Source organism: Arenivirga flava, assembly GCF_030161575.1.
Taxonomy (GTDB): Bacteria; Actinomycetota; Actinomycetes; order Actinomycetales; family Microbacteriaceae; genus Arenivirga; species Arenivirga flava.
Genome location: NZ_BSUL01000001.1, coordinates 280895 through 337464 on the forward strand (window position 1 = coordinate 280895; position 56570 = coordinate 337464).

Genomic DNA, 56570 nt, shown 5'->3' on the forward strand with positions numbered 1-56570 from the left:
GAGATCTACGGCGGTTCGCGCTCCGCGTGGGACTACGGTCCCCTCGGCGTCGCGCTCAAGGAGAACATCAAGCGCCAGTGGTGGCAGTCGATGGTGCAGGGCCGTGACGACGTCGTCGGCCTCGACTCCTCCGTCATCCTGCCCCGCAAGGTGTGGGAGGCTTCCGGCCACGTCGAGGTCTTCAGCGACCCGCTGATCGAGTGCCAGAGCTGCCACAAGCGCTACCGGGCCGACCACCTCGAGGAGGACTTCGAGGCCAAGAAGGGCCGCGCCCCCGAGCCGGGTCTCACCGACGTCGTCTGCGTCAACTGCGGCACCAAGGGCCAGTGGACCGAGCCGCAGAACTTCTCCGGCCTGCTCAAGACCTTCCTCGGCCCGGTCGACAACGAGGAGGGGATGCACTACCTCCGCCCCGAGACCGCGCAGGGCATCTTCGTGAACTTCAACAACGTCGTGACGGCGTCGCGGATGAAGCCCCCGTTCGGCATCGGGCAGATCGGCAAGAGCTTCCGCAACGAGATCACGCCCGGCAACTTCATCTTCCGCACCCGCGAGTTCGAGCAGATGGAGATGGAGTTCTTCGTCGCTCCGGGCACCGACGCCGAGTGGCACCAGTACTGGATCGACACCCGCCTGCAGTGGTACGTCGACCTCGGCATCGACGCCGACAACCTGCGCCTGTACGAGCACGCGCAGGAGAAGCTGTCGCACTACTCGACCCGCACGGTCGACGTGGAGTACCGCTTCGGCTTCACCGGCGGCGAGTGGGGCGAGCTCGAGGGCATCGCCAACCGCACGGACTACGACCTGAAGACGCACTCCGCCGCGTCGGGCACCGACCTCAGCTTCTTCAACCAGGCCGAGAACGAGCGCTACACGCCCTACGTCATCGAGCCCGCGGCGGGCCTCACCCGATCGCTCATGGCGTTCCTGGTCGATGCCTACCACGAGGACGAGGCGCCGAACACGAAGGGCGGCGTCGACAAGCGCGTCGTGCTGAAGCTCGACCGCCGACTCGCCCCGGTCAAGGCCGCGATCCTGCCGCTGTCGCGCAACGAGCAGCTCTCGCCGCTGGCGAAGCAGCTCGCAGCGACCCTGCGCAAGTACTGGAACGTGGACTTCGACGACGCCGGCGCGATCGGCCGCCGCTACCGCCGTCAGGACGAGATCGGCACGCCGTTCTGCGTCACGGTCGACTTCGACTCGCTCGACGACAACGCCGTGACCGTGCGCGAGCGCGACACGATGTCGCAGGAGCGCGTCCCGCTCGACCGCATCGAGGCCTACCTCGCGGAGCGCCTGCTCGGCGCCTGACGCACCCTCGCCGCAGCGCCCGCCCGACCGGCTCGGCCGGGCGCTGCGCCCCCCGCCCCCCGCGCCCCGCTCCCTCACCGCGAGAAATGCAGGCGTCTCGTGCGGCCTCCGCGGAACGAGCGGATGCGCCCCGCCCGGGCCCGGCCGGGACGCCTGCATTCCTCGACGAGGCTGCTGCCGCACCGCCCCTCCACACCGGCGAACCATCCACGGATGACCCGCCGCGAGCCGGCGGATGGACGCCCTGCGCCACCGTGGCCGCATGGACCTCGTCGGCATCGTCAACGCCTCGGGTGGATTCGCCCGCACCCGCGAACTCCTCGCAGCCGGCGCGACCCCGCGTCTCCTGACCGCGGCAGTCCGCGACGGGCGCCTCCGCAGAGCCCGCAACGGCTGGTACTCGACCCTGCCCGAGCACGACGCCCGCTTCCGTGCGGTCCGGGTCGGCGGCAAACTCACCGGGCTGTCGGCGCTCCGTGAGCTGGGTGCCTGGACCCGGGGAGGCGGCCGCGTCCTCCGCATCAGCGTCCCGGCGCACGGGTCCAGGCTCCGCTCGCCTCGCAGCGGCAGGCGCGGCCCGCGACGTCGCGACGACCCGATGCGCGTCAGCTGGGACCCGCCCGAGGTGGTCCGTTCCGGGGACGCCGCGAGCGTGCATCCGCTCCATGCCCTCGTCAGGGTCGTGCTCGACGAACCCTTCGAGGAGGCCGTCATAGCGCTCGACTGGGCCTGGCGGGCGGGGCTGCTCGACGAGGTGAGCTTCGCCTGGCTCATCGCCCAGCTGCCGAGGCCGCTGCGGCGCATCCGCGACTGGGTCGACCGGCGCAGTGAGAGCCGCAACGAGACCATCGCCCGCATCCGAGCGCGAGGCGAGGGGTGGCGCGTCGCGACCCAGGTGCGGCTCGGCGACGTCCAGCGCATCGACCTGACGGTGGAGGATGCGATCGGATGGGAGGTGGACGGCCGCCAGCACGCCGATAACTTCCACGCGGACCGCCTCAAGGACTTGCGGATCGCTGCGGAGGGACGCCAACCGCTGCGCACGGACGCCGAGCTGGTGAACGCCGATTGGGTGCTCGTGCGGTCCGCGATCCGACGCTCTCTGGCAGCCCGGCTGGGATGGCCGGAGCTCCAGCGGCGCGAGCGCGCCGGACGGGCGTCGTCGATGCGACCGCGAGGTCGGGGAGGCGCTGGCACCGCAGCCCGATCCGCATCCGCTCGCATCCGCCGACCGAGGGAATACCGGCGATGCTGCCGCGTTGGCCCTGAGGTGAGCAACTCCATCAAGGTCGACATCTGGTCCGACGTGCAGTGCCCGTGGTGCTACATCGGCAAGCGGAAGTTCGAGGCGGGCGTCGCCGCCTCCGGCATCGAGGTCGAGGTGGAGTACCACTCCTTCGAGCTCGCCCCGGACACCCCGGTCGACTACGAGGGCACCCCGATCGACTACCTGAGCGAGCGCAAGGGCATCCCCGCCGAGCAGGCGGAGCAGATGATCGGTCGCGTCACCGAGATCGCCGCGAGCGTCGGCCTCGACTACGACTACGACCACATCCACCAGACCAACACCGTCATCTCGCACGAGCTGCTGCACTTCGCAAAGTCGAAGGGCCTGCAGCTCGAGATGAAGGAGCGGCTGCTCAAGGCCTACTTCGTGGAGGGCCACCACGTCGGGCGCATCCCCGACCTGGTCGACCTGGCCGTCGAGGTGGGACTCGACCGCGACGAGGCCACCGAGGCGCTCGAATCGCATCGCTTCCTCGCCGACGTCAAGGCCGACGTCGCCCAGGCGCAGGCGTACGGCATCAACGGGGTGCCGTTCTTCGTCGTCGACGGCAAGTACGGCATCTCGGGCGCGCAGGACGCGGAGACCTTCGCGGGCGCCCTCGCCCAGGTCGCGGGCGAGCGAGCGTCGGCGTGAGCGGCGAGACGCCGGACGGCTTCACGATGCTCGGCACCCCGGACGCGGCGGCGTGCGAGGGCGACGCCTGCCTCGTCCCGAGCTCAACCGCGGTCCCTGCGCCCGAAGCCTGACCCGCCAGCCCGCTCGCTGCGAGAAATGCAGGCGCCTCGCGACGGCACCCCTCCACGACCTGCGAGGAATGCAGGCGCCTCGCATCCGCTGGCTTCCCTACCGGTCGCCGCGGCGGCCGACGCCTGCCGCTGCGCCTGTATTTCTCGCAGACGCGGCGCAAGCGGGCTCCGGCTCATCCCTCCGGTTCGGTGCAGATGTCGGCGACGGTCGCCTCCAGTGAGCGGATGAGGTCGGCCGATTCCACGAGCAGGCTGGCTCCGTGCCACCCGGCCCCCATCGCGATACGCCCTCGGATGGATGCGTCCGCGAAGACGGGCCACGCGGTCGTGCTGCCGAGGGGCACGATCGTCCCCCGCTCGTAGCCCGTCGCCTCGAACGCCTGCTCGGCGGGCGGCAGCTGCAGCTTGTTCACGCCGATCGCGGCCCGCAGCTTCGGCCACGAGATCTGCCGATCACCCGGCACCAGCGCGAACCAGAAGCCGTCCCGGCCCTTCACCACGAGCGTCTTCACGATCTCCGGCGGCGCCACTCCGAGCCGCGCGGCCGCCTCTTCGAGCGACCCCGCCGGACCGCGCTCGACGATCTCGATCTCGAGCCCGCGCTCCGCGGCATCCGCCTCCGCCCGTCCCATGCTCATGCCCGCCCCAACCACGGCCTGCCCCGCGCGATTCCCTCCCAGCCCCACGATCAGCCGCCAGCACCCGGCCCTGCGAGAAATGCAGGCGTCGCGTGCTCTACCAGCCGGGCCCGAGCGGATGCGCGGCGCAGGCTCTCACGAAGCACCTGCATTTCTCGCAGAGCGTTCGTGCAGGGCGACCGACCGGTCTGGTCCCCGCAAGCGCCCCGCCCCGCCTCGACCCCGTGGGACAATACGGGGATGCCCTCCACCCTCGCCGCGCCGGCCCCCGCCCTGCGCATCGGACCGATCGAGCTCCACGCGCCCGTCGTGCTCGCGCCGATGGCGGGCATCACGAACACCGCGTTCCGGCGGCTCTGCCGCGAGTACGGCGCCGGCCTCTACGTCAGCGAGATGATCACGAGCCGCGCGCTCATCGAGCGCACGCCCGAGTCGATGCGCCTCATCACGCACCACGAATCGGAGACGCCCCGCAGCATCCAGCTCTACGGGGTCGACCCCGCCACGGTCGAGTCCGCGGTGAAGATGCTGGTCGATGAGGACCGCGCCGACCACATCGATCTCAACTTCGGCTGCCCCGTGCCCAAGGTCACCCGACGCGGCGGCGGCTCCGCCCTGCCCTGGAAGACCGACCTCTTCGAGGAGATCGTCACGCGCGCCGTGAAGGCGGCCGGCGACATCCCGCTCACGGTGAAGATGCGCAAGGGCATCGACGCCGACCACCTCACCTACCTCGAGGCGGGTCGCATCGCCGAGGGTGCGGGCGTCGCCAGCATCGCGCTGCACGCCCGCACCGCCAGCGAGTTCTACTCGGGCCACGCCGACTGGAGCGCCATCGCCTCGCTCAAGGAGACCATCACGAGCGTGCCGGTGCTCGGCAACGGCGACATCTGGAGCGCCCAGGACGCCCTGCGGATGATGGACGAGACCGGCTGCGACGGCGTCGTCGTCGGTCGCGGCTGCCTCGGCCGTCCGTGGCTCTTCGGCGATCTCGCGGACGCCTTCGCCGCCCGCGCCGAGGGTCGCGAGGCCGTGACGATCCACCCGACCCTCGGCGACGTGGCCCGCGCCTTCCGCCGCCACGCCGAGCTGCTCACCGAGTTCTTCAGCATCCCCGGCAGGGACGGACGAGCGGATGGGGAGGAACGCGCCTGCCGCGACATCCGCAAACACGTGGCCTGGTACTTCAAGGGATACGCCGTCGGCGGCGACCTGCGCAGCCGCATGGCCATGGTCGAGTCGCTGGCCCAACTCGACGACCTCCTCGCCGAGCTCGAGCACGACCAGCCCTACCCCGGCGAGGCCGCGGAGGGGCAGCGGGGCCGGGCCGGCAGCCCGAAGATCCCCACCCTCCCCGACGGCTGGCTCGACAGCCGCACTCTCGCCTCCGCGGACCGCGCCGAGGTCGCCGCCGCCGAGGCCCACCACTCCGGCGGCTGATCCGCCGCGCGCCCCGCGACAGCCACCCGCCCCCTGCTGCGAGGAACGCAGGCGCCTCGCATTCCACCGCCCGCCGCCTCGGAACCGTGCACGCCGCATCCGCTCGCTCCTCCTGCGTTTTCTCGCCGCGGCACCGAGCGCGCCTCGTCGACACGCCGTCGTCGAGGCCGCAGTCCACCGTCCTCGACCGCGCGACCGCTTCCGCGCGACCGCTTCCGCGCGACCGCTTCCGCGAGGAATGCAGGAGACGAGCGGATGCGCGAGCGCGCCACTGCGCCTCCGCTCGTCGCACCCGTGCGAGGCTCCTGCATTCCTCGCAGGAGCTCCCCCAGCCCGCAGCGCCCCCCAGACCGCAGCGCCCCCAGCCCGCAGCGCCTCCAAACCGCAGCGCCCTCGTCCGATACCCTGGACTGCCCGCGCCAGCCGTCGCGGCGAGAGGGAGACCAATGACGCAGCCGGTGCCGGGCTACGGCTCGCACGACACCGACCGTTGGCTGCCCGAGGAGCACTCGAACCACCGGCGCAGCGACTTCGCCCGCGATCGAGCGCGGCTGCTGCACTCGAGCGCTCTGCGCCGCCTGGCTGCGAAGACGCAGGTGCTCAGCCCGACGGCCGGCATCGACTTCGCGCGCAACCGGCTCACCCATTCGCTCGAGGTCGCGCAGGTCGGCCGCGAGCTCGCCAGCCAGCTCGGCCTCGACCCCGACGTCGTCGACACCGCGTGCCTCGCGCACGACCTCGGCCATCCGCCCTTCGGGCACAACGGCGAGACGGCGCTCAACGCGTGGAGCGAGGGCATCGGCGGCTTCGAGGGCAACGCGCAGACCCTGCGCCTGCTCAGCCGGCTCGAGCCCAAGACCTTCGGCGCCGACGGGCGCCCGTACGGGCTCAACCTCACCCGGGCGAGCCTCGACGCGAGTTGCAAGTACCCCTGGACCCGGGCCGAGGGCGTGCACGACGGCGAGCGGATGAAGTTCGGCGTCTACGACGACGACCGCGAGGTCTTCGCGTGGTTGCGCGACGGCGCGCCCGCCGGTGTCAAGTGCATCGAGGCGCAGGCGATGGACCTCGCCGACGACATCGCCTACTCGGTGCACGACTTCGAGGACGCGATCGTGGGGGAGTCCATCGACCCCGCCTTCCTCACCTCCCGCGTGGGCCATGACGCCCTCATCCGCTCGGTCCAGTCGTGGTCGCCGGCATTCAGCGTCGAGGAGCTCGCGGAGGCCTTCGACCGCCTCAGCTCCTGGGAGTTCTGGCTGTCGAGCTACTCGGGCGAGCGCCGCGATCAGGCGAGGCTCAAGAACCTCACGAGCCAGCTCATCGGCCGGTTCGCCGCCGCGGCCATCAACGCGACCCGTGAGGCGAAGCCGAGCGGAGCGCTCACGCGCTTCTCGGCGAACATCGTGGTGCCCCGGCCGATCCGGGCCGAGATCGCCGTGCTCAAGGGCATCGTCGCCGCCTTCGTGATGGCCAGCGAGGCCCGGCAGCCGCTGTACGCCGAGCAGCGGACGCTGCTCTCCGGGCTCGCCGATGCGCTCCTCGAGGCGGGTCCGGCGGAGCTCGAGCCCGGCTTCGCCGCCGACTGGGCGGATGCGGGGGACGACGCCGGCGCGCGTCGCGTCGTCATCGACCAGGTCGCCAGCCTCACCGACCAGTCCGCGATCGCCTGGCACCGCCGCCTCGTCGGCTGAGGCCTGCCGCCTACGGCCCAGGCGCCGCGCATCCGCTCGTCACGCAGCCCTCGCGGGCGAACGACGCGACCCCTCACGAGCCGCCGGTGAGCGCCGCCGAGCACCGCGAGAGCCGCGGGCAGCCCTGCAACGGGAACCGCAGGCACGCGACCCCTGCGAGAAATGCAGGACGACCGTCACCGTCCTGTCCGCCGGCGCGGTCGACATCCGAGCAGCGGATGCGGTCGTCCTGCATTCCTCGCAGCGAGCGGATGCGGTGGGCGCTCGGTCGGTGCCGCACGGCGCGATCGAGCCGCAGCCCGACCCTCCTCGAGGTTCGCAGCCCCCCTACGATGGGACGATGCCAGGCCTGATCCGTCGCTCCGACATCGACACGGTGCGCGACCGGGTCGACATCGTCGACGTGATCGGCGAGCAGGTCGCGCTGAAGCGGGCCGGCGTCGGCTCCATGAAGGGGCTCTGCCCGTTCCACGACGAGCGCACGCCGAGCTTCACGGTGCGCTCCGGCGTCGGCCGGTACCACTGCTTCGGCTGCGGCGAGGACGGCGACGTCTTCACGTTCCTGCAGCGCACCGAGCACCTGAGCTTCAGCGAGGCGGTCGAGCGCCTGGCCGGCCGCATCGGCTACCAGCTGACCTACGAGGACGGCGAGCGCGCGGCCGACACCTCCAATCGCGCGCGCCTGCTCAAGGCCAACGCCGCCGCCGCCGAGTACTTCCAGGACCAGCTCGGGCGCGACGAGGCGCAGCCCGCCCGCGACTTCCTCGTCGACCGCGGCTTCGACCAGCAGGCGGCTCTCGACTTCGGCGTCGGCTACGCGCCGCGCGGCTACGAGTCGCTCGGCCGGCACCTCCTCGCGAACGGCTTCGGCAAGGACGAGATCCTCGCCGCCGGCCTGGTCGGCAGCGGCGAGCGCGGCCTCTACGACCGCTTCCGCGGGCGCCTGGTCTGGCCGATCCGCGATGTCACCGGGCAGCCGGTCGGCTTCGGGGCGCGCAAGCTCTTCGACGACGACAACGGGCCGAAGTACCTCAACACCCCGGAGACGCCGGTCTTCCACAAGTCGCAGGTGCTCTACGGGCTCGACAAGGCCCGTCGCGAGGTGAACAAGCAGCGGCGCGTCGTCGTGGTGGAGGGCTACACCGACGTCATGGCCTGCCATCTCGCGGGCATCACGACCGCCGTGGCCACCTGCGGCACGTCGTTCGGCGTCGACCACATCAAGCTGATGCGGCGCGTGATGGGCGACTTCGAGGTGACCGACCAGCGGGGCTCCGGTCAGGTCATCTTCACCTTCGACCCGGACGAGGCCGGCCAGAAGGCCGCCAGCCGGGCCTTCGCCGAGGAGCAGCGCTTCGCCAGCCAGACGTTCGTCGCGGTGCCGCCGGAGGGCCTCGACCCCGCCGACCTCTGGCTGCACCGGGGCGCCGGTGCGGTGCAGGAGATGATCGAGGGGCGCAAGCCGCTCTTCGAGTTCATGCTGCGACGCGTGCTCGCCGGCCATGACCTCGACACCGTCGAGGGCCGGGTGCAGGCGCTGCGCGCGACGGCGCCGATCGTGGCGAACATCCGCGACCGCGCGCTGCACGACGGCTACGCCCGCGAGCTCGCCGGATGGCTCGGCGAGGACCTCGAGGCCGTGCGTCAGGCGGTCGCGGGCGCGCGCGGCCGCGTCATCGCCACCTCCGACCGTCCCGGCCGCATCGCCATCGAGGCGGCCACCGCCGCCGCATCGATGCCGCCGGATGAGGACGGCCGGGGCGACCGCTGGAAGCAGCAGGACGGCGACCGCAAGCCCTGGCATGACGCCGAGCGCCGGAGGCAGGACGGCGACCGCAAGCCCTGGCACGACGATGAGCGCGGACCGCGCCAGGGTGGCGAGGGCCGCCCCCGGCAGGATCGTCCCCGCGTCGTCGTGCCCGACGAGCAGGGCCGCTACGCTCCGGACGACCGCGACGCGCCGCCGACCGAGGAGGAGCTGGCGCGGGCCCCCCAGCAGAGGGAGCCCGAGCCCCGAGCATCGGATCCCGGACCCGCCCGCCACCGCGCGACCCCCAGCGACGAGCAGGCCCCGGAGCGGGTGGGCGCCAGCATCGCCGAGCTGCCGAGCGATGTGAACATCCGCGTCGAGCGCGACGCGCTGCAGGCGATCCTGCAGCACCCGGAGTTCTTCGGCGAGGACCTGCTGCGCGCCGCGAGCCGCGCCGCCTTCGCCAACGGTCTGCTGGCGGTCGTGCGCGACGGTCTCGCCGTGGCCATCGAGGCCGGCCCGCCGGTGAGCGGTGCGGAATGGCTCGACCGCATCGCCCGCGAGGTGCCGCCGCACTACGCCGGCCTCGTGCGCGAGCTCGGCGTGCTCACGGCTCCCGTGCGCGACGAGGAGAACCTCGAGCGCTGGGCCACCGACATCGTCGTCTCGTTGGTCGACCGCGACCTGCTGCGCCAGAAGGTCGAGCTGCTGGGCAGGCTCCGCCGCAGCGAGGGCGACGCCGAGGGGCACCGCGCCATCCAGCACGAGCTGGTGGCGCTCGAGGAGCAGCGTCGCGCGCTGCGCGGCGAGTAGGCGCACGGTGCGGAGGAGGATCGGATGAACGCGACGGATGCGGTCCTGCGGCTGAGCGACCTTTCGCTCGGCTACTCCGCGCACGGTCCCTCGCCGGCGGTCGCCGCGGTGCGGGGCGTCTCGCTGCGCGTCGAGCCGGGCCAGGTCGTCGGCATGCTGGGGGAGTCCGGCTCGGGCACCTCGAGCATCGCCCGCCTGGTCGCGCAGCAGGGCCTCGCGCCCGGCCGCGGCCCCGGCGCCCCGTCGATCACGGGCGGTTCGATCGCGCTGTTCGGCACGGAGCTGCGCCGCGCATCCGCCCGCCGGCTCGACCGCCTGCGCGCGGAGGTCGGCTACCTCGCTCAGGACGCCGCGGCCACGCTCGACCCGCACCGCTCCACGCTCGAGCTCGTGGCGGAGCCGTTGCACGCCCGGCTCCGCCGCGGCCGCGAGCTGCCCGATGAGCTGCGCCAGCGCGTGCGCGACGTGCTCATCGCCGTCGAGCTCCCACCCGAGCTGCTGCGCGCGTTCCCGCACGAGCTGAGCCGCGGGCAGCGGCAGCGCGTCGCCATCGCGCGGGCGATCGTCACGGCGCCGCGCCTGCTGGTCGCCGATGACCTAGCGGCCGGGCTCGACCCGGCCGTGCGCCCCGGCATCGTGCGCACGCTCGCCGAGCTGCGGCGGCTGGAGGGCTTCTCGGCGCTCGTCATCAGCCACGACCTCGACGTGCTCGAGCCGCTCGTCGACCGCCTCGACGTGCTGCACCGCGGCGAGATCGTCGGCAGCGGCACGGTCGCGCAGGTGCTCGACGACCCCTGGCACCCCTACGTGCGCCGGCTCGCGCAGCTGCGCTCGGAACGCTGACGCCGTGGTCATCGCGCCCCTCCGCGCTCTGCTACAGTAATCAGCGCTGCCGGACGCCCCTCGAGGGAACCGGTTGATCCTCGGTAGCTCAATTGGCAGAGCAATCGGCTGTTAACCGATAGGTTCTTGGTTCGAGTCCAAGCCGGGGAGCGAGAGAAGGCCCGTGACGTGCTCACGGGCCTTTCGCGTTGCCGCGACGACCGGAGGAGCGACGGATGCGGGCCCTGAACGAGCTGCCGGACGACCCGGTCGTCCTCGGTCTCGCCGCCGCCTCCGCGCTGCTCCTGCTCATCGCGATCGCCCTGCTCGCGCTCTGGCGCCGATCCGCCCGCACCGCGAGGCGGGCCGCGGTGCGCGAGGCGGAGCAGCTCGACGCGGCCGATGAGCTCGAGTACCGTCTGGCCGAGCAGTCCAGCCGCCTCCGCATCATCCGGGAGCTGCACGAGGTGGCCGTCCGCTCCGTCTCCGACGTCATCCGTCAGGCCGACGGCGCGCGCTTCGCTGCGGCGAACGACCCGCAGGCCGCCGTTCGCTCGCTGCCGGCCATCGCGGAGGCGTCGCGCGGCACGCTCGCCGAGTTGCGCCGGCTGGCCGGGATCGTCCGCGAGGGCGAGCTCGGGGCCGCACCGCAGCCGAGGATGCGCTCCGTGCGCGAGCTCGTCGCCGCGGTGCGCGAGCGCGGCCTCGTCGTGCGCTTCGAGGAGCGCGGCGACCGCTTCGCGATCACGCAGGGCGCCGAGCTCGCCGTGGTCGGCATCCTGCAGGAGGCCCTCGAGAACGCTCTCGGGCACGGCGGGGCCGGCACGGAGGCGCGGGTCGTCTTCGCCTGGAGCGGCGGCGGTCTGCAGGTGCTCGTCGACGACGACGGCGAGCGCGCCGCGGCGAAGCGCGCGGGTCTCGACCCCGACGAGATCGGCATCGACAAGGGCTACACCGCGGCCGACGACCTGGCCGCCCTCACCGAGGAGCCCGCGGGTCGCGGCATCGCCGAGATGCGCGAGCGCGCGCGGCACTTCGGCGGCGTCTTCACGAGCTACCGGGTGCCCGGCGTCGGTTTCTCGGTGTCGGTCGTCTTCCCCCGCCTGCGCAGCCAATCGGGTGCCGGACCGCGGGTCTGACCCCCGTCGGGAGGCCGAGGAACGCTCGTTTCATCACGATTGCGCAACGACCGCATGCGCTCGTGCGCGCCCCGGCTCGGCCGTCCCGCCGCACCCTAGGCTCAGCCGCAGGACCAGCATCGCGAGCGTCGAGGGGAGGGCATCGGATGGACGGCACCTCCGTCGCCCCCGCCGCACTCCCCGGCGCACCCGCGGCCCTGCCCCGCACCCACGTCGCACCCGTGACGAGCACCATCGCGCTGCCGGGCTCCGGGCTCGCGCCCGCTCCGGCCGGGCACCAGCTCTCGGGCGACCTCGGTCACCTGCCGATCCCCGTCGGGCCGGTCGCCCCGCAGCACCGCAGGATCGGTGAGACCGGCATCTCGGTGCTGCCGCTCGCGCTCGGCGGCAACGTGTTCGGCTGGACGCTCGACGCCCCGCAGTCGGAGGCGGTGCTCGACGCCTTCGCGGCGGCCGGGGGTGCCTTCCTCGACACCGCCGACTCGTACGCGGGCGGCCGCAGCGAGATCATCATCGGCAACTGGATGCGCCGGCGTCGCAATCGCGACGAGATGGTCGTCGGCACGAAGATCGGCAAGAGCGCGGACCACCCGGGGCTCGGGCGCTCCAGCATCCGCGCCGCCGTGCGAGCGTCGCTGCGCCGGCTGCAGACCGATCGCATCGACGTGCTCTACCTGCACCTCGACGACCCCGCGACCCCGCTCGAGGAGACGCTCACCGCGGTCGACGAGGCCATCCGCGCCGGCCTCGTCCGCGAGGCGGGCTTCTCCCACCACTCGGCGTACCGCGTCATGGAGGCGCGGATCCTCGCCGGGCTCCTCAGCACGCGTCCGCTCGCCGCCCTGCAGAACCAGTACAGCCTCATGGAGCGCTCCGGCTACGAGGGCGACCTCGCCGGCGTCGCGCGCGCCCAGGGTCTCGCCGTCATGCCGCGCTTCGCGCTGGCGAGCGGCTTCCTCTCCGGCAAGTACCGCAGCCGCGCCGACCTCGGCGGCTACCGTCGCGGCGGCGAGGCGGGCAAGCACCTCGGCAAGCGCGGGCTGCGCGTGCTCGCCGCGCTCGACCGCGTCGCGGCGGAGCACGGCGTGGCCGTCGGCGCGGTCGCCATCGCCTGGCTGCTCGCCAAGCCGCTGGTCGTGGCGCCGGTGACCAGCGCGAGCACGCCCGAGCAGCTCGCCGAGCTGCTCGCGGGCCCCGGCGTGCAGCTCAGCCGGCAGCAGGTCGCGCTGCTCGATCGGGCCTCGTCCGGCGCCTGAGCCGCGGCGCGCCCGGACTCGCCGCGGTCGCGCCCGCTGTCGGTCGCCGCACCTAGACTCGCTGCCGATGAACTCCTCCGTCGCACTGCCCCTCGATCTCCCCGAGCTCCGAGCGGATGCGGCGGGCGGCACCCTCGTGCGCCGCACCGTGCTGCCGAGCGGCCTCCGCGTGCTGACGGAATCCGTGCCGGGCGCGCAGAGCGCGACCGTCGGCTTCTGGGTCGGCGTCGGCAGCCGCGACGAGCAGCCGGTCACGTTCGGGTCCACGCACTTCCTCGAGCACCTGCTGTTCAAGGGCACCCCGACGCGCAGCGCCCTCGACATCGCGATCAGCTTCGACGAGGTCGGCGGCGAGCACAACGCGATGACCGCCAAGGAGTTCACCTGCTACTACGCCAAGGTGCGCGATCGCGACCTGCCGATGGCGGTCGAGGTCATCCGCGACATGCTCGAGCACTCCCTGCTCGACCCGGTCGAGTTCGAGACCGAGCGCGGCGTGATCCTCGAGGAGCTCGCGATGGCCGAGGACGACCCGGCCGATGTAGCGGGGGAGCGGATCGCGCGCGCCGTCTACGGTGCGCATCCGCTCGGCCGGCCCATCGGCGGTACGCCGGAGAGCATCCGCGCGGTCGACCGCGACGCGGTGCACCGGCACTACCGCGAGACCCACGTGCCCGGGTCGATCGTGGTCACGGCGGCCGGGGCCGTCGACCACGACGCGCTGGTCGCCGCGCTCGACGGCGACGGCGCGGGCTCGCCCCGGGAGCGGCGCACCGTCGAGCCCGTCGTCGGGCACGGCGGCGGCCGCGAGTTCGTCCACCGCCCGACCGAGCAGGCCAACCTCATCCTCGGGCTGCCCGGGCTCACCGTCGGCGACGGCCGTCGCAGCGCCCTCGCGGTGCTCAACGCGGTCCTCGGCGGCGGCATGTCGAGCCGCCTGTTCCAGGAGGTGCGCGAGCGCCGCGGCCTCGCCTACTCCGTGTACTCCTTCGCCTCGGCGTACAGCGACCTCGGCATGCTGGGCCTCGCGGCCGGCTGCTCGCCGCGCAACGCGGCCGACGTCGCGGAGCTCATGCTGGCCCAACTGCAGGGCCTCGCGAGCGACGGCATCACCGAGGCCGAGCACCGCCGCGCCGTCGGGCAGCTCTCCGGCGCCAGCGCCCTCGCGCTCGAGGACTCCGACTCGCGCATGTCCCGGCTCGGCCGCGCCGAGCTGAGCCTCGGCGAGTTCGTCGACCTCGACGAGTCGCTGCGCCGACTCGCGCTGGTGACGCGCGATGAGGTGCGCGAGCTCGCGGCGGAGCTCGCCGCCGGCCCTCTGTCCATCGCCGCCGTCGGCCCCGTCGACGCCGCATCCTTCGACGGCCTCACAGCCGCCGCCTGAACCCGAACCACCACGAGGAGACGACGTTGTCCCGCTACCTGTACCTGGTCCGCCACGGCGAGCAGCTCGACGCCGAGCACGGCCTGCCCGACGGCCCCCTGTCGCCGCGCGGCCGCCGCCAGGCCGAGGCCATCGCGAGCCGCCTGTCCGGCATCCCGTTCACGAAGGCCTGGCACTCGCCGCTCGAGCGCGCCGAGGAGACGGCCCGCATCATGACGGAGCGGATGCCCGCCCTCGTCAGCGAGCCCAGCTCGCTGCTCATGGACTGCATCCCCTCCGGCCCGCCGCCGTCGACGAACGCCTGGGACGCCTTCTTCGGCAGCATCAGCGAGGCGCAGATCGAGGCCGGTCAGGCCCAGATGGCCGACGCCGCCTCGGAGTTCCTCACCCCCGCGATCGGCGAGAACCACGAGCTGATCATCACCCACAACTTCGTGATCTCGTGGATCGTGCGCGAGGTGCTGGAGGCGCCGTCCTGGCGCTGGATGGGGCTCAACCAGGCCAATTGCGGGCTGACGATCGTGCGCATCCGCTCGACGAAGCCGAACGCCCTCATCGCGCACAACGACCTGGGCCACCTGCCGGCCGAGCTGCGCACCGGCGAGCCCGTGGTGCAGCCCTACTGAACCGGGCTCAGAGCCGCTTCGCGTACCAGTTCGTCGCGTTCGCTTGTGTGAAGATACGTAAGTGACCGTCCCGAAGCTCCGTGCCGCCCTATACCTGCGCATTTCGAAAGATGATGGGCGCACCGGACTAGCCGTAGAACGGCAGCGTGAAGAGTGCCTGAGGGTGATCGAGCGCGAGGGGCTGGAGCTAGTAGGGGAACCGTACGTGGACAACGGCGTGAGCGCCTACAACCGCAACGTGACCCGCCCCGCCTTCGACGCAATGACGCACGACTACGAGCGGGGAAAGTTCGATGCGGTGGTGTGCTGGGACCTAGACAGGTTCAGCCGTCAGCCCGCGCAACTGGAGCATTGGATTGAGATGGGCGAGGCCCGGGGGCTCCGCATCTACTCCCCCTCAGAAATCACCGATCTTGGCACCGACAACGGGCGCATGTTTGCCCGGATGAAGGCGACGATTGCCCGCGCGGAGGTGGAGCGGAAGAGCACCCGTCAGAAAGCGCAGGCGGCACAGGCCAAGGCGCTGGGGACCTACAAGGGCCGTACCGGCTTCGATGATGCACCAGTCATCCGGCGCATGTTCGCGCTCGCTCTGGCGGGCAGCGGACCCTACGAGATAGCGGCCAAGTTGAACGCGGACGGACTCACCACGGCCCGGGGCATCCCGTGGAGCGGGCAGGCAGTGAAGGGCGTGACGCGTTCACAGCGGCACCGGGGCGGGCTCGTGACCGAATCCGACTTCGACAAGGTGCAGGACCTCCTCTCGGCAGGCGTGCGGGTCGGTCCGAAGGCCCGCGGGCTGTATTCGGGCATCGCCCGGTGCTCGACGTGCTCAGCCGCCATGACGGCCTCGGGGGACCGGTACAAGTGCTCCTATGCCGCGAACCACCCCGGCTCCACTGGACACCAGACCATCCTCCGGACCGTGCTCGAATCTCGAATTGATGCCGCCATGGTGGACGCCATCATCCTTGGCCCAGAGTCGCAAGAAGATTCGGGAGAGGTAGCGGCACTGGATGCTGAGCTTGCCCGTATCGAGCAGTCCCGGAAGAAGATTTCGCGGCTGGTCGCTGCGGACCTCCTCCCCGAGGCGGACGCCGCTGCCGACCTCCGAGCGCTGAAGGCGGAGGCAGAGTCTCTGACAGCCCAGAGGACCCGCGCCATCACTACCAGTGTGAACCGTCGGCTGCTGGACGGGCTCACGGTGGACGTGATCTTCCCGGGTGAGCCGCATGCACAGAGCGCCCTACGCCTCCGAGAGGCCGTAGGGAGGCGCTGGAAGGCCCTGGAGGGCGACGAGAGGCGGAAACTGGCACGGGAGTACCTGGGGGTCACCGTGCAGCCGCGTACGGCCCCCGAGCGGCTGCGGGTGCGTCATCTCGTGGTCACCGACCTCAACCCCGCGGACGACGCCTAGGACAGGCGCACTATCCCGCACTCGGAGCACTGCCAACGGACCCCGGCCCCCTCGCCCTCCAGCGTCATCGTGAGCAGACAAGTAGGGCAGTTAGGCACTCCGAAATCTTGTTACTCACAGGAGTTGTCCACAGGGCAAAAGAAGAATTTGAGTACCAAGGCGAGCGCCGCGATTTCGAGAAATGAAGGCCGGTTGCGGCGCTCGCCGCAGTGTGCGACTATTTATCCAGCACCGCCCTGAACCACCGCAAGTCCACCAGAGAATAATTCACTGGGCGACCCACGGAGACCCAGGGGAAGGGCGGTGCACAGGTTGATCCATCGTCCGGATCGAAGGCCCCCGCTGAAGCCCCTATCCAAGGCTTCTCCAAACCGGGGGCCTTCCCCTTTTCTGTACTCGTGTATGGTGACCCGAAAGGCTAGCCCGAGTACGGGTTTCCGCACAGACGCGGAGGGCTGCGGGGACGCAGGGTCACAACGTACGGACGATGTATGAAATCTCCATCTCGTCGGGCCACCGCACCCCGACCACGCCAGCCCTTCCCGGCCCCCCGTTTCTACTCGAAGAGCGAGCGGGAGCGCGGCTGGGACTACTCGTCAGATGTCAACCAGTGGCTCGCGACCGAGGGTCGCCGGTTCGACCTGGCGGAGTACAGGGCCGACCGCGCTCTGACCCGAGAGGCCGTGGAAGCTCATCTGACGGCCCTGGCGTTCACGGAGGGTGGTCGATACGTCCTCGACGCCCAGGACGGCTCTACGGGCCGCAAGAGCGGTATTGCGTTCGACAGGCTCCACGACATCATCGCGGATGTTGCCCGCTACATCGTGAGCACCAGCGATCCCAGGGCATTTCTCGAAATGTGCAGCCGTGGCGGGCGCGCCCCACGCTCGACCACCATGCACTGGAGCGCGCTGGACCCGCTCGAAGGCCTCTCGATCCCCGAGCAGGCGGAGAGGCTGGGGTGCTCGATTCGACAGGTCAGCAACCTTCGGGCGGCTCGGCGCAAGGCCATTGCCGCCGCCAGGCAGCGCCAGGTGCGCTTTGATCATCTGCTCTCCCCCGAGCCCGGAGCCCTGCAACGGAGTACGCAAGGCCCACCCCTGCACGGGAGTACGCGGAATGCCCCTGCACTGGAGTCCTCCTTCCCAGGAGGAGAGAGGGAGCACAGCCCTGAGCCCGCCAGGGAGCTATCCAACACAGCAGTAGATCATCTACTCACTCACGAAGATGAAGTTGAAGCACACAGCGCAGTCGATCACGTGCTCACTCACGAAGAAACTAAAGCTGAAGTAGCCCCCACCATCACAAGCTCACAGCCCTTCGCGATTGAGGACCATCTGGCGAAGGCTCGTGAGGCTGCATGGCTGGCGATGGCGGAAGAATTGGCAAACACATGAATCGCTCGTCAGCTACTCGCGTGCTAACCAGTAGAGCTATTTCGAGAAACGAGTTAGGTCACAGAATGGTCACGGTATTCGCTAGGTGCGACCTTGCGGAACATTCGGGCTCGTCGCGGTCGATATTACAAGAGAAGGGGCAATCGCTCCGCCACAGGTTTAGCGACTGGAGAGGGATATGGCACGGTCCTGCATCGTCTGCACGCACCCGGAGCGTGTAGCCGTCGATGCGGCCCTAGTAGCAGGGGAAACGCAGGCAGCCGTCGCCTCCACGTACTCGCTCCCGCCCTCTTCCGTCAGCCGTCATTTCAGGGGCCACCTTGACACCGCACTCGTCGGCTTCAGCGGGAATGAGGCCGGGGAGGGGCTCTCGCTCATCGATCGTCTCGTGCGGTCGCTTGGAGACCTAGAAGCCGTCAGGCGGCAGGCGCTGACCAGCGGCAACAGCGGGCACGTCATCCGGGCTGCCGCGGCCTCCAACGCCCTCATCCAGACGCTCCTAGATCGACTGGGCGTCGATGACCTCAGCGTGGCCACGGACCTGCGTACGGCCCACTTCCTGGCACTCAGCGTGGGTGCCGCCACCCGAGTGAACCCGGAGACGGGGCGGCTCATCGCTGCACGCCTCCGGGACCACGGACTCCACGACGATGCAGCCGCGCTCGATGCCGTAGCGGCTAAGGCCGAGCAGCAGCAATTCGAGAATCGACAGAACGGGATCGAGAAATGACCGACACCACCACCCCCGCGGCTAGCAAGTACGCGGGCCTCCGCATTCACTTCAAGCGCGCCATCACCGTGAACCTGGGGACCACGCTGGCGTCCGGCTCGGAAGTATTCCAGCGAGGCAACGAACTGACCCTGACCGCCGACATCATCGCTGCCAGCCGGGACCGTAATGGCGATTCTTGGATCATCCGAGAACTCGACAAGGGAGCCCAGTCGAGCACCATCGGGACCGGTCCGTGGCCGGAGGATGTACTGCCCTGGCGTGTCGGCAGCGCGGATTGGGCAGACGCCCGAGAAAAGGCGCGAATCGAAGCACACAAGCACCCGACCGAGGCTGAGGTGGCGGAGGCACTGGCGGCTGTGCGACGCCGCTTCGGCCCCTCCGCTCCTACCAGCCGCACGCTGCGCACGGAGGCCAGCTAATGCCCATCACACCTGCACGCGCTGCGTTCGATTTCCGCGAGCTGATCGTCCTCCTCCTCCGTGCAGAGGGGGTCACGGCCCCGGATGGTGGGGACATCACCGCTCGCGCCCTCCCAAAGTCCCGCCTCGGGGAGCGGTTCTCCGACCCCGAGGATGAGGACCGGTCGGACATCCAGGGCCTCGATATCTGGCACCTGACGACGAACCTCTCTTCGAATGAATCCCGGGACATGAGCGGTGCGCTGGACCGTGCGGGCATCGCCGCTGAGCGGGATGGCAAGCGCTATCACGCCAACATCTGGCACCGCAGGGGCCGACCCGCCGCGGAGTCCTACGCAGTGATGCCCCTTCGGGTGTTGGCAGAACTCATCCGGGAGACCGAGGCGGCTGCATCCCTCGCAGCGGAGGCGTACGCCGAAGCACAGACGGCTCGCGACAACGAATCCCTGGAGAACGCCAAGGCCGCAATGGCGGCTGAGAAGGAGCGGGAGCGCAACATCGGCTTGGCTGCGTTCGCCCACCTGATGAAGCACGGCACCCTGCCTCCCACCGGACAGGAGGCGTCCTGATGGCCACCGTCGTCTGGCAGGGGATCGTGGTGAGCACAACGCCGGGTGTCGAGGGCGTCGAGGTGTACGGGGTAGGCGGTCGTCGCTTCGATTTCCCGCCCGCGGTGCAGGAAGCCATCCGCAGGGCGGCATTTCCAGAAAAGGAGACGACCAATGCCGATGAAGATGCTTAGCGAGGCCCGACAGGTGCATTTGCACGGTTGGAACTTGCGAATCGAGCGGGCCGACGAACCCGAGGACGTGCACGTGACCATGGCAAACGGGACCACGCTTCATCTTCCACGGGAGACCCGCCGAGCACTCTTCAGGCGGACGTTCGCTCCCCAGTAAGCCCCGCGGAGGCCCAGGGCTCGGCATGCCCCTCTCCTCCTCCGCGGCACGTGCGCTAGCTATATTCCTGGCAGCGACCGCACACCGAGGCCCCGGTGCCTGCTCTCTCTCCTCAAGTTGGAGGGCACCGGGGCCTCTTTCATTTCTCGAAACGCCGCTCTCAAAACCCATGATCCAAGTGAAGAGCACCAGGGCCTCGAACGGCGAAGATTCGCCATCCGAGGCCCTAGCCAGCGAGTAGGTCGTCTAGTTGCTGCTGCCGTAGTTCTTCGCTTTTGCGGGTCCCCGTCGACGACGGACATTAACTAGGAGGAAGCAGAGGAGCGCCGCGATCGCGCCCGCCCCGAACCACAGCCACGAGTTCGGTTGCCCGGCAAGAGCCCCGACCAAGGAGCCAACCAGCCCGGCAACGAGCATCAGCATCGGCAGGATTCGCCGTGCCCGGTTACGGTGGGACGGAGTGGAGCTCATATCACTGAATCTTAGTGAAGCGGAGCGCACACTGGTCGTTCGTGCACTGTGCGGTCGGTGTGATCTGCGGCCCGACGAAGTTCTTCGAGTAGGCGATGTGGTTGATCTCGAACTCCTGGTCGAAGCCGCAAACGGGTCCCGCGGTGGCCACGCAAAGCTTGATCAGCGCGTCGCTACGGAAGGTTGATCGCCCGGTGGACTCCGCGACCTTGTTGGTCTGAGCGTTGTCGAAGCGGTAGCCAGCAGTCGTCCCGAGGGGAGATGCGCTCCACGTCATCGAGCCGGTGGATGATGTGGTGGTGGAGCCGTCGACGCAAATGTTCTGCGAAACCGTGATCGTTCCGATGACCGCGGTGATGACGTCGGACTCGTGCACGTCCCACTTGTGCTGAACCGGGTTACACACCTCAGCGGCCTGCGCGGGACTGCCCCGACTTTGGTTGACATCTGAGTTCTGAGGCCCGTGGGTCTCTGATGGAAGGATGTTCCCTGTGCCGAAGCCGTATCCGAAAGAGTTCCGTGACGATGTCGTGGCCGTCGCCCGACGCGGGCAAGCGCCGCTGGTCCAGATCGCGAAGGACTTCGGGATCTCCGAAGGCTCGTTGACGAACTGGATCAAGCGCGCCGACATCGAAGACGGCGTTCGTGCCGGTGCGAGCGACGCCGACCGTGCCGAACTGCGTGAAGCGAGGAAGCGGATCCGTTTGCTCGAGCAGGAGAACGAGGTGCTGCGGCGGGCGGCGGCGTATCTGTCGCAGGCGAACCTGCCGGGAAAATAGTCTTCCCGCTCGTTCGAGAGATGGCCGAGCCCGGCGCCCGCGTGCGGGTGCCGGTCGCGGTGGCGTTGCGGGTCCTCGGCCTCTCGAGGCAGGGGTATTACCAGTGGTTGGCGGAGCCGGTGTCCCAGCGGGACTGGGACGACGCGCATGTCATCGACGCGCTGCGCGTCGAGCACGACAAGGACGCGACGCTCGGGTACCGGTTCCTGACCGACGAGCTCGCCAGTGAGCACGACCTGGTCGTGGGCGAGAACCGGGTGGCGCGACTGTGTCGTATCGCGGGCATCCAGGCCTCACACCACCCCAAGCGCAGCAAGCCCGGCAGCGCCGGGCCCGCCCCGCACGACGATCTCCTCGCGATCGTCGACGAGCACGGCGTCGTCCGGCACCCGTTCGTCGCGGCCGGGCCGAACACGATCTGGTTGTGGGACATCTCCGAGCACCCGACCCGGGAGGGCAAGGTCTACATCTGCGCGATCAAGGACCTCTGGTCGAACAAGATCGTCGGCTACTCCATCGGCGACCGCATGCGCGGCGAACTCGTCCGCGCAGCCCTGCGCAACGCAATCGCGTTGCGCTCCCCGGTCGGCACGATCTGCCACTCCGACCGAGGCGGCCAATTTCGTGCCAAGAAGACCCAAGAGCTCCTGCAACGTCACGGGCTCGTCGGGTCGATGGGCCGCTCCTACGGCGCTGGCGACAACGCGAGCATGGAGAGCTTCTTCGCGCTGCTGCAGAAGAACGTCCTCAACACGCGCCGGTGGGAAACCCGGCAGGACTTGCGCCTGGCGATGGTGTCCTGGATCGAGACGAAGTACAACCGGCGCCGCCGCCAACGCGGCCTCGGGAAACTCACCCCGGTCGAGTTTGAGATGATCTACGAGACCGCACACGCGGCCTGACTGCTACAACCCCCGACTGTCAACCAAACTCGGGGCAGTCCCTTAGCGTGGGTCACGAAGGCCTCCGTGGATGGTGATGTGTGTCGTAACTCACATCGTCCCGGAGGCCTTCGCTAACGCCCCCAACGTTCACAACCTCCCAAGGAAGTACAGCTAGACGGCCCGAGCCCGTGGGGAGTGACTGAACTGCGAACAGTCTTGCTGGCCGAATACGCCCTCCTCCAGCATCGGCGACTGCTCGCGTTGGAGCGTTCCCTGGCGTCGATGCGTGCAGGGGAACGTGGCCTGCGCATCAAGTACCGCCAGGCCATCCGGCTCTTTTCGGAACTGCGGCAAGGCGAGGCCAGGACTGGTGAAGCGAGGGAGTCCGCCAGTCATCTGCTGCGGGAGTTCAGGGCGGAAGAAACGCGGCGCACTATCGAATCTGCTCTCAACCTCTCCTCCGCCGCGCATAGCACCAGGTCGGCGGCGAAAGCCACTAGGCGCTCATGGTGGCTAGCGGTGGTCGCGACGGCTGTCGCCGTGCTGGTGAGCTTGGCTCCTCTTCAAGATTTGGTCAGCTACGGGCGAAGCGCCCGGGACGAACTTCCGAAGTGGATCGGTGCCGCTCTCGACCTACTGGCCGAACAGCCGCTGATTGCTGCTCTTCAAGTCGTTGCGAGCATTCTGGCGCTGTCCCTTGCTCTCTGGTTTGTGACTTGGCTCGGGCGTAGCGGTCCCAGGGCGCTCCCGTCACTGACGCGTGGCTTCTCGTGGCCCGTTCATATCCGAGTGAGCGAGGCCTCCAGAGAGGAGGCAGAGGAACTGCGTCGAGCATCGAACTCGATGCATTCTTCGACCGACGAGGAGTCCCCTCAACCCTAAAGGCCGGTCCAGGGCTCCTGCGGGCCTAACTGGCTCTCCCTGATCTTCTCGGGGCTCCACCCCAAGTAGTGCTCAGCGACAAGTGCAGCAAGCTCGCTGTAGACCGCGTGCGCCCACTCGATTCCATCCGGCAGGGCGTAGTAGGCCAGCACCTCAGGAGGCACAAGCACCTTGCCGCCGTGGATCGTCTTGTTTCGCAGCAGCCGCAGGGGATCGCGGTTCGGGTGCTCCCACGCCTCTGAGAGGGCCGTGGAGGGGTACTCCTCGCGTAGCTCGTGCCACGTCGCCAAGGCCGCGTAGACCATGGTCAGCCAATAGCGCAGAGCTTGGTACTCCTCGCCGGGATGCTCCTCCCGGCGCTGAGCCGCCCGCATCCATATCTCTTCGGCGTAGTGGGCCAGATTCACACCAGTGACGATGGCCCCAATGCCCTGGTCGGCAGGCTCAACCGGGGATGGCTCAGTGGGCACGGTGCGGTGCGCGCTCTAGCTGATCCGCTGCCCAGCGCAGGGCGTCCGCAACATCCGTGTGCTCGTGCTCGCCTACAAGATTGAGGTGGACGGGCGTGGGATCGAATGGCGCGTCTTCCTCGGGGCCGCCCCAGATGTGCGAGTTGCCAGGCTCGATAGTCACTCGGGTCTGCCCGGAATTGCCGTTCAGCGGCTCGATGTAGTGGACATGGACGGTGAAGGGGCTGATGCCGTTGAAATCTTTACTCGTGATGCTCATACCCTGATCTTGGCTCAACGGTAGTGCTGCCGAAAGCGCTCGGGGTGCTCCCGGAAATCGAGAATCGTCGCACCTGCTGACCGGGGGTTTGACGATCCGACAGCCCTCGCCGGGATCACGAGCTAGCGCGGCCTATAGGGCTCCGGTCGATGACCTTACGGAACCATCGGTTTGCGTTCGGGTTGTCGTTGTACGGCTCCACGCCCACGTACCCGGCCCCCGCGTAGAGCCCCGCGGCCGCCGCGAGCGAGGCGTTCGTGTCGAGCACCATCTCCTCGGCGCCGAGCTCGGCGGCGCGGCGCTCGAGCTCCAGCAGCAGCGCCTTGCCCAGACCGCGACCGCGCGTGCGCTCCTGCAGCCAGAGGTGCTTGACCTCGTAGCGCACGGCGCCGTCGGGGCCGGGGGCGATCCGCCGCACGCCACCGCAACCGACGGCATCCTCGTCGTCCTGGACGACGAGGAACACCCCGGCCGGCGGCTCGAAGGTCGCGCGCGCCGGGCGCACCGTCGTGTAGGTGCCGCTCGTGAAGCCGAGCTCGCGGCTGGTGAAGTACTCGGTGAGCAGCCGGGCGCTCAGCGGATGGTCGACGGGCAGGGCGCGGTAGGTCGGCATGCCATCAGATTACGAGCCGCCGCTCGCTAGGCTGGCACCATGACGACGACCGTGGCCCTCGCGGGCGCCTCAGGCCGCATGGGCCGCCTCGCAGCGTCCGTGATCGAGCGGATGGAGGGCGTCGAGGTCACCGCCCGCCTCGGCTCGGCGGATGGCCCGGAGGTCATGCTCGGCGCCGACCTGCTCCTCGACTTCACGCTGCCGCACGTGAGCCCCGCGCTCGTCGACTTCGCGCTGCACCACGGTCTCGACGTCGTGGTCGGCACGAGCGGGTGGTCCGCCGACCGCCTCGTGAGCCTCGAGCGCACGCTGTCCGGCGTGCCCGAGCGCGGCGCCATCGTCATCCCGAACTTCTCCGTCGGCTCGGTGCTCGCCACCGCATTCGCCGCGCAGGCGGCACGTTTCTTCGACTCCGCCGAGATCGTCGAGGCGCACCACGCGGGCAAGGTCGACTCGCCGTCCGGCACCGCGGTGCGCACGGCGGAGCTCATGGCCGCGGCCCGCGCCGAGCTGGGTCCGGTCTCCGCGCCGCACAGCGACCAGCGCGCCCGCGGTCAGCTCGTCGGTGGCATCCCGGTGCACAGCCAGCGCCTCACCGGGGTCATCGCCGAGCAGGAGGTCGTGCTCGGCGGCACCGGCGAGCTGCTGCGCATCGCGCACCAGACCATCTCGCCGTCGTCCTACGAGGCCGGTATCCGCCTCGCGATCGAACGCGCCCCCGAGGCGACCGGCCTCACGGTCGGGCTGGACCGCCTGCTCGGCATCTGATGCGCGGCGCAGCATGAACCGCTCCGTCCGGGGCACGATCGCCGGCGTCGTCGTCATGTCGGTGCTGCTCGCGCTCTACCTCGCCCTCGCGGGCTGGCGCGCGGTCGCACTGCTCGCGTCCGGCGAGGCGCTGGCGACCGTGTTCGGCGTCGCGCTGCTCGTGCTGCCGCTGATCGGGGCGTGGGGCCTCGTGGTCGAGCTGCGGTTCGGCCTGCGCAGCGCGCGGCTGAGCCGCATCCTCGCGGAGGAGGGCGGGCTGCCCGAGTTGCCGGCGCAGGCGCAGCCGAGCGGACGCGTCGATCGCCAGGCCGCCGACGCGGAGTTCCCGCGCTACGCCGCCGAGGCGGAGGCGGCGCCCGGCGACTGGCGCGCCTGGTTCCGGCTGGGGCTCGCCTACGACGCTTCCGGCGACCGCCGTCGCGCGCGCCGCGCGGTGCGCCAGGCGATCGCGATCGAGCACGGCTGATCGCGCGGCCTCCGCGCCCGCGCAGGAGGCGGGCGCCGCGGGTTCGGTCGCCGCGCAGTCGGTCGCCGCGAGTTCAGACGCCGCGCAGTCGGTCGCCGCGCGCTCGGACGCCGCGCGCTCGGACGCCGCGCGCTCGGACGCCGCGTGTTCAGGCGCCGCGTATTCAGGCGCCGCGCGCTCAGACGCCGTCGGCCACCAGCGCGTCGACCGCCGCCTCGGCGGTCTCGTGCCGGAAGACGAATCCGTCCTCGAGCAGTCGCTTCGGCAGCACCTTCTGACTCGACAGCAGCAGCTCGCGCGCATCCTGCAGGGCCAGGTCGATGATCGGCTCGGGCACCCGGAGCAGGTAGGGGCGGTGCAGGTCGCGCGCGAGGCGCTCGGTGATCCGGTCCGCGGTCGCGGGCGTGGGACCGACGAGGTTCACCGGTCCGCTGAGGTCGGAGCGCAGCAGCAGGTGCAGGATCGCCTCCACCTCGTCGTGCAGGCTGATCCAGGGCCAGTGCTGGCCGCCGGTGCCCAACCGGGTGGCGAGACCGAGCTTCGTGAGCGGGATGAGCGGGCCGACTGCGCCGCCCTCGGGTCCGAAGACGAGGCCCGTGCGGAACGTCACCGTGCGCGTCGTCTCCGGCGCGATCGCGGTCGCGCTCTCCCACGCCTCGACGACGTCCGCGAGGAATCCCTCGCCGCGCGGGGAGTTTTCGTCGAGGCGCTCCGCGGGACGATCGCCGTAGTAGCCGACGGCGGATGCGGAGAGGAACGTCTGCGGCGGGGTGCTCGCCATCGTCATCGCCTCGGCGAGCGTGCGGGTGGCCTGCACGCGCGACTCGAGCATCCGCTGCTTGCGCCCCGGCGTCCAGGGCAGCTGACCGAGCGGGGAGCCGGAGAGGTTGATCACGGCGTCGACGGTGTCGATGAGGCCGTGGTCGAGCATGCGCGCGCTCGGCGCCCAGTTGAACTCGTCCGGGCCCTGCGGGGTGCCCCGCACGAGCCGCAGCACGGTGTGCCCCTCCTCCTCGAGGCGCCGGCGCAGCGCCGTGCCGATGAAGCCGCTGGCACCCGAGATCAGGATGCGCTGGGCGGCGGGGGAGGGGCGCGTGGAGGGAGTGGTCACGTTCAAGCCGGCTTCGCGTCGTCGGTGCTTCGGAGGCCTTCACCCTAGGCCACGGCACGGCTCAGCCGCCGCAGGCCGACGGCGCGCCCGCCCCCCACCCCACCCGGCCCGCCTGCGAGGAATGCAGGCGTCGCGCAGTGCGGGTCCCGGGGACCCACGAGCCCGCCGCCGCGCATCCGCTCTCCTCCTGCGTTCCCAACAGGAGCGGCTCCAAACAGGAGCGGCTTGTGACAGGAGCGGCTCCTGACAGGAGCGGCTCCCGCCGAGGAGCGCTCGGGCCCGGCGACGGGCTCCGCATCCGAGACCGACCAGCGGATGCGAGGCACGCGAACGCGAGGAACGCAGGACCCTCGCCGCCCCTGTCCCCACGGTTCGGAGCGCCCACCACCTCGGCCACGCGAGTCACCTGCGTTCCCGACCACGAGCGGATGCGCCGGCGGAACTCACGTGCGACAGAGACGAGCGGATGCACGGCGCCGGGCGCGAGAAACGCAGGCGCACCTGCATCCCGCTGCAGTGACGGCCCCGCGCAACGCAGCACGACCCGCACGACTCCTGCGTTTCTCGCCGCGGGCCGCGCGGTGAGCACCGACCCCGAGCACCGGCCCCGAGCACCGGCCCCGAGCGCCGAGCCATGGCGCCACCCGGCGCGTGTCGGGCCGCGCGCCATGACGGATAAGCTCGTGAGCCGTGACCCACGAGATCGAGTTCCGCTCCCAGATGACCGTCGAGCTGGTGCGCTCCAGCGCGCAGGACTCGGACGTCATGTTCGCCGCCCGTGTCTCCACGATCGGCGAGCAGAGCCTCGAGCAGGACCAGGCCGTCATCGTCGATCCGGAGGCCGCCGAGAAGCAGGCCAAGCGCGACCGGGGCCTCATCAACTACCTCATGCGCGATCGTCACGGCTCGCCCTTCGAGCACAACTCGATGACCTTCTACGTGCAGGCGCCGATCTTCGTGTTCCGTGAGTTCATGCGCCACCGCATCGCCAGCTACAACGAGGAGTCGGGCCGCTACACCGAGCTGCGCCCCGTCTTCTACGTGCCCGCCGAGGACCGCAACCTGATCCAGCAGGGCAAGCCGGGGGCGTACGAGTTCCACCCCGGCACCCCGGAGCAGTCGGCGCTCGTCGCCGAGCAGACGAGGGCGGTCTCGACGGAGGCCTTCGCGGCGTACCAGCGGATGCTCGAGGCCGGCGTCGCGCGCGAGGTCGCGCGCATCGTGCTGCCGCTGAACATCTACTCGTCGATGTACGTGACCATGAACGCCCGCGCGCTCATGAACTTCCTCAGCCTGCGCACCAAGCACGAGGCCACCACGTTCCCGAGCTTCCCGCAGCGGGAGATCGAGATGGTGGCCGAGCAGATGGAGCGCGAGTGGGAGCGGCTCATGCCGATCACCGCGGCGGCCTTCACCGCGAACGGCCGCGTCGCGCCGTAGGCGCGCGCCGCCCCGCGTTCGGCTCCCGCGACGCTGATGGGCCCTGCGCGACCCGTCCGGCTGCCACGCCGCGCCGCCACCCGCGCTGCGCGGTAGGCTGGCCCGCGTGTCCAGCAACGCCAACCCCTTCGGCCAGGTCCTCGTCGCACTCGTGACCCCGTTCACCGCCGAGGGCGAGGTGGACTGGGCCGGCGTCGAGCGGCTCATCGACGACGTCATCGTGCAGGGCGCCGACGGCGTCGTCGTCACCGGCACCACGGGTGAGACGAGCACGCTGACGGATGCGGAGAAGATCCGCCTCGTCGAGGTCGCCGTGAAGGTCTCCGCGGGGCGCGCGAAGATCACCGCCGGTGGCGGGTCGAACGAGACCGCGCACGCCATCGAGTACGCGCGCAAGGCCGCCGCGGCCGGTGCCGACGCGAACATGGTCGTCACCCCGTACTACAACAAGCCGACCCAGGCGGGCATCCTCACCCACTTCCGCATGATCGCGGATGCGACCGATCTGCCGGTGGTGCTCTACGACATCCCCGGGCGTGCGGGCATCCCGATCAAGTACGAGACGATCATCCGCGCGGCCAAGCACCCGAACATCCGGGCGGTCAAGGACGCGAAGGGCGACTTCGCCGAGGTCAGCCGCGTGCTCAACCAGACGGACCTGCTCTACTTCTCGGGCGACGACACCAACGTGCTGCCGCACCTCTCGATCGGCGCGACGGGCCTCATCGGCGTCACCGCGAACGTGGCCGCCAAGCCGTACCGCATCATCGTCGACGCGGTGAACGCCGGCGACCTGCGCGCCGCCACCGCCGCGCACCAGGCCCTCGAGCCGCTCGTGCGGGCGGTGATGACGCACGTGCCCGGCACGGTCGCGGCCAAGTACATCCTCCACGGCCTGCACCGCATCGGCTCCCCGCGCGTGCGCCTGCCGCTGGTCGGCCCCGAGGAGGCCGAGGCCGCGCTCATCGAGGACGGCCTCGCGCTCGTGAAGGACATCCCCGGCCTCGACCTCTCCGACTTCCGCCCCGACCGCAACGCGGCCGCGGGCGGCGCGCTCCCGCGCATCGCCGGCACCACCCGCTGAGCGGGCGCCGCACCACAGGACTCACCACCGGGGGCTGACGGCCCCATGACCGCGCGTCGAACGCGCACGAACGATCGGATCCGATGCCCACCAACGTCTACGAACCGCGTCCCCTCGAACCCGGCACGCTCCGGGTGATCCCCATCGGCGGCCTCGGCGAGGTCGGCCGGAACATGACCGTCTACGAGATCGACGGCAAGCTGCTCATCGTCGACGTCGGCGTGCTCTTCCCCGAGGAGCATCAGCCCGGCGTCGACCTGATCCTGCCCGACTTCACCCCCATCAAGCACCGTCTGGGCGACGTCGTCGGCATCGTGCTCACGCACGGGCACGAGGATCACATCGGCGCCGTGCCGTACCTCCTCAAGCTGCGGCAGGACATCCCCCTGATCGGCTCCACGCTCACGCTCGCCCTCATCGAGGCGAAGCTCAAGGAGCACCGGATCAAGCCGTACACGCTCAACGTGAAGGAGGGGCAGGTCGAGCGGCTCGGCCCGTTCGAGCTCGAGTTCGTCGCGGTCAACCACTCCATCCCGGACGCGCTCGCGGTGCACATCGCCACCAGCGCGGGCACGGTGCTGCACACCGGCGACTTCAAGATGGACCAGCTGCCGCTCGACGACCGCATCACCGACCTGCGCGCCTTCGCGCGGCTCGGCGAGCGCGGCGTCGACCTGTTCCTGCCCGACTCCACGAACGCCGACGTGCCCGGCTTCACGCCGCTCGAGCGCGAGATCGGGCCCGTGCTCGAGAACGTGATCGCCAAGGCCCCGCGCAGGGTCATCGTGGCGAGCTTCTCGAGCCACGTGCACCGCGTGCAGCAGGTGCTCGACGCCGCGGTCGCGAACGGACGCCGTGTGGTGCTGCTGGGGCGCTCGATGGTGCGCAACATGGGCATCGCCGCCGACCTCGGCTACCTCAAGGTGCCCGAGGGGTGCTCGTCGACGCCAAGAAGGCCGGGGACATCCCCGACGAGCAGCTCATCTACATGTCCACCGGTTCGCAGGGCGAGCCGATGGCGGTGCTGAGCCGCATGGCGAACCTCGAGCACCAGATCGAGCTCGGCAGGGGCGACACGGTCATCCTCGCGAGCTCGCTGATCCCGGGCAACGAGAACGCCGTCTACCGCGTCATCGACGGGCTCACCAAGCTCGGCGCGAACGTCGTGCACAAGGGCAACGCCAAGGTGCACGTCTCCGGCCATGCGGCGGCGGGCGAGCTGCTCTACTGCTACAACATCCTGCGGCCGAGGAACGTGCTCCCCGTGCACGGCGAGCACCGCCACCTGTACGCCAACGCCAAGCTGGCCATGGCGTCGGGCATCCCCGAGGAGAACATCGTCCTCGGCCAGGACGGCACCGTGGTCGACCTCAGGGACGGCAAGGCGGAGGTGGTCGGACAGCTCGACATCGGCTACGTCTACGTCGACGGCTCGAGCGTGGGCGAGATCACGGATGCGGACCTCAAGGACCGCCGCATCCTCGCGGAGGAGGGCTTCATCTCGATCTTCGTGGCGATCGACGCGCAGACCGGCAAGGTCATCGTGGGCCCGGAGATCCAGGCCCGCGGCTTCGCCGAGGACGACGCGATCTTCGACGACATCAAGCCGAAGATCCTTTCCGCCCTGAAGGATGCCGCCGAGAACGGCACCCGCGACACGCACGCGTACAGCCAGGTCGTGCGCCGCACGGTGGGCCGCTGGGTGGGCACGAAGATCCGTCGCCGACCCATGATCGTGCCGGTGGTCATCGAGGCCTGAGCGCCTGTCGACCCGGGGAGGGGTCGGGGTCTTCCCCCATCCCTCCCCGGTTCCCTCGCACGGAGGATGCGGAGCTTCCCAGCGGATCCCTAGATTCGGGATCGGCGGGAGGCTCCCGTCGTCTCAAGGGGGTTCCTCATGCACGTCGCCCGCACCTGGGTGTTCCCGATCCTCAGGATCGTCATCGCGATCGTCATCGCCGTCGCGCTCGTCCAGCTCGCCTTCTTCTCGGGAGGGGCGGATGCGGAGGAGACCGCGACGCCGACCGGCTCGGTCGGTCAACCCGAGGTGCTCGTGGAGCGCGCGGACGTCGAGAACGGCGTGCGCTTCGACGCCGCGATCGCAGCCGACGAGGCCGTCCCCGTGCTGACGGCAGCGGACGCCACGGTGCGCACGGTCCCCGTCGCGATCGATCAGCGCGTCGCGGCCGGTCAGGTGCTCGCCACCGTCCGCAATGCGGCCGGCCGCACGGTCGAGATCACCGCGCCGGTGGCCGGCACGGTCGTGCAGCTCGAGGTGCTCGTCGACCAGTTCCTCTCCGTCGGGCAGGCGGTGGCCGCGGTCGCCCCGGACACCTTCCATGCGCGGGCCGTCATCGACGCCGCTCAGCAGTACCGGCTCGTCGATCGTCCGGACGTCGGCACGGTCACCGTCGCCGGCGGGCCGCAGCCGTTCGAGTGCACCGGGCTGCGGATCGACGCGACCGCCCCGAGCGCCGAGGCCGGCGGCACCGTGGAGACCATCGTCCGCTGCGCCATCCCCTCGGAGGTCGTCGTCTTCGCGGGCCTCTCCGCGGAGCTCGAGATCACCGCGGGCAGCGCCGAGGACGTGCTGGTCGTGCCGACCACGGCGGTCGAGGGCAGCGTCGGCGCCGGAACCGTGTACCTGCCGTCCGGCGGTGACGAGCCGGAAGACCGCGAGGTCGTGCTCGGCATCACCGACGGCGTCAACGTCGAGATCGTCGAGGGGCTCGAGGAGGGCGATTCGGTGCTCGCCTTCACGCCGACCGCGACGGCGAACGGAGCCGAGGGCCTCTGCTACCCCGACGCCGGCGGGATGGTCTGCCCGTGAGCCTGCTGCGCCTGGACGGCGTTACCCGCAGCGTGCACCTCGCCGACGGCTCGCTGCTCGAGATCCTGCGCGGTGTCGACCTCGCCGTCGACGCGGGCGAGCACGTCTCGATCGTCGGTCGCAGCGGTTCGGGCAAGACGACCCTGCTCAACCTGCTGGGCTTCCTCGACGAGCCGGCCTCGGGCAACCTGCTGTGGGAGGGCCGCCCGCTGCGCTCCCTGTCGACCCGCCAGCGGGATCGGCTGCGCGGCCGCGACATCGGGTTCGTCTTCCAGCAGTTCAACCTGCTTTCCGGGCGCAGCGCGCTCGACAACACGATCGTGCCGCTGCTCTACGCCGAGAGCGCCCTCTTCTGGCGGCGCCGCGTCCTGGCCACCGCGATGCTCGAGCGCGTGGGCCTGGGGGAGCGGCTCGGCAGCACTCCCGAGCAGCTCTCCGGCGGCGAGCAGCAGCGCGTCGCGATCGCACGAGCGCTCGTCCGCGGGCCGCGGCTGATCCTCGCGGACGAGCCGACGGGAGCGCTCGACGTCGAGACCGGTGCGCGCGTCATGCGGCTGCTCGACGACGTGGCGCGTGCCTCCGGCGCCGCCCTCATCACCATCACGCACGACCCGGCCATCGCGGCCCTCGCCGACCGCAGCTACCGGCTCGACGCGGGCTCGCTGGTGCTCGACGCAGCGGGGGTGGCCGCGTGAGGCGGCTGCGCGAGGGGTGCACCGTGATGGTCGCGACCCTGCTCGAGGGGTGGACCGAGCTCAAGGTGCAGCGCACCCGCGTGCTGATGAGCCTCATCGGGATCGCCCTGGCCGTGTGCGCGCTGACGCTGGCGGTGGCCGCCGGCAGCTTCGCCGAGCAGGCGCTGCGCGAGCGCGAGGAGGCGGGCAGCGGTCGGCCCGCCACCCTCACGGTGTCCGTGTGGAGCGAGACCGAGGCGACCGATCCGGGCTTGCTGCGCGAGCGGCTCGATCCGCTGCTGGAGCGCTACGGCATCGACTACGCCACGCAGCGCGGCTGGGGCGGTACGAGCCTGGCCGTCGCGTCGGACGCCGGGCTGCTGAACCTCGACGCCGGCATCGTCGATCCGCCCTACGGCGCGATGTTCCGGGTGCCGATGGCGCAGGGCCGCTGGCTGATCGCCTCCGACGAGCGGATGCTCGCCCCGGCCGTCGTGGTCGACGAGATCGCCTGGGAGAATCTCGGCTCGCCGCCCCTGGAGGGCATGCCGACGATCACGATCGAGGGCGAGCGGCCGACGACGGCGCTCATCGTGGGCGTGGCCGCCAGCGAGGACTCGTCGCGGCCATGGTCGCCGGGCTCCATCCACCTGCTCAGCGACGACTACCTGCAGCTCGTGCCCGACGCGAGCGATCCGATGTCCAACGGCATGGAAACCGTGCTCTGGGTTCCCGAGGGCGAGGCGGAGAGCCTGCGCACCGCCCTGCAGGCCGACCTCCAGGCCCAGTACCCGTTGAACCAGACGATCGAGGTGCAGCGCAGCGATCCCGCCGCCTGGGGTGGCGGCTCGGCGATGGGCCTGCTCTGGGTGCGGCTGGGGGTCGGCGGTGTTGCGGGCCTCGTGCTGCTGCTCGCCGCGATGGGGCTCGTGAACATCACCATGGTCACGGTCAAGTACCGGGTGCGCGAGATCGGGATCCGCCGTGCCTTCGGTGCGACCGCCCGACGGGTCTTCGTCGGCGTGCTCATGGAGAGCGTCGTCGCGACGGCGTTCGCCGGGGTCATCGGCATCGCCGTGGCGATCCTCGCCGTGCAGAACCCGTGGGTGAGAGGCCTCATCGGCGACGGTGTGGTGGAGCTGCCGGGGTTCCCGTTCGAGGCCGCCCTCGTCGGCCTGCTGGTCGCGACGGGCATCGGCGCGGTGGCGGGCATCCTGCCCGCACTGGTGGCGGTGCGCGTGCGGGTCATCGACGCGATCCGGTTCTGATGGAGAGCGGATGCGCTGCCGGGCGAGCCCGCACGGCTCGCATCCGCGTCTCCGCACCGCCTGCCGTGCCGCGGCGGTCTCGGCGGCTCGCCGCGCCCGGTCCGGGCTCGCGCGCGGGCCTGCGAGTACCCTGGCCGGCATGGCTACGAGCTCCCGGTCCTCGCGCGCCCGCTCGGGCGGAGCCGCGACCGCTCGCGGCAAGGCGCAGGGCACCGCGGCCGTGAAGACCAAGAAGCTGCCCGCGGGCGGCGTGCCCGACAAGCCCGAACGCGGCCTCCTCGCCCGTGCCTGGATGGGTCTGGCGCACCTCACCGGCGGGGCCTTCCGCGCCCTCGGGCACGAGAAGCTCGCCAAGGAGGAGCGCCGCGACGGGCTGCCGTTCCTCCTCGTGCTGCTCGCCGCGGCGGGCGCCGCCGTCGAGTGGTTCAACCCGACCCACGAGGTCGCGATCACGCTCGACGCCTGGACCTTCGGGCTGCTGCTCGGCCGGGTCGCCTTCGGACTGCCGGTCGTCTTCGTCCTCTTCGCAGCCTGGCTCTTCCGCCATCCGGCCTCCGTGCACGACAACACCCGCATCGGCATCGGTCTCGCGGTGCTGCTCGCCAGCGTGAGCGCGCTCTGCCATATCGCCGGCGGTCAGCCCGAACCCGCGCAGGGCGTCGAGGCGATCGCCCAGGGCGGCGGCATGGTCGGCTGGGTGCTGGCCGCACCGCTCATCGCGCTGGGCACGCCGCTGCTCGCCACGCCGGTGGCGATCGTGCTGCTCCTCCTCTCGCTCTTCATCATCACCAAGACGCCGCCGAACAAGCTCGTGCACCGCCTGCGCGAGCTCTACGCCTACCTGTTCGGCGCGCCGGCACCCGACGCGGAGGCCATCGCCGCAGCGAAGGCCGCCAGGCGCGAGCAGCGCTTCGCGGGCGTCGAGGACCTCGACGAGGTCGCCGAGCCAGCCGACACCGACTCGTTGCCGTGGTGGCGGCGCAACAAGGACCGCCGCGAGGCCGACCCCGCCTACGACTCGCCGGTGCTGGTCGACGGCGCCACCGACGTCATCGACCCGCTCGAGCCGTCGATCGACCGCGAGCTGCTGCACGACCTCGAGGCAGCTGAGGAGGCGGTCAAGCGCTTCGGCACGGGGAGGCGCCCACGGCGCACGCGACCGGCCTGCGCGACGACGAGGGGCCCTCGGCGCCGCTGCCGGGCTTCGCCGAGAAGGCGAGCGAGCGCGGCGCGCTCGGCGAGTTCGAGGACCCCGCCGAGGCGATCGTGAACCCCGTCCCGGTGGCCGAGGCCGACCGCGAGACCCAGGCCGTGGACCCGGTCGAGGCCGCGGAGGTCGACGGGGGAGCGGATGCGATGAGCGGCGACTACGCGCTGCCCGCCGCCTCCACGCTCGGGGCCGGCACGCCGCCGAAGGCGCGCTCCTCGGCGAACGACGAGATCGTCGCCGCGATCACCGAGGTGCTCACGCAGTTCAAGGTCGACGCGACGGTCACCGGCTTCAGCCGCGGCCCCTCCGTCACCCGCTACGAGATCGAGCTCGGCCCGGGCGTCAAGGTCGAGCGCGTCACCGCGCTCAGCAAGAACCTGGCCTACGCGGTCGCCAGCAACGAGGTCAGCATCCTCTCGCCCATCCCGGGCAAGAGCGCGATCGGCGTCGAGATCCCGAACCGCGATCGCGAGATCGTCTCGCTCGGCGACGTGCTGCGCTCGCAGGCCTCCGTCAAGAGCACCCACCCCATGACGATCGGCATCGGCAAGGACGTCGAGGGCGGCTACGTCGTCGCGAACCTCGCGAAGATGCCGCACCTCCTGGTCGCCGGATCGACCGGCTCGGGCAAGTCGAGCTTCGTGAACTCGATGATCACGAGCCTGCTCATGCGCGCGAAGCCCAGCGAGGTGCGCATGGTGCTCGTCGACCCGAAGCGCGTCGAGCTCTCCATCTACGCCGGCGTGCCGCACCTGATCACCCCCATCATCACCAACCCGAAGAAGGCGGCCGAGGCGCTGCAGTGGGTCGTGAAGGAGATGGACATGCGGTACGACGACCTCGCGTCGTTCGGATTCCGCCACATCGACGACTTCAACCGCGCGGTCGTGAACGACGAGATCAAGCTGCCGGCGGGCTCCGAGCGCAAGCTGCGCCCGTACCCCTACCTGCTGGTCGTCGTCGACGAGCTCGCCGACCTCATGATGGTCGCGCCCCGTGACGTCGAGGACTCGATCGTGCGCATCACGCAGCTCGCCCGCGCCTCCGGCATCCACCTCGTGCTCGCCACGCAGCGCCCGTCGGTGGACGTCGTCACCGGCCTCATCAAGGCCAACGTGCCCTCCCGCCTCGCCTTCGCGGTCACGAGCGTCACCGACAGCCGCGTCATCCTCGACCAGCCGGGCGCCGACAAGCTCATCGGCCAGGGCGACGGCCTCTTCCTGCCGATGGGCTCGTCCAAGGCCGTGCGCGTCCAGGGCGCCTGGGTCAAGGAGGACGAGATCAGCAAGGTCGTCCAGCACGTCACCCGCCAGGCTCGACCCGAGTACCGCAACGACGTCGCCGCCGAGGCGCCGAAGAAGGAGATCGACGAGGACATCGGCGACGACCTCGACGTGCTGCTCTCGGCGGTCGAGCTGGTCGTCACGACGCAGTTCGGATCGACGTCGATGCTGCAGCGCAAGCTGCGTGTCGGCTTCGCCAAGGCGGGGCGCCTCATGGACCTCATGGAGTCGCGGGAGATCGTCGGCCCCTCCGAGGGCTCGAAGGCCCGCGACGTGCTCGTCGCGCCCGACCAGCTGGCCGGCGTGCTGGCGAAGATCCGCGGCGAGGACGCCCCCGCATCCAGCGGCGGTCCCCGGCCGGCCGCCGATCCCGTCGCGGAGATGACCGAGGGATACGATGAGGTCGACGGCGACTCGGGCGAGGACGCCTGGGGCCTGACCGGCAGGGAGTAGCAGTGATGACCTCCGACGGCGGACCGCTCGCCGGACGCTTCGTCCGTGCGGGCGAGGGCCCGGCCAGCAACGGCAACCTCGCGAACCTCATCACGATCGCGCGCATCCTGCTCGCGCCCCTCTTCCTCTGGCTGCTGCTCGACGACGCCGGGCAGGGCGGTGCGGGTCGCTACGCCGCCGCCGCGCTCTTCATCCTGGCCATCGCCACCGACAGCCTCGACGGGCACCTCGCCCGACGCAACGGCCTGGTCACCGACCTCGGCAAGCTGCTCGACCCGATCGCCGACAAGGTGCTCATCGGCGGCGCCCTCGTCGGCCTCAGCCTGCTCGGCGAGCTCGACTGGTGGGTCACGATCGTCATCATGGTGCGCGAGCTGGGCATCACGGCGTTCCGCTTCGCCGTGCTGCGCGACCGGGTCATCCCCGCCTCTCGCGGTGGCAAGCTCAAGACGGTCGTGCAGGCCGTCGCCATCGCCGTCGCGCTCGTGCCGCTGCCCCTGCTGCTGGGCGACTGGATGCACGGGGTCAACACCGCGCTCATGACGCTCGCCCTCGTGCTCACCCTCGTCTCCGGCATCGACTACCTGGTGCAGGCCTGGCGCGGCAACCGCGCGCCGTGAGCGCGGCGTCGACGACCGAGGAGCTCCTGGCGGAGCTCGGCACCCGTGGGCTCACTCTCGCCGTCGCGGAGTCGTTGACCGGAGGGCTGCTGACCGCCGAGCTGATCCGTCCCGCAGGCGCCTCCGCGGTCGTGCTGGGCGGGGCCGTCTGCTACGCCACCGAGCTCAAGCGGCGCCTGCTCGGCGTCGACGCCGAGCTGCTGGAACGGCACGGGCCAGTGCACCCGGAGGTGGCCGGGCAGATGGCCGACCGGGTCCGGAGCGCCCTCGCCGTCGAGGGGCGCGCCGCCGACATCGGGCTCGCCACCACCGGCGTCGCGGGCCCGGAACCGCAGGACGGCCACCCGGCGGGGCTCGCCTACCTCGGCGTCGCGATCGGCGATCGGGTCGAGGCAATCGAGCTGCGCCTGGCCGGCGGGCGTGACGCCGTGCGGGCCGGGGTGGTGGAGCGCGCGGTCGTCGAACTCGCCGAACGGCTCCCGCGCTGATGGGCCCATCCGGGTGGCCGTCCGCTGCGAACCCCTCGAGCGACGGAGCGCCTTCGGAATTCTTGAGTCGAATCGGCTCAGCACGGAATACCCACGGGATCGCTGCGTTACATCAGACGGAGTTCCCCGGCGCCACCCAGTGACCGACGGATAGAGTTCCGGCTACGGTCGTCGGGTGAGTCACCCGCATTACCGGGGTCGCTCTACTCCCGAAGAGCTGATGACGCCACACGAGTAAGGAGGGTCCCATGGTTCTGGTCCGTCAAGAGATCGGCGATGTGCTCCGCGACTTCCGCCTGCAGAAGGGGCGCACGCTCCGTCAGGTGGCGAGCAAGGCGAGCGTGGCGCTCGGTTACCTCAGCGAGGTCGAGCGCGGGCAGAAGGAAGCCTCGAGCGAGATCCTCGCGTCCGTCGCCGACGCGCTCGACACCCCGATTTCGATCATCATGCGCGAGGTCAGCGACCGCCTGGCGGTCGTCGAGGGCCTGACGATCGTGCCGGACACGGTGCCGGTCGACATGGTGGCCGACTTCGACGCAGATCTGGTCGCGCGCTGACATCGATCACGAGCGATGCGAGGGCGTCCCGCTTCGGCGGGGCGCCCTCGCCGCGTGCCGGGCGGGTTCGCGCGGCCGGAGCGGATGGGGGAGGATGAGCGGATGCGCCTGAGCGAGTTCCAGTACGCCGTCGAGCAGGAGTTCGGTGCGTACGGCGCCGTGCTCGTCCGCGATCTGGTGCTGTCGGCGCTGGGTGGCCGCACCGCCGAGCAGGCGATCGCCGCGGGCGTGCCGCCGCGCGACGTGTGGCTCGCGCTCTGCGCCGCCGAGGACGTGCCGGTCTCTCGCCGCCATGGCGCCGGGCTGCCGAAGCCCAGGAACTAATCCGCCGGCTCGGCCGCGACGCATCGCGAGCTCGTTCGAACACCGCTACGACACGCCGAGCCCCGCCATCGAACATGCGTTCGGATGCGCGCTAGACTCCTCCACAACGCAGGACCGCTCCGGTTCCGCACCGCACGGACCGCGGCCGACCTCGATGTCGGTGGCCGGCCGTAACGTTCGGAGCACGCGGAACACCGCGCAGCCTTGCCGACGAAGCCGGATCCTCACGGGGGTCCGTCGGGGCGCGGCAGCCTACAGGCGACACCGCACCGAGTGAAGGAGCCCAGCATGCCCTCTGCAGCAGACCGCGAGAAGTCCCTCGAGACCGCCCTCGCCCAGATCGACCGCCAGTTCGGCAAGGGAACGGTGATGCGCCTCGGCAGCGACGAGCGCGCGCCCGTCGCCATCATCCCGACCGGATCCATCGCCCTCGACGTCGCCCTCGGCATCGGAGGGCTCCCGCGCGGTCGCATCATCGAGATCTACGGGCCGGAGTCCTCCGGTAAGACCACGCTCACCCTGCACGCCATCGCGAACGCGCAGCGCAACGGCGGCATCGCTGCCTTCATCGACGCCGAGCACGCGCTCGACCCGGAGTACGCGAAGAAGCTCGGCGTCGACATCGACGCCCTGCTGGTCTCGCAGCCCGACACGGGTGAGCAGGCGCTCGAGATCGCCGACATGCTCGTGCGGTCGGGCTCGATCGACCTCATCGTCGTCGACTCGGTCGCGGCGCTCGTGCCCCGGGCCGAGATCGAGGGCGAGATGGGCGACAGCCATGTCGGTCTGCAGGCGCGCCTCATGAGCCAGGCGCTGCGCAAGCTCACCGGTGGCCTCAACCAGACCCAGACCACGATGATCTTCATCAACCAGCTGCGCGAGAAGATCGGCGTGTTCTTCGGCAGCCCCGAGACCACCGCGGGCGGCAAGGCGCTCAAGTTCTACGCCTCGGTGCGGCTCGACATCCGCCGTATCGAGACCCTCAAGGACGGCACCGACGCGGTCGGCAACCGCACCCGCGTGAAGGTCGTCAAGAACAAGATGGCGCCGCCCTTCAAGCAGGCCGAGTTCGACATCCTCTACGGCGTGGGCATCTCACGAGAGGGCAGTCTGATCGACTTCGGCGTCGAGCACGGCATCGTCAAGAAGTCGGGTGCCTGGTACACCTACGACGGCGACCAGCTCGGCCAGGGCAAGGAGAACGCGCGCAACTACCTGCGCAACAACGCCGATACCGCTGCGGAGATCGAGCGCAAGATCCTCGCCAAGCTCGGCGTGGGCGGTGCCAAGCCCGAGGCCGAGGCACCCGTGCAGCCGATCTCGGCGCCGGAGCGGAAGGCCCCCGCGCGCAGCGCCGCCAGCGCCTGATGCGCGAGCGCAGCGACTCCACCGGTCGCACCGAAGGCCTCGCCCCCGTGCACTACCTGTTCGGGGCGGGGCCCTCGGGTTCGGCCGCGCCGGTCGGCCCCGGCGTGACGCGGTCCTGCGAGAGCGGCTCCGACTCGGCGGGGTCCGGTCAGACCGGCACCGACCCGGGGGACGCCCTGGACGCCGTGCGCTCGGACGAGCCGGGCGATGGCACCCGATGGTTCGATCCGTCGGTGGACGGCGAGGAAGGCTTCCTCGACGGCGCGGCCCAGGAATCCGCGCGAGCCGGTTGGGCGTCCCAGCAGGGTGCGCGCAGCATGCGGGCGTTGCGCCCGGCGTCGGAACCGTCCGATGACGAGTACGGTCGGCACCGCGCCAGGAGCGTGCCCGCCGAGCCGGAGGCGCCCGGCGCGGCGCCGCCGGGTCGCGCCGAGCGGGACGAGCAGCGCCGACGACAGCGCGCGGAGCGTGACGAGCAGCGCAAGGCCCGGCGCGCGGAGAACGTCGCGATGCACGCGCTCACGCGGCGCGGGCAGTCGGTGCAGGAGATGCGCGACCTGCTCACCGCACGCGAGCTCGGAGCAGACGAGATCGAGGCGGAGATCGAGCGGCTGCTCGGCGCAGGGCTGCTCGACGACGCGGACCTCGCGCAGAACCTCGTCCGGTCGCTGACCGAGCGCAAGAAGCTGGGCCGCTCCGCTCTGCTCGCGGAGCTCCGTCGGCGCAAGCTCGACCCGATCGCGATCGAGGAGGCCGTGGCCGAGCTCGATCGCGACGACGAGGATCAGCGCTGTCTCGAGCTCGCGCGCCAGCGCGCCCGCCAGCTCAACAGCGTCGACGATCAGACGGCGGAGCGACGGCTGAGCGCCTTCCTGCAGCGCAAGGGCTACTCGGGCGATGCGATCCGCACGTCGGTGCGCACCGCCCTGCGCGACGAACGCGGTGTCCGCTTCGTGTAGTTCGCCGGTTCGGGCGTCGGATCCCGGATCGTAGAATCGTCACCATCATGAGCACTCCCGTCAGCACGCCGACCCTGATCGCGCCGTCACCGGCGGCCCTGGCCGAGGACGGCAGTGCCCGCACCTTCGAGGTGCGCACCTTCGGCTGCCAGATGAACGTGCACGATTCGGAGCGGCTGAGCGGCTCGCTCGAGTCGGCCGGGTACCTCCGTCACGGCGATGAGGGCGATGCGGACGTCGTCGTGATCAACACCTGCGCCGTGCGCGAGAACGCCGACAACAAGCTCTACGGCACGCTCGGCCACCTCGCGCACCGCAAGAAGACCCACCCCGGCCTGCAGATCGCCGTCGGCGGCTGCCTCGCGCAGAAGGACCGCAACGTCATCCTCGAGAAGGCGCCGTGGGTCGACGTCGTGTTCGGCACGCACAACATGGGGTCGCTGCCCGCCCTGCTCGAGCGGGCGCGGCACAACGGCGAGGCGCAGCTCGAGATCCTCGAGTCGCTCGAGACCTTCCCCTCGACCCTGCCGACCAAGCGGGACTCCACGCACAGCGGCTGGGTCTCGATCTCGGTGGGCTGCAACAACACCTGCACCTTCTGCATCGTGCCGAGCCTGCGCGGCAAGGAGAAGGACCGGCGCCCGGGCGACGTGCTCGCCGAGATCCAGGCGCTCGTGGACGACGGCGCCATCGAAGTCACGCTGCTCGGCCAGAACGTCAACTCGTACGGCGTCGAGTTCGGAGACCGCCTGGCCTTCGGCAAGCTGCTGCGGGCCGCGGGTGCGATCGAGGGTCTCGAGCGCATCCGCTTCACCAGCCCGCATCCGGCGGCCTTCACCGACGACGTGATCGACGCGATGGCCGAGACGCCCGCGGTGATGCCCTCGTTGCACATGCCGCTGCAGTCCGGCTCCGATCGCATCCTGAAGGCCATGCGCCGTTCCTACCGCTCGGAGCGCTTCCTCGGCATCCTCGACCGGGTGCGCGAGCGGATGCCCCACGCCGCCATCACGACGGACATCATCGTCGGCTTCCCCGGCGAGACCGAGGAGGACTTCGCCGAGACCCTGCGCGTGGTCGAGGCCAGCCGCTTCGCGTCGGCGTTCACGTTCCAGTACTCGATCCGGCCGGGCACGCCCGCGGCCACGATGGACGACCAGATCCCCAAGGCCGTCGTGCAGGAGCGCTACGAGCGGCTCACCGCGCTGCAGGACGCGATGTCCTGGTCGGAGAACAAGGCCCAGATCGGCCGCACGGTCGAGGTGCTCGTCGCGAAGCACGAGGGCCGCCGAGACCACGACACGCGCCGCATCTCCGGCCGTGCCGAGGACAACCGCCTCGTGCACGTCGACCTGCCCGAGGGGCAAGCCGAGCCGCGCCCCGGGGACGTGGTGACGGCGACGGTCACCGAGGCCATGCCCTTCTACCTGATCGCCGGCACGCCGGGCGGGGGAGCGCTGCCCGTCCGCCCCACACGCGCGGGCGACGCGTGGGACCGCGCCGAGGCCGCATCGTGCGGCGTGCCCGCGCAGCCGTCGGACGCCGCCACGGGCCGCGTCTCGCTGGGCCTGCCCGGACTGCGCATCGGCGCGCCGGGCGCGTGACCGCGGCGCATCCGCTCGTCGTCGTCGTCGGCGCGACCGGCACGGGTAAGAGCGACCTCTCGCTCGATCTCGCCGAGGCGATCGCTGGGAACGGCGGGGCGGCCGAGATCGTCAACGGCGACGCGATGCAGTGCTACCGGGGCATGGACATCGGCACGGCGAAGCTGCCGCTCGTCGAGCGCCGCGGGATACCGCACCATCTGCTCGACGTGCTCGACGTCACCGAGGAGGCGAGCGTCGCCGCCTTCCAGGAGCAGGCGCGCGCGCTGATCGGCGGCATCCGCGCCCGCGGCGCCGTGCCGATCCTCGTGGGCGGCTCCGGGCTCTACGTCGACGCGGTGGTGCGCGACTTCCGCTTCCCGGCGCGCGACCCGGCGGTGCGGGCGCGCTACGAGGCCCGACTCGAGGCGGAGGGCGTCGCCGGGCTGCACGCCGAGCTGCTGGCCGTCGACCCCGAGGCCGCGACCGCCATCGGCCCGCACAACGCACGGCGCATCGTCCGCGCCCTCGAGGTCGTCGCCATCACGGGCGAGCCGTTCGGCGCCGGGCTCCCCGAGGAGGAGCGCGCCTGGACCGAGGCCGTCACGATCGGCCTCGCCCTGGAGCGCGAGCGGCTGGTGCCGCGCCTGGACGCGCGCGTCGAGCGGATGTGGGCCGCCGGCATGGTCGACGAGGTCGCCGGCCTCCTGCGGCTCGGCCTCGAACGCGGCGTCACCGCGAGCCGCGCCATCGGCTACGCGCAGGCGATCGAGCAGCTGCACGGACGGATGAGCGAGGCCGAGGCCGTGGCCGCCACGCAGGCGCTCACCCGGCGCTACGCACGCCGCCAGGTGAGCTGGTTCCGGCGCTCGGCGAGCACGCACTGGCTGCCCGCGGAGGCGCCGGACATCGCGATGCGGGCCTCGGCGCTGGTGCCCGCCGCGCGCTGAGCCCTCCGCAGACGGGCCCGTCGAGCCGAGCGAGCGGCCTCGCGCACGTAGACTCGAGCGGGTGGCGAGCATCACCTTCACCAAGGGCCAGGGCACGGGTAACGACTTCGTGCTGTACGCCGATCCCGCCGGTGAGCTCGATCTGAGCCCCGACCAGGTGGCCGCCGTCTGCGACCGCCACTTCGGCGTGGGTGCCGACGGCCTGCTGCGCGCGGTGCGATCGAGCGCCATCGAGGCCGGTGCCGCGGCCCTGGCCGAGCACCCGGGCGCCGAGTGGTTCATGGACTACCGCAACGGCGACGGGTCCACCGCCGAGATGTGCGGCAACGGCGTGCGCGTCTTCGCCCGGTTCCTCACGGAGACCGGCCTGCTCGACCTGCCGGAGGGCGCGCAGGCGGCGATCGGCACCCGCGCCGGCGTCAAGCTCGTGGAGCGCAGCGGGGACGGCTTCCGAGTCGACATGGGGCCGTGGCGGCTCGACGGCAACGACGCGCTGGTCCGCGCGAAGGAGCTCGACGTGCCGCGCCCCGGCCTCGGCGTCGACGTCGGCAACCCGCACGTCGTCGTGGCGCTGCCCAGCGAGGACGACCTGGAGCGCGCCGACCTCGCCTACGCGCCCGTCCTGGAGCCCGTGCAGCCCGCTGGAGCGAACGTCGAGTTCGTCGTGCCGCGCGATCCGATGGTCATCGACGGCGTCGGCTACGTGCGCATGCGCGTGCACGAGCGCGGCAGCGGCGAGACCCTCTCCTGCGGCACCGGAGCGGTCGCCACGGCGCTGGCCGTGCGCCACTGGGCGGGCGCCGGCGCCCCCGACGACTGGAGGGTCGCGGTGCCCGGCGGCGTCGTGGGCGTGCGCATGTTCCCCGGCCCGGATGGCGAGCACACCAGCCTCGAGGGTCCGGCCGAGCTGGTCTTCACCGGCACGCTGGAGGTCTGAGCGACCCCGGTCAGCGGTGCCGGACCCGCAGCACCCGGAACCCCTTGTTCGTCGCGGCGCGGAAGGTCTGGAAGCCCTGCGGCAGGCTGTCGCCGAGCCACCGCTGCAGCGAGTCCGACCCCAGGTGCCGCGCGACGACCATCCACGCCTCGGCGTCGCGCTCCAGTCTGGGCAGCCAGTGCAGCAGCATGGCGTGCAGCTCGTTCTTGCCGACGCGGATGGGCGGATTCGAGCGGATGGACATGAAGCGGACGTCCTCGGGAACGTCCTCGGGCAGCACGGCGTTGACGTTGTCGAGGCCCAGCTTCTCGGCGTTGCGCCGCACGAGGTCGAGGGCGCGGCGGTTGACGTCGACGGCCCAGACGGTGGCGTGCGGCGCCTCGAGGGCGAGCGAGAGGCTGATTGGGCCCCAGCCGCTGCCGAGGTCGAGCAGGTGCCCGCCGGGAGGCGGGGAGGCGTGTTGGCGAGCAGCACGCCGGTGCCGAGGTCCACGCGGTCCGGGCTGAAGATGCCGCCGGCCGTGACGAGATGCCGGGGATGCCCTGCGAGCTCCACGTGGAGGGGTCGGAGACTCGAGTCGCTGGCCGGTTCGGCCGAGAAGTAGTGGTCCGACTCCATGGGCCGACTGTATCGGAGACCGGCGGCGAGCACGAACACGCGAGGACGTAGACTGGACGCGAATGAACAACGACAACGACGACGTGGTGGACCGTGTGCTCGCGGCCGCCGAGAGCCGCTCGGCCGGCTCGTCCATCTTCGGCGCGGGAGCCGCGTCAGAGCAGCGCGCCCAGGCCCTGCAGCGTGACAACGCCTACGAGTCCGATCGCGACGGCGACCAGTTTGACCGCGAGGAGCGGCAGGCGCTCCGGCGCGTCTCCGGCCTGCGCACCGAGCTCGAGGACGTCACCGAGGTCGAGTACCGCGAGCTGCGCCTCGAGAACGTGGTGCTCATCGGCGTGCACCCGCAGGGTGCGCAGGAGGACGCGGAGAACTCGCTGCGCGAGCTCGCCGCCCTGGCCGAGACGGCCGGCGCCAGCGTGCTCGACGGCCTGCTGCAGCGGCGTCCGCATCCGGACCCCGCCACCTACCTCGGCCGCGGCAAGGCGGAGGAGCTCGGCATGATCGTCGCGAACCTCGGCGCCGACACCGTCATCGCCGACACCGAGCTCGCGCCGAGCCAGCGCCGCGCGCTGGAGGACGTCGTCAAGGTCAAGGTCATCGACCGCACCGCCGTGATCCTCGACATCTTCAGCCAGCACGCGAAGACGCGCGAGGGCAAGGCGCAGGTCGAGCTCGCACAGCTCGAGTACCTGCTGCCCCGCCTGCGCGGCTGGGGCGAGTCGATGAGCCGCCAGGCCGGCGGGCAGACCGCCGGCGGCGCGGGCATGGGCTCGCGCGGCCCCGGTGAGACGAAGATCGAGCTGGACCGTCGTCGCATCCACAGCCGCATGGCGAAGCTGCGCAAGCAGATCCAGAGCTTCGCACCGGCGCGCGAGGCCAAACGCGCCAACCGCAAGCGCAACGTCATCCCCTCCGTCGTCATCGCCGGCTACACCAACGCCGGCAAGTCGAGCCTGCTGAACCGCCTCACCCGTGCCGGCGTGCTCGTCGAGAACGCGCTGTTCGCCACGCTCGACTCGACCGTGCGCAAGACGCGGGCCGAGGACGGTCGGCGGTACACGCTCGCCGACACGGTGGGCTTCGTCCGGAACCTGCCGCACCAGCTGGTCGAGGCGTTCCGGTCGACGCTCGAGGAGGCGGCGGATGCGGACGTGATCGTCCACGTCGTCGACGCCTCGCATCCGGATCCCGCCAGCCAGATCGCCACGGTGCGCGACGTGCTCGGCGAGGTCGACGCGCGCGACATCCCCGAGATCGTCGCCTTCAACAAGGCGGACCTGGCGGATGCGGATGCGCGCCTGCTGCTGCGCGGCCTGCATCCGGACGCCGTCTTCGTCTCCGCCCGCACGGGCGAGGGCGTCGAGGAGCTGCTGGAGCGCATCCAGTCCCTGCTGCCGGATCTCGGCACCGAGGTCGACGTGCTCGTGCCCTTCGACCGGGGCGACCTCGTCGCGCTCGCGCACGACACGGGCCGGGTCATCGCCACCTCGTACGAGGAGGGCGGCACGCGCCTGCACGCGATGGTCGACGAGCAGCTCGCGGCTCAGCTGCGGGCCCTCGAGCCGGCCGGAGCCTAGGGGCTGACGATCCCCAGCTCGTAGCCGAGGATCACGGCCTGCACGCGGTCGCGCAGGCCGAGGCCGCGCAGCACGCGGCCGACGTGCGTCTTGACGGTCGACTCCGAGAGGAACAGGCGCTCGGCGATCTCGCCGTTGGTCGCGCCCTCGGCGATGAGCTGCAGCACCTCGCGCTCGCGCTCGCTCAGCACCGCGAGCCGCTCCTCGGCGTCGGAGGCCGCGCCGCCGCGGGCCAGCGCGGGCGACGCCAGCTCTACGAGGCGCGCGGTCACCCGGGGCGCTACGACGGCATCGCCGCGGTGCACGGCGCGGATCGCCTCGACCAGCTCGGCCGGACGCGCGTCCTTGAGCAGGAAGCCGCTCGCGCCGGCCTGGAGGCCGCCGAAGGCGTACTCGTCGAGATCGAAGGTGGTCAGGATGATGACGCGCGTCTCCGGCAGCATCGCCGTGATGACCTCGGTGGCGCGGATGCCGTCCATGCCGGGCATCCGCACGTCCATGAGCACGACGTCCGGGCGGTGGGCGCGGGCCAGGCCGATGGCCTGCTCGCCGTCGCCCGCCTCGCCGACGACCTCGATGCCGTCCTCGGCGTCGAGCACCATGCCGAAGCCGCGCCGCACGAGCAGCTGGTCGTCGACGAGCAGGATCCGGATCGCCTCGATCATGCCGTTGCTCCTCCCCGCAGCATCACGCTCACGGCCCAGCCGCCCTCGGGGCGCGGACCGGCCTCCACGGTACCGGCGTAGAGCGCGGCGCGCTCGCGCATCCCCAGCAGGCCGCGCCCGGCGCCCTGCGAGGGCTGCCCGGCTCCGGGGCCGTCGTCGACGACCTCGATCCCGACCCCGTAGTCGGACCAGTGGACGGATGCGGTCACCGCGGCTCCCGGCGCGTAGCGCAGCGCGTTGGTCAGCGACTCCTGCACGATGCGGTAGACGACGAGCCCGAGGGACTGGTCGTCCGTCGGCTCGCCCGAGCTGCGGTACTCGAGCCGCATGCCGGCGGCCCGGAACCCTGCCGCGAGCCCGTCGAGCTCGGCGGCGCCGGGCTGCGGGCGCCGGTCGGCCTGCTCGCCGTCCTCCTGCAGCACGCCCAGCAGGCGGCGCACCTCCGCGAGGGTGCCGCGCCCGGTCTCGGCGACCTGGGCCATCGTCTCGGCGGCCTGCTCGGGCCTGGACCGCGAGGCCGCGGCGGCGCCCTCGGCGAGGGCGATCATCACGGAGACGCTGTGCGCGATGACGTCGTGCATCTCGCCGGCGATCCGGCTGCGCTCCTGGGCCCCGGCGATGCGGGCCTGGGCGTCCCGTTCGCGCACGAGCTGCGCGGCACGGTCGATGAGCGCCTGGGTGTAGCGGCGCCGGTTGCCGACGCTCGTGCCCATGAGGGTGGCGATGAGCAGGAAGATCACCATGCTCGTGACCGCCGACACCGTCAAGCCCAGGTCCAAGGCGTCGCCGTTGCGCAGCACGCTCAGGGGGCCGGCAGCGCCGAGCATCACGCCGGTGCTCGATGCGGCGGCCACGGCGCCGAAGCCGATCCAGGCTCCGCGCGACGAATGGAACGCGCCCATGCCGTAGAGCGCCACGAGCACCGGCAGCGCCTCCGTGCCGGCCGTGGACGGAAGCGGGACGAAGGATGCGATGGCCGCGACGACGAGCACCAGCACGGGCCGGCGACGGCGCTGCGTCAGCAGGACGCAGAGCCCGACCGCGACGGCGGCGGCCAGCGCCGTCCACCACCAGGCGTAGGGCAGCCCCCACGACGTGGTCCGCCCCTGATACGACTCGCTGGCGGCGCCGCCGATGACCAGCACCGCGCTCGGCAGCGCGTAGACGGCCACCACGACGCCGTCGACGATCCGCGGATGCCGGCGCAGCCAGCTGCGGAAGCCTCCGGGCGGTTTGGGCAGCGCGAGGTCCCCGGCGTCGCCGAGGGGCGTCGCCGGGGACTCGTGCGTGCTCGAGCGGGTCAGGCGTCCCGCCCCTTGAGGGCGAGTGCGCCGAGCAGCAGGGAAGCCGCCGACCACGCGGCCAGGATGAGCAGGGAGGCGCCCATGCCGTACGCCGGGTCGCCGAACAGCGCGTTGCCTTCGACGCCGGTGAGGTTCATCCCGACCTGCGAGGGCAGCACCGCGAGCACCTCCGTCACCCAGTCGATCCAGCCGCTGAGGATGCCGCCGACGATCGGCAGCACCATGATGAGGCCGACGACGATCGCGATGCCGCCGGCACCGGCGCGGACCAGCGCGCCGATGCCGAGTCCGAACAGCGCGATGAGGCCGAGGTACACCGCTGCGCCGAGGAACGCGAGCAGCACGGGGCCGTCCGGGGCTCCGGCGAGCCCATCGGCGGCGAAGAACGGCTGTGCGGCCAGGAACGAGAGCGTCACGCTGAGCGCGCCGAGCAGGAACGACCACACGAACACCACGACGGCCTTGGCGGCGAGCACCGGCAAGCGGCTGGGAACGGCCGTCAGGCTCGAGCGCACCATGCCGGTCGAGTACTCGCCCGAGAAGGCGAGCACGCCGAGGATGCCGGCGACGAGGACGCCCACGTTGACGCCGATGGTCGCGGGGATGACGGCCAGGTACTGCCGCAGCTCGTCCTCGCCGACGCCCTGCACCGAGAATTCGGAGAAGCCGGCCATGAGCAGGGCGAAGCCGATCCAGACGAGCAGGATGACGCCGCTCGTCCAGTAGGTCGATCGCAGGCTCGTGAACTTGATCCACTCGGAGCGGAGCACGCCGCCGAAGCCGAGTCGTGCATCCGCTCGCACGGATGCGGTCGCCGTCGCGGTCATCGCGCACCTCCCTGGGTCGACGCCGGCACGCCGCCGGCGCGGTACTCGACCTCGTCCTGGGTCAGGGTCATGTAGGCCTCCTCGAGCGAGGAGGAGACCGGGGTCAGCTCGTGCAGCACGACGCCGGCCGAGGCCGCCGCCTCGCCGATCTGCTCGGCGGTCACGCCGCTGAGGCTGATGGCGCCGTCGGGCAGCTGCGTGCCCGGTGCGCCGGGCAGCGCGGCGGCGAGCAGGTCGGGGCGCGGGGTGCGCACGCGCACGGTCGCCGTGCCGGAGCCCGCGATGAAGTCCTGCACCGGGGCGTCGGCCAGCACCTGGCCTCGGCCGAGGACGATGATGTGGTCCGCGGTCAGCGCCATCTCGCTCATGAGGTGCGAGGAGAGCAGCACGGTGCGGCCCTCGGCGGCGAGGGAGCGCACGAGCATGCGCACCCAGGTGACGCCCTCGGGGTCGAGACCGTTCACCGGCTCGTCGAGGATGAGGGTCTTCGGGTCGCCGAGCAGCGCCGCGGCGATGCCGAGCCGCTGCCCCATGCCGAGGGAGAAACCGCCGACGCGCTTGCGGGCGACCTTGTCGAGACCGGTGAGCGCGATCACCTCCTCGACGCGGCGCTTCGCGATGCCGTGCGTCGCCGCCTGCGCGAGCAGGTGGTGGTAGGCGCTGCGGCCGGTGTGCACGGCCTTCGCATCCAGCAGCACGCCGACCTCGCGCAGCGGCGAGCGGTGCTCGGCGTAGCGCTTGCCGTTGACGGTGACGCTGCCGCTCGTCGGCTTGTCGAGCCCGACGATCATGCGCATGGTGGTCGACTTGCCGGCGCCGTTCGGGCCGAGGAAGCCCGTCACCTTGCCGGGCTGCACGGTGAAGTCGACGCGGTCGACGGCCGTCTTGCTGCCGTAGCGCTTCGTGAGCGCTCGTGCCTCGATCATGATTCCCCTCCGGTCGGTGTGCGGGCTCCTGCCCGCGACCTCCACGCTAGGGAGCGGATGCGCTCGGCCGCATCATCCGACCGGATCGAGCGGATGCGCCACGCTGGCACCCTGGTACCAGTGCGGCGCAGGGGCGGCGGCCCTCCGTGGGCGCAGTGCGCCGCAGGGACGGCGGCGCGGCGCCAGCTCAGACCGCCCGCAGCACCGCCACGACCTTGCCGAGGATGTCGGCGTGGTCGCCCAGGATGGGCTCGTAACTGCTGTTGCGGGGGAGCAGCCAGCGATGCCCGTCGCGCTCGCGGAAGACCTTGACCGTCGCCTCCTCATCGAGCATGGCCGCGACGATCTCGCCGTTCTCGGCGGTCTGCTGCGACCGCACGACGACCCAGTCGCCGTCGCAGATGGCGGCGTCCACCATCGAGTCGCCGACGACCTTGAGCATGAAGAGCTCACCCTTGCCGACGAGCTGGCGCGGCAGCGGGAAGATCTCGTCCACCTGCTGCTCGGCGGTGATGGGGATGCCGGCCGCGATGCGTCCGACGAGCGGCACCATCGCCGCGTCGCCCACGGGGGTGGCCTCGGCCTCGGGGGCGGGCACCTCGAGGAGCACCTCGAGCGCCCGCGGGCGGTTGGGGTCGCGGCGGATGGCGCCGGCGAGCTCGAGCTGGTTGAGCTGGTGGGTCACGCTGGAGAGCGAGGAGAGCCCCACGGCGTCGCCGATCTCGCGCATGCTCGGCGGGTAGCCGCGCGTCGCGACCGACTGCTGGATCGCCTCGAGGATCGCCTGCTGCTTGGCGGTCAACGCCTTCCTCGTGCGCGGAGCGCCGCTCGTGCCGTCCATCGTCCACCCTCCCGGTGCCCGCCGCTCCGCATCCCGGAGCGGATGTCGGTGGTCCCTGATTGCCTGTTCCCGGCGTTCGAAACTGTATCCAGTTCCGGGGTCGAGGCAAAGCTGTGTTCGAAGCGTGTCGCGGGATTTCACGCGTTCCTTCTCCGGAATGGCTTGCTTCGAACCCGATTCGAAGATATCTTCGGAACACGGCTTCGGTTTCGCGTCGAGAGCACGTCATCGGGCCGACCGGCCGATGACCGGGACCGACCGTCGAGAGACACGAGGAGCAGACGACATGAGCATTGCAGCCGCACCGGGCACCGCCGCACTTCAGCAGCCGCGCACGCGCCTGCGCCTCACGCGCCGGGGGCGCGTCGTCTTCACCGGTCTCGCGGCGCTGCCGCTGCTGGTGGGCGTCGTGCTCGCCGCGCTCAACGGCGGGGCCGCTTCGGCCGACGCCTCGCCGACGATCGTGACCGTGCCTGCGGGCGGATCGCTCTGGAGCCTGGCCGGCGAGATCGCGCCGGAGGACGACCCCCGCGACGTGGTCGCCGGGCTGGTCGCGGCGAACGGGCTCGAGAGCTTCTCGATTCGAGCCGGTGAGCAGCTGGTCGTGCCCGCTCACTACGCGGGCTGAATCGCGCCGCCGTCGCGGCAGGGGACCGGGGCCTCGTCGCTCCGGCCGCCAGTAGCCTGATCGGGTGACGAGTCTCGACGACCTCCCCATCCGCGACGATCTCCGGGGGCACGTGCCCTACGGTGCCCCGCAGGCGCCCGTGCGCTATCAACTGAACGTCAACGAGAACACGCATCCCGTGCCGCAGGAGGTCGTCGACGACGTGCTCGTCGACCTCGCCACCGCGCTGCAGGGGGTCAACCGTTATCCGGATCGCGAGTTCACCGAGCTCCGCGAGGGCCTCGCGGGCTATCTCGGCAAGGGGATCGCTGCGGAGCAGATCTGGGCCGCGAACGGTTCGAACGAGGTCCTGCAGCACGTGCTGCAGGCGTTCGGCGGACCGGGGCGCTCGGTGCTCGGGTTCCCGCCCACCTACTCGATGCACTCCATGATCGCGACGGGCACCGGCAGCACGTGGATCACCGGTGAGCGCGACGCCGACTACGCGATCACCCCCGCCACCGCCACCCGCGAGATCGAGCGGCTCGACCCCGACGTCGTCTTCCTCTGCGCGCCCAACAACCCGACCGGCACCCCGCTGCCGATCGAGACGATCGAGGCCGCGTACGAGGCGAGTCGCGGCATCGTGCTGGTCGACGAGGCCTACGCCGAGTTCGCCCGGCCGGGCACGCGCAGCGCGCTCGACCTCCTGCCGGGACGACCGCGCCTGCTGGTCTCGCGCACGATGAGCAAGGCCTTCGCGTTCGCGGGCGTGCGCCTCGGCTACCTCGCCGCCGATCCCGCCGTCATCGACGCGCTCCGGCTGGTCCGCCTGCCCTACCACCTCTCGGCCCTGACGCAGGCGGCCGCGACCGCGGCGCTGCGGCACGCTCCGGTGATGCTCGCGACCGTGGGCGACATCGCCGCGCAGCGCGACCGCATCGTCGCGGAGCTGCCCTCGCTCGGGTACCGCCCCTACGCGAGCGACTCGAACTTCGTCTTCTTCGGCGGGGTCGACGACCCGCACGCCGTCTTCGAGGCGCTCTTCGCGAAGGACATCCTCATCCGCGACGTCGGCATCCCCGGGCACCTGCGGGTCACGGCGGGCACGGCGGAGGAGACGGACTACTTCCTCCGTTCGCTCGCCGAGATCAGCCCGCGCTGACGCGGCCCGGGGCGGAGGACGGAGGGCGCCGCTCAGTAGAGTGGACGCATGACCACTGGGCCCTCCACCCCCGCTTCCGCGCGCGTCGCAGAGCTGTCCCGCGCGACCAGCGAGTCGAGCATCGAGCTCCGCATCGACCTCGACGGCAACGGCACGTCGTCGATCGACACGGGCGTGCCCTTCTTCGATCACATGCTCACGGCCTTCGCGAAGCACTCGCTGACCGACCTGACGGTCAAGGCGACCGGTGACACGCACATCGACGTGCACCACACCGTCGAGGACACCGGCATCGTGCTCGGTACGGCGATCCGCCAGGCGCTCGGCGACAAGTCGGGCATCTCCCGCTTCGGCGACGCCCTCGTGCCGCTGGACGACGCGCTCGCGCAGGCCGTGGTCGACATCTCCGGTCGGCCCTACCTCGTGCACTCCGGCGAGCCCGCCGGCTTCGAGCTGCACCTCATCGGCGGGCACTTCACCGGCTCGATGATCCGCCACGTCTTCGAGGCGATCACCTTCGCCGCCGGTCTCACGGTGCACCTCACCGTGCTCGCCGGTCGCGACCCGCACCACATCGCCGAAGCCGAGTTCAAGGCCTTCGCGCGGGCCTTCCGCTTCGCCAAGGCCCACGACGCCGCGGTCGACGGGGTGCCGTCGACCAAGGGGAAGCTCTGATGGCGAAGGTCGTCGTCCTCGACTACGGCAGCGGCAACGTCCACTCCGCGGTGAAGGCGCTCGAGGCCGCCGGAGCCGAGGTGGAGCTCACCGGCGATCGCCGCGCCGCGCTGGAGGCGGACGGCCTCCTCGTGCCCGGCGTCGGTGCCTTCCCGGCGGTGATGGACGCGCTGAACGCGGCCCGCGGCGGCTCGATCATCGAGTCGCGCCTCGCCGGCGGGCGTCCGGTGCTCGGCATCTGCGTCGGCATGCAGGTCTTCTTCGAGCGCGGCATCGAGCGCGGCGTCGAGGCGGAGGGGTTGGGGGAGTGGCCCGGCACGGTCAGCCAGCTGCCGAGCGCCGTCCTGCCCCACATGGGCTGGAACACGGTCGAAGCCCCGGAGGGATCGGTGCTCTTCGACGGCCTGCACGACCAGCGCTTCTACTTCGTCCACTCCTACGCGGCGCAGGAGTGGACGCTCGACGTCATCCCTCCCTTCCCGCAACCGCACGTGACCTGGGCCGAGCACGGGGGCGCTTCCTCGCGGCCGTCGAGAACGGCCCGCTGGCGGCCACGCAGTTCCACCCCGAGAAGTCGGGCGAGGCGGGCATCCGACTGCTGCGGAACTGGATCGGCTCGCTCTGAGCGCGTCGCGCCCGCCGCTCGGGGAATACCGGGCGCCATCCGCCGGTTGAGGGAACCCCTCCGCCCGGGGCTAGGATCGTCCACGGCCATCCGCCCTCCCCACAGAAAGCACCGCCCGAACGCATGAGCGAGTTCAACCGCACCCCCGCACTGACCCTGCTCCCGGCGGTCGATGTCGCCGACGGCAAGGCCGTTCGGCTGACGCAGGGCGAGGCCGGCACGGAGACGAGCTACGGCGAGCCGCTCGGTGCCGCCGAGCAGTGGGTCGAGGGCGGCGCCGAGTGGATCCACCTGGTCGATCTCGACGCGGCCTTCGGGCGCGGCGACAACCGCTCGGTCATCAAGAAGGTCATCAAGTCGCTGCGCGGCGAGGTCAACTTCGAGCTCTCCGGCGGCATCCGCGACGACGCGAGTCTGGAGGCCGCGCTCGCGACCGGCGTCACCCGCATCAATCTCGGCACGGCGGCCCTCGAGAACCCGGAGTGGGCGGCGAGCGTCATCGCGACCTACGGCGAGGCCATCGCCGTCGGGCTCGACGTGCGCGGCACCACCCTCGCCGCCCGCGGCTGGACGCAGGACGGCGGCGACCTCTGGGCCGTGCTCGACCGCCTCGAGGAGGCCGGCTGCTCGCGCTACGTCGTGACGGACGTCACCAAGGACGGCACCCTCAAGGGTCCGAACGTCGAGCTGCTGCGCCAGGTCATGGACCGCACCGACAAGCCCGTCGTCGCCTCCGGCGGCATCTCCAGCCTCGACGACATCGCCGAGCTCCGCGAGCTCGTGCCGGCGGGCCTCGAGGGCGCGATCGTCGGCAAGGCCCTCTACGCGGGCGCGTTCACGCTGCCCGAGGCGCTGGACGTCGCCGGCTTCTGATGCCGGAGCAGGACCACGATCCGCTGAAGGACTCCGCCGGTCGCCCCTGGGCGGGTCGGCAGTTCGAGGAGAACCGCAGCGCCGCCGACGACGGCTCGGCGCCGCCGGAGCTGCTCGCGGCGGTGGTGGCGTTCCGGTGCGGCGAGACCGGTCCGGCAGCGGTGGTGGACGCGCTGCGCGGCGCGCGCCTGCTGATCCCGCTGGTCGCGAAGCTCGGCGAGTCCGGCGAGGGCGCGCACGGGCGCACCGTCGACAAGAGCGCGGAACTGGCGATCGTGACGGTCGCCGGACCGGACGGCCGCGACGTGCTCCCGGTCTTCTCGTCGGTGACCGCGATGGCGGCATGGAACCCGAAGGCGCGCCCGGTGCCGGCGGACGGCGTGCGCGTGGCCCTGGCGGCGGCGAGCGAGCGCACCGACCTCGTCGTGCTCGACCCGGCCTCCGAGACCGAGTTCGCACTGCGCCGCCCCGCGGTGTGGGCGATGGCGCAGGGCGACCCCTGGATGCCCGCCCACGACGACCCGGACGTGCTGGCCGCGTTCGCCGACGTCGTCGCCCCCGAGCCGCGGATCGACGGGATGCTCGTGCGGGCCGGCGACCCGGACGCCCGGATGCGCGGCCCCGAGATCGTGCTGCGTCTGCGCCTGCGGCCCGGCCTCGATCGAGCCGAGCTGCAGGAGCTCCTCGACGGGGTGCAGCGGCGCATCGCCGCCTCGACCGTAATCGCCGACCGCGTCGACTCGATGAGCCTCAAGCTCGAGACCGCCGGCTGACCCCTCGCTCAGATCACGGAGCCCGTGAACTTCTCGCCGGGGCCCTTGCCCGGTGCGTCCGGGATGCTCGACGCCTCGCGGAACGCCAGCTGCACCGAGCGCAGCCCGTCGCGCAGGGGACGCGCGTGCGAGTCGCTGATCTCGGGGGCGGCGGCGGTGACGAGACCGGCGAGCGCGTTGATGAGCTTGCGGGCCTCGTCGAGATCGGTCTGCGCCGCCGGGTCGTCGGCCAGGCCGCACTTCACCGCCGCAGCACTGAGCAGGTGGATCGCAACGGTGTTGATCACCTCGACCGCCGGCACCTCCGAGATGTCCCTGGACTCGTTCGTGGACTCGGCCGTCTGCTCCGACATGCTCGCCTCTCGCTTGCAGGCTCTCGCTCTGCTACTCTGATGCAGGCTTCGGCACCGTCAGGCTGCCGAAGAGGAAGAGGAGATTCTCCCACCCGCGCATACCGTCACAGGTTACCGGGTCTTGGCACTCCGCCCCGAGGGTTCGCCCGAGGGGCAGGCAGGGTGCGGCGCACCGCTCCGGCGGGGCGCTCGGATGGCCGTGGCCGTCCCGCGTGTTGAAACTCCTCTCCGC

The 56570-nt window shown here is 71.2% G+C and carries 51 protein-coding genes, 1 tRNA gene and 4 pseudogenes (1 of these 56 cut by a window edge); 43 read left to right on the forward strand and 13 right to left on the reverse strand.

Annotation, left to right across the window (positions count from 1 at the left end; translation table 11 throughout):
- Window positions 1-1314 carry the 3' portion of a glycine--tRNA ligase gene (locus QQK26_RS01420; protein ID WP_284229289.1) on the forward strand. Its footprint begins 75 nt before the window's first position, so only the last 1314 of its 1389 coding nucleotides appear in the window; the start codon falls outside the window, past its left edge; the stop codon is at window positions 1312-1314.
- A gap of 1270 nt (window positions 1315-2584) precedes the next feature.
- Entirely contained in the window at window positions 2585-3235 is a 651-nt protein-coding gene (locus QQK26_RS01425) for a DsbA family oxidoreductase (protein WP_284234393.1), read from the forward strand.
- Window positions 3236-3521: 286 nt separating this feature from the next.
- Here QQK26_RS01425 and QQK26_RS01430 read toward each other — a convergent pair whose 3' ends face one another.
- Window positions 3522-3986: an aminoacyl-tRNA deacylase gene (locus QQK26_RS01430; protein WP_284229290.1), complete on the reverse strand. Its 465-nt coding sequence runs from the start codon at window positions 3984-3986 to the stop codon at window positions 3522-3524.
- Window positions 3987-4226: 240 nt separating this feature from the next.
- Here QQK26_RS01430 and dusB point away from each other — a divergent pair, with 240 nt between their 5' ends.
- The 15 genes from dusB (at window position 4227) to QQK26_RS01505 (ending at window position 19618) form a co-directional block, all read left to right on the forward strand.
- Window positions 4227-5426 (forward strand): tRNA dihydrouridine synthase DusB, encoded by a 1200-nt coding sequence (gene dusB, locus QQK26_RS01435; protein ID WP_284229293.1) that lies wholly within the window; start codon window positions 4227-4229, stop codon window positions 5424-5426.
- Window positions 5427-5872: 446 nt separating this feature from the next.
- On the forward strand, window positions 5873-7120 hold the full coding sequence (locus QQK26_RS01440; RefSeq protein ID WP_284229294.1) for a deoxyguanosinetriphosphate triphosphohydrolase: 1248 nt from the start codon (window positions 5873-5875) through the stop codon (window positions 7118-7120).
- Between the two features lie 340 nt (window positions 7121-7460).
- On the forward strand, window positions 7461-9683 hold the full coding sequence (dnaG, locus tag QQK26_RS01445) for a DNA primase (protein WP_284229296.1): 2223 nt from the start codon (window positions 7461-7463) through the stop codon (window positions 9681-9683).
- A gap of 24 nt (window positions 9684-9707) precedes the next feature.
- Window positions 9708-10526, forward strand: coding sequence for an ATP-binding cassette domain-containing protein (locus QQK26_RS01450; RefSeq protein WP_284229298.1), 819 nt, complete (start codon window positions 9708-9710; stop codon window positions 10524-10526).
- A 77-nt stretch (window positions 10527-10603) separates the two neighbouring features.
- Window positions 10604-10676, forward strand: a tRNA-Asn gene (locus QQK26_RS01455).
- 65 nt (window positions 10677-10741) lie between these two features.
- A complete protein-coding gene (locus tag QQK26_RS01460; RefSeq protein WP_284229300.1) occupies window positions 10742-11644 on the forward strand; it encodes a sensor histidine kinase in 903 nt (300 codons plus the stop codon).
- Window positions 11645-11790: 146 nt separating this feature from the next.
- Window positions 11791-12900 (forward strand): aldo/keto reductase, encoded by a 1110-nt coding sequence (locus QQK26_RS01465; RefSeq protein WP_284229302.1) that lies wholly within the window; start codon window positions 11791-11793, stop codon window positions 12898-12900.
- A 67-nt stretch (window positions 12901-12967) separates the two neighbouring features.
- Entirely contained in the window at window positions 12968-14284 is a 1317-nt protein-coding gene (locus QQK26_RS01470) for a M16 family metallopeptidase (RefSeq protein WP_284229304.1), read from the forward strand.
- Between the two features lie 26 nt (window positions 14285-14310).
- Window positions 14311-14910 carry a histidine phosphatase family protein gene (locus tag QQK26_RS01475; RefSeq protein WP_284229306.1) on the forward strand — a complete coding sequence of 200 codons (600 nt, stop codon included), beginning with the start codon at window positions 14311-14313 and terminating at the stop codon, window positions 14908-14910.
- A 61-nt stretch (window positions 14911-14971) separates the two neighbouring features.
- Complete coding sequence (locus tag QQK26_RS01480; protein WP_284229308.1) at window positions 14972-16327, forward strand: recombinase family protein; 1356 nt, start codon at window positions 14972-14974, stop codon at window positions 16325-16327.
- 491 nt (window positions 16328-16818) lie between these two features.
- A complete protein-coding gene (locus QQK26_RS01485) occupies window positions 16819-17724 on the forward strand; it encodes a hypothetical protein (protein WP_284229310.1) in 906 nt (301 codons plus the stop codon).
- A 178-nt stretch (window positions 17725-17902) separates the two neighbouring features.
- A complete protein-coding gene (locus tag QQK26_RS01490; RefSeq protein ID WP_284229312.1) occupies window positions 17903-18454 on the forward strand; it encodes a hypothetical protein in 552 nt (183 codons plus the stop codon).
- Entirely contained in the window at window positions 18451-18876 is a 426-nt protein-coding gene (locus QQK26_RS01495; protein ID WP_284229318.1) for a hypothetical protein, read from the forward strand. Before QQK26_RS01490 ends, QQK26_RS01495 begins: the two co-directional genes overlap by 4 nt.
- Window positions 18876-19445: a hypothetical protein gene (locus tag QQK26_RS01500; RefSeq protein WP_284229320.1), complete on the forward strand. Its 570-nt coding sequence runs from the start codon at window positions 18876-18878 to the stop codon at window positions 19443-19445. The genes QQK26_RS01495 and QQK26_RS01500 overlap by 1 nt, the downstream gene beginning before the upstream one ends.
- Window positions 19445-19618, forward strand: a complete 174-nt coding sequence (locus QQK26_RS01505; protein WP_284229322.1) for a hypothetical protein — start codon at window positions 19445-19447, stop codon at window positions 19616-19618. The genes QQK26_RS01500 and QQK26_RS01505 overlap by 1 nt, the downstream gene beginning before the upstream one ends.
- A gap of 629 nt (window positions 19619-20247) precedes the next feature.
- Here QQK26_RS01505 and QQK26_RS01510 read toward each other — a convergent pair.
- Complete coding sequence (locus tag QQK26_RS01510; protein WP_284229324.1) at window positions 20248-20622, reverse strand: hypothetical protein; 375 nt, start codon at window positions 20620-20622, stop codon at window positions 20248-20250.
- A 115-nt stretch (window positions 20623-20737) separates the two neighbouring features.
- Between QQK26_RS01510 and QQK26_RS01515 the strand changes: the two genes are divergently transcribed.
- Window positions 20738-21927, forward strand: a protein-coding gene (locus QQK26_RS01515; RefSeq protein ID WP_284229327.1) for an IS3 family transposase whose coding sequence is annotated in 2 segments (ribosomal slippage) — window positions 20738-21016 and window positions 21019-21927 — 1188 coding nt in all. Because the reading frame shifts where the segments join, the coding sequence is not laid out codon by codon here.
- Window positions 21928-22787: 860 nt separating this feature from the next.
- On the opposite strand, the gene QQK26_RS01520 is transcribed toward QQK26_RS01515, so the two are convergent.
- The 3 genes from QQK26_RS01520 to QQK26_RS01530 form a co-directional block, all read right to left on the reverse strand.
- Window positions 22788-23261, reverse strand: coding sequence for a hypothetical protein (locus QQK26_RS01520; RefSeq protein WP_284229329.1), 474 nt, complete (start codon window positions 23259-23261; stop codon window positions 22788-22790).
- Window positions 23251-23520: a hypothetical protein gene (locus QQK26_RS01525; RefSeq protein WP_284229331.1), complete on the reverse strand. Its 270-nt coding sequence runs from the start codon at window positions 23518-23520 to the stop codon at window positions 23251-23253. Before QQK26_RS01525 ends, QQK26_RS01520 begins: the two co-directional genes overlap by 11 nt.
- A 115-nt stretch (window positions 23521-23635) precedes the next feature.
- Entirely contained in the window at window positions 23636-24133 is a 498-nt protein-coding gene (locus QQK26_RS01530) for a GNAT family N-acetyltransferase (protein ID WP_284229333.1), read from the reverse strand.
- Between the two features lie 39 nt (window positions 24134-24172).
- On the opposite strand from QQK26_RS01530, the gene dapB reads away from it, so the two are divergent.
- Entirely contained in the window at window positions 24173-24901 is a 729-nt protein-coding gene (gene dapB, locus QQK26_RS01535; RefSeq protein WP_284229335.1) for a 4-hydroxy-tetrahydrodipicolinate reductase, read from the forward strand.
- A gap of 13 nt (window positions 24902-24914) precedes the next feature.
- The gene (locus QQK26_RS01540; RefSeq protein WP_284229337.1) at window positions 24915-25367 is read left to right on the forward strand and encodes a hypothetical protein; all 453 of its coding nucleotides are present in this window, start codon (window positions 24915-24917) and stop codon (window positions 25365-25367) included.
- Between the two features lie 178 nt (window positions 25368-25545).
- Here QQK26_RS01540 and QQK26_RS01545 read toward each other — a convergent pair whose 3' ends face one another.
- Window positions 25546-26478: a TIGR01777 family oxidoreductase gene (locus QQK26_RS01545; RefSeq protein WP_284229339.1), complete on the reverse strand. Its 933-nt coding sequence runs from the start codon at window positions 26476-26478 to the stop codon at window positions 25546-25548.
- Window positions 26479-27198: 720 nt separating this feature from the next.
- On the opposite strand from QQK26_RS01545, the gene thyX reads away from it, so the two are divergent.
- The 16 genes and pseudogenes from thyX (at window position 27199) to dapF (ending at window position 44506) form a co-directional block, all read left to right on the forward strand.
- Window positions 27199-27918: an FAD-dependent thymidylate synthase gene (gene thyX, locus QQK26_RS01550; protein ID WP_284234395.1), complete on the forward strand. Its 720-nt coding sequence runs from the start codon at window positions 27199-27201 to the stop codon at window positions 27916-27918.
- A 106-nt stretch (window positions 27919-28024) separates the two neighbouring features.
- Window positions 28025-29002 carry a 4-hydroxy-tetrahydrodipicolinate synthase gene (dapA, locus tag QQK26_RS01555; protein WP_284229341.1) on the forward strand — a complete coding sequence of 326 codons (978 nt, stop codon included), beginning with the start codon at window positions 28025-28027 and terminating at the stop codon, window positions 29000-29002.
- An 83-nt stretch (window positions 29003-29085) separates the two neighbouring features.
- Window positions 29086-30761: pseudogene (locus tag QQK26_RS01560) on the forward strand (ribonuclease J).
- 138 nt (window positions 30762-30899) lie between these two features.
- Window positions 30900-31832, forward strand: coding sequence for an efflux RND transporter periplasmic adaptor subunit (locus tag QQK26_RS01565; RefSeq protein ID WP_284229343.1), 933 nt, complete (start codon window positions 30900-30902; stop codon window positions 31830-31832).
- Window positions 31829-32527, forward strand: a complete 699-nt coding sequence (locus tag QQK26_RS01570) for an ABC transporter ATP-binding protein (protein ID WP_284229345.1) — start codon at window positions 31829-31831, stop codon at window positions 32525-32527. Before QQK26_RS01565 ends, QQK26_RS01570 begins: the two co-directional genes overlap by 4 nt.
- 26 nt (window positions 32528-32553) lie before the next feature.
- A complete protein-coding gene (locus tag QQK26_RS01575) occupies window positions 32554-33774 on the forward strand; it encodes an ABC transporter permease (RefSeq protein ID WP_284234397.1) in 1221 nt (406 codons plus the stop codon).
- 139 nt (window positions 33775-33913) lie between these two features.
- Window positions 33914-36720: pseudogene (locus tag QQK26_RS16130) on the forward strand (FtsK/SpoIIIE family DNA translocase).
- A 5-nt stretch (window positions 36721-36725) separates the two neighbouring features.
- The gene (gene pgsA / locus QQK26_RS01590; RefSeq protein ID WP_284229349.1) at window positions 36726-37340 is read left to right on the forward strand and encodes a CDP-diacylglycerol--glycerol-3-phosphate 3-phosphatidyltransferase; all 615 of its coding nucleotides are present in this window, start codon (window positions 36726-36728) and stop codon (window positions 37338-37340) included.
- A complete protein-coding gene (locus QQK26_RS01595; protein WP_284229351.1) occupies window positions 37337-37828 on the forward strand; it encodes a CinA family protein in 492 nt (163 codons plus the stop codon). Before pgsA ends, QQK26_RS01595 begins: the two co-directional genes overlap by 4 nt.
- A 248-nt stretch (window positions 37829-38076) precedes the next feature.
- Window positions 38077-38385: a helix-turn-helix domain-containing protein gene (locus QQK26_RS01600; protein ID WP_284229353.1), complete on the forward strand. Its 309-nt coding sequence runs from the start codon at window positions 38077-38079 to the stop codon at window positions 38383-38385.
- 102 nt (window positions 38386-38487) lie between these two features.
- A complete protein-coding gene (locus QQK26_RS01605) occupies window positions 38488-38709 on the forward strand; it encodes a DUF3046 domain-containing protein (protein WP_284229355.1) in 222 nt (73 codons plus the stop codon).
- Between the two features lie 288 nt (window positions 38710-38997).
- Complete coding sequence (gene recA, locus QQK26_RS01610) at window positions 38998-40077, forward strand: recombinase RecA (RefSeq protein ID WP_284229357.1); 1080 nt, start codon at window positions 38998-39000, stop codon at window positions 40075-40077.
- The gene (locus QQK26_RS01615; RefSeq protein ID WP_284229360.1) at window positions 40077-41036 is read left to right on the forward strand and encodes a RecX family transcriptional regulator; all 960 of its coding nucleotides are present in this window, start codon (window positions 40077-40079) and stop codon (window positions 41034-41036) included. Before recA ends, QQK26_RS01615 begins: the two co-directional genes overlap by 1 nt.
- Window positions 41037-41083: 47 nt before the next feature.
- On the forward strand, window positions 41084-42640 hold the full coding sequence (gene miaB, locus QQK26_RS01620; RefSeq protein WP_284229362.1) for a tRNA (N6-isopentenyl adenosine(37)-C2)-methylthiotransferase MiaB: 1557 nt from the start codon (window positions 41084-41086) through the stop codon (window positions 42638-42640).
- Window positions 42637-43569 carry a tRNA (adenosine(37)-N6)-dimethylallyltransferase MiaA gene (gene miaA, locus QQK26_RS01625; protein WP_284229364.1) on the forward strand — a complete coding sequence of 311 codons (933 nt, stop codon included), beginning with the start codon at window positions 42637-42639 and terminating at the stop codon, window positions 43567-43569. Before miaB ends, miaA begins: the two co-directional genes overlap by 4 nt.
- Before the next feature lie 61 nt (window positions 43570-43630).
- The gene (gene dapF / locus QQK26_RS01630) at window positions 43631-44506 is read left to right on the forward strand and encodes a diaminopimelate epimerase (RefSeq protein WP_284229370.1); all 876 of its coding nucleotides are present in this window, start codon (window positions 43631-43633) and stop codon (window positions 44504-44506) included.
- A gap of 10 nt (window positions 44507-44516) precedes the next feature.
- Here the strand turns inward: dapF and QQK26_RS01635 are convergent.
- A pseudogene (locus QQK26_RS01635) lies at window positions 44517-45124 on the reverse strand (class I SAM-dependent methyltransferase).
- 62 nt (window positions 45125-45186) lie between these two features.
- Here QQK26_RS01635 and hflX point away from each other — a divergent pair.
- Entirely contained in the window at window positions 45187-46704 is a 1518-nt protein-coding gene (gene hflX, locus QQK26_RS01640) for a GTPase HflX (RefSeq protein WP_284229375.1), read from the forward strand.
- On the opposite strand, the gene QQK26_RS01645 is transcribed toward hflX, so the two are convergent.
- The 5 genes from QQK26_RS01645 to lexA all read right to left on the reverse strand — a co-directional run bounded on the left by QQK26_RS01645 (window position 46701) and on the right by lexA (window position 51267).
- Complete coding sequence (locus QQK26_RS01645; RefSeq protein ID WP_284229377.1) at window positions 46701-47369, reverse strand: response regulator; 669 nt, start codon at window positions 47367-47369, stop codon at window positions 46701-46703. The two genes, hflX and QQK26_RS01645, sit on opposite strands and share 4 nt — an antisense overlap.
- On the reverse strand, window positions 47366-48727 hold the full coding sequence (locus QQK26_RS01650) for a sensor histidine kinase (RefSeq protein WP_284229379.1): 1362 nt from the start codon (window positions 48725-48727) through the stop codon (window positions 47366-47368). The genes QQK26_RS01645 and QQK26_RS01650 overlap by 4 nt, the downstream gene beginning before the upstream one ends.
- Window positions 48670-49500, reverse strand: coding sequence for an ABC transporter permease (locus tag QQK26_RS01655; protein WP_284229381.1), 831 nt, complete (start codon window positions 49498-49500; stop codon window positions 48670-48672). Before QQK26_RS01655 ends, QQK26_RS01650 begins: the two co-directional genes overlap by 58 nt.
- On the reverse strand, window positions 49497-50426 hold the full coding sequence (locus QQK26_RS01660) for an ABC transporter ATP-binding protein (protein ID WP_284229383.1): 930 nt from the start codon (window positions 50424-50426) through the stop codon (window positions 49497-49499). Before QQK26_RS01660 ends, QQK26_RS01655 begins: the two co-directional genes overlap by 4 nt.
- A 187-nt stretch (window positions 50427-50613) precedes the next feature.
- Window positions 50614-51267, reverse strand: a complete 654-nt coding sequence (lexA, locus tag QQK26_RS01665; protein WP_284229384.1) for a transcriptional repressor LexA — start codon at window positions 51265-51267, stop codon at window positions 50614-50616.
- A gap of 286 nt (window positions 51268-51553) precedes the next feature.
- Between lexA and QQK26_RS01670 the strand changes: the two genes are divergently transcribed.
- From QQK26_RS01670 to QQK26_RS01695, 6 genes and pseudogenes are all read left to right on the forward strand, one after another.
- Window positions 51554-51895 carry a hypothetical protein gene (locus tag QQK26_RS01670; protein ID WP_284229386.1) on the forward strand — a complete coding sequence of 114 codons (342 nt, stop codon included), beginning with the start codon at window positions 51554-51556 and terminating at the stop codon, window positions 51893-51895.
- 64 nt (window positions 51896-51959) lie between these two features.
- Window positions 51960-53039 (forward strand): histidinol-phosphate transaminase, encoded by a 1080-nt coding sequence (locus QQK26_RS01675; protein ID WP_284229388.1) that lies wholly within the window; start codon window positions 51960-51962, stop codon window positions 53037-53039.
- 48 nt (window positions 53040-53087) lie between these two features.
- Window positions 53088-53714: an imidazoleglycerol-phosphate dehydratase HisB gene (gene hisB / locus QQK26_RS01680; RefSeq protein ID WP_284229390.1), complete on the forward strand. Its 627-nt coding sequence runs from the start codon at window positions 53088-53090 to the stop codon at window positions 53712-53714.
- Window positions 53714-54339 (forward strand): annotated as a pseudogene (gene hisH / locus QQK26_RS01685) (imidazole glycerol phosphate synthase subunit HisH). The gene hisB and the pseudogene hisH overlap by 1 nt, the downstream one beginning before the upstream one ends.
- Window positions 54340-54462: 123 nt before the next feature.
- Window positions 54463-55212, forward strand: coding sequence for a bifunctional 1-(5-phosphoribosyl)-5-((5-phosphoribosylamino)methylideneamino)imidazole-4-carboxamide isomerase/phosphoribosylanthranilate isomerase PriA (priA, locus tag QQK26_RS01690; RefSeq protein ID WP_284229392.1), 750 nt, complete (start codon window positions 54463-54465; stop codon window positions 55210-55212).
- Window positions 55212-55985, forward strand: a complete 774-nt coding sequence (locus QQK26_RS01695) for an SseB family protein (protein ID WP_284229394.1) — start codon at window positions 55212-55214, stop codon at window positions 55983-55985. The genes priA and QQK26_RS01695 overlap by 1 nt, the downstream gene beginning before the upstream one ends.
- Before the next feature lie 8 nt (window positions 55986-55993).
- Here QQK26_RS01695 and QQK26_RS01700 read toward each other — a convergent pair whose 3' ends face one another.
- On the reverse strand, window positions 55994-56338 hold the full coding sequence (locus QQK26_RS01700; protein ID WP_284229396.1) for a DUF1844 domain-containing protein: 345 nt from the start codon (window positions 56336-56338) through the stop codon (window positions 55994-55996).
- Window positions 56339-56570 lie beyond the last annotated feature (232 nt).

Coding starts and splice junctions, on each gene's coding strand:
- QQK26_RS01605 (WP_284229355.1), top strand. CDS start 38,488: ATGCGCCTGAGCGAGTTCCAGTACGCCGTCGAGCAGGAGTTCGGTGCG.
- QQK26_RS01565 (WP_284229343.1), top strand. CDS start 30,900: ATGCACGTCGCCCGCACCTGGGTGTTCCCGATCCTCAGGATCGTCATC.
- QQK26_RS01575 (WP_284234397.1), top strand. CDS start 32,554: ATGGTCGCGACCCTGCTCGAGGGGTGGACCGAGCTCAAGGTGCAGCGC.
- QQK26_RS01460 (WP_284229300.1), top strand. CDS start 10,742: ATGCGGGCCCTGAACGAGCTGCCGGACGACCCGGTCGTCCTCGGTCTC.
- QQK26_RS01490 (WP_284229312.1), top strand. CDS start 17,903: ATGGCACGGTCCTGCATCGTCTGCACGCACCCGGAGCGTGTAGCCGTC.
- miaB (WP_284229362.1), top strand. CDS start 41,084: ATGAGCACTCCCGTCAGCACGCCGACCCTGATCGCGCCGTCACCGGCG.
- QQK26_RS01615 (WP_284229360.1), top strand. CDS start 40,077: ATGCGCGAGCGCAGCGACTCCACCGGTCGCACCGAAGGCCTCGCCCCC.
- QQK26_RS01540 (WP_284229337.1), top strand. CDS start 24,915: ATGAACCGCTCCGTCCGGGGCACGATCGCCGGCGTCGTCGTCATGTCG.
- lexA (WP_284229384.1), bottom strand. CDS start 51,267: ATGGACGGCACGAGCGGCGCTCCGCGCACGAGGAAGGCGTTGACCGCC.
- QQK26_RS01450 (WP_284229298.1), top strand. CDS start 9,708: ATGAACGCGACGGATGCGGTCCTGCGGCTGAGCGACCTTTCGCTCGGC.
- QQK26_RS01495 (WP_284229318.1), top strand. CDS start 18,451: ATGACCGACACCACCACCCCCGCGGCTAGCAAGTACGCGGGCCTCCGC.
- recA (WP_284229357.1), top strand. CDS start 38,998: ATGCCCTCTGCAGCAGACCGCGAGAAGTCCCTCGAGACCGCCCTCGCC.
- QQK26_RS01645 (WP_284229377.1), bottom strand. CDS start 47,369: ATGATCGAGGCGATCCGGATCCTGCTCGTCGACGACCAGCTGCTCGTG.
- dusB (WP_284229293.1), top strand. CDS start 4,227: ATGCCCTCCACCCTCGCCGCGCCGGCCCCCGCCCTGCGCATCGGACCG.
- QQK26_RS01505 (WP_284229322.1), top strand. CDS start 19,445: ATGGCCACCGTCGTCTGGCAGGGGATCGTGGTGAGCACAACGCCGGGT.
- thyX (WP_284234395.1), top strand. CDS start 27,199: ATGACCGTCGAGCTGGTGCGCTCCAGCGCGCAGGACTCGGACGTCATG.
- QQK26_RS01655 (WP_284229381.1), bottom strand. CDS start 49,500: ATGACCGCGACGGCGACCGCATCCGTGCGAGCGGATGCACGACTCGGC.
- QQK26_RS01470 (WP_284229304.1), top strand. CDS start 12,968: ATGAACTCCTCCGTCGCACTGCCCCTCGATCTCCCCGAGCTCCGAGCG.
- QQK26_RS01670 (WP_284229386.1), top strand. CDS start 51,554: ATGAGCATTGCAGCCGCACCGGGCACCGCCGCACTTCAGCAGCCGCGC.
- hisB (WP_284229390.1), top strand. CDS start 53,088: ATGACCACTGGGCCCTCCACCCCCGCTTCCGCGCGCGTCGCAGAGCTG.
- QQK26_RS01695 (WP_284229394.1), top strand. CDS start 55,212: ATGCCGGAGCAGGACCACGATCCGCTGAAGGACTCCGCCGGTCGCCCC.
- QQK26_RS01430 (WP_284229290.1), bottom strand. CDS start 3,986: ATGAGCATGGGACGGGCGGAGGCGGATGCCGCGGAGCGCGGGCTCGAG.
- QQK26_RS01700 (WP_284229396.1), bottom strand. CDS start 56,338: ATGTCGGAGCAGACGGCCGAGTCCACGAACGAGTCCAGGGACATCTCG.
- dnaG (WP_284229296.1), top strand. CDS start 7,461: ATGCCAGGCCTGATCCGTCGCTCCGACATCGACACGGTGCGCGACCGG.
- QQK26_RS01660 (WP_284229383.1), bottom strand. CDS start 50,426: ATGATCGAGGCACGAGCGCTCACGAAGCGCTACGGCAGCAAGACGGCC.
- QQK26_RS01525 (WP_284229331.1), bottom strand. CDS start 23,520: ATGAGCATCACGAGTAAAGATTTCAACGGCATCAGCCCCTTCACCGTC.
- priA (WP_284229392.1), top strand. CDS start 54,463: ATGAGCGAGTTCAACCGCACCCCCGCACTGACCCTGCTCCCGGCGGTC.
- QQK26_RS01500 (WP_284229320.1), top strand. CDS start 18,876: ATGCCCATCACACCTGCACGCGCTGCGTTCGATTTCCGCGAGCTGATC.
- QQK26_RS01440 (WP_284229294.1), top strand. CDS start 5,873: ATGACGCAGCCGGTGCCGGGCTACGGCTCGCACGACACCGACCGTTGG.
- pgsA (WP_284229349.1), top strand. CDS start 36,726: ATGACCTCCGACGGCGGACCGCTCGCCGGACGCTTCGTCCGTGCGGGC.
- QQK26_RS01485 (WP_284229310.1), top strand. CDS start 16,819: ATGAAATCTCCATCTCGTCGGGCCACCGCACCCCGACCACGCCAGCCC.
- hflX (WP_284229375.1), top strand. CDS start 45,187: ATGAACAACGACAACGACGACGTGGTGGACCGTGTGCTCGCGGCCGCC.
- QQK26_RS01530 (WP_284229333.1), bottom strand. CDS start 24,133: ATGCCGACCTACCGCGCCCTGCCCGTCGACCATCCGCTGAGCGCCCGG.
- QQK26_RS01600 (WP_284229353.1), top strand. CDS start 38,077: ATGGTTCTGGTCCGTCAAGAGATCGGCGATGTGCTCCGCGACTTCCGC.
- dapB (WP_284229335.1), top strand. CDS start 24,173: ATGACGACGACCGTGGCCCTCGCGGGCGCCTCAGGCCGCATGGGCCGC.
- QQK26_RS01465 (WP_284229302.1), top strand. CDS start 11,791: ATGGACGGCACCTCCGTCGCCCCCGCCGCACTCCCCGGCGCACCCGCG.